This window comes from Serratia sp. 22278, from assembly GCF_052045405.1.
In the GTDB taxonomy this organism is placed as follows: domain Bacteria; phylum Pseudomonadota; class Gammaproteobacteria; order Enterobacterales; family Enterobacteriaceae; genus Serratia; species Serratia marcescens.
Map to the genome: position 1 here is coordinate 1 of NZ_JBQEOW010000020.1, position 43,726 is coordinate 43,726.

The 43,726-nt window shown below is 61.2% G+C and carries 34 protein-coding genes and 1 tRNA gene; 11 read left to right on the plus strand and 24 right to left on the minus strand.

The window, feature by feature from the left end; all coding sequences use genetic code 11:
• Positions 1-137: 137 nt before the first annotated feature.
• A tRNA-Met gene (locus ACTJJ6_RS22660) sits at positions 138-214 on the plus strand.
• A 90-nt stretch (positions 215-304) separates the two neighbouring features.
• On the opposite strand, the gene amiC is transcribed toward ACTJJ6_RS22660, so the two are convergent.
• Entirely contained in the window at positions 305-1,558 is a 1,254-nt protein-coding gene (gene amiC, locus ACTJJ6_RS22665) for an N-acetylmuramoyl-L-alanine amidase AmiC (protein WP_004931882.1), read from the minus strand.
• A gap of 239 nt (positions 1,559-1,797) precedes the next feature.
• On the opposite strand from amiC, the gene argA reads away from it, so the two are divergent.
• Entirely contained in the window at positions 1,798-3,123 is a 1,326-nt protein-coding gene (gene argA / locus ACTJJ6_RS22670) for an amino-acid N-acetyltransferase (RefSeq protein WP_004931881.1), read from the plus strand.
• 38 nt (positions 3,124-3,161) lie between these two features.
• Here argA and recD read toward each other — a convergent pair whose 3' ends face one another.
• The 12 genes from recD to rppH form a co-directional block, all read right to left on the minus strand.
• Complete coding sequence (recD, locus tag ACTJJ6_RS22675; RefSeq protein ID WP_206194916.1) at positions 3,162-5,012, minus strand: exodeoxyribonuclease V subunit alpha; 1,851 nt, start codon at positions 5,010-5,012, stop codon at positions 3,162-3,164.
• Complete coding sequence (recB, locus tag ACTJJ6_RS22680; RefSeq protein ID WP_049300396.1) at positions 5,009-8,560, minus strand: exodeoxyribonuclease V subunit beta; 3,552 nt, start codon at positions 8,558-8,560, stop codon at positions 5,009-5,011. The genes recD and recB overlap by 4 nt, the downstream gene beginning before the upstream one ends.
• Positions 8,557-11,445, minus strand: a complete 2,889-nt coding sequence (gene ptrA, locus ACTJJ6_RS22685; RefSeq protein ID WP_049300402.1) for a pitrilysin — start codon at positions 11,443-11,445, stop codon at positions 8,557-8,559. Before ptrA ends, recB begins: the two co-directional genes overlap by 4 nt.
• Positions 11,446-11,677: 232 nt before the next feature.
• The gene (gene recC, locus ACTJJ6_RS22690) at positions 11,678-15,049 is read right to left on the minus strand and encodes an exodeoxyribonuclease V subunit gamma (RefSeq protein ID WP_164053623.1); all 3,372 of its coding nucleotides are present in this window, start codon (positions 15,047-15,049) and stop codon (positions 11,678-11,680) included.
• 31 nt (positions 15,050-15,080) lie between these two features.
• Complete coding sequence (locus ACTJJ6_RS22695; RefSeq protein WP_033639507.1) at positions 15,081-15,437, minus strand: prepilin-type N-terminal cleavage/methylation domain-containing protein; 357 nt, start codon at positions 15,435-15,437, stop codon at positions 15,081-15,083.
• Positions 15,427-15,873: a YgdB family protein gene (locus ACTJJ6_RS22700; protein ID WP_176062718.1), complete on the minus strand. Its 447-nt coding sequence runs from the start codon at positions 15,871-15,873 to the stop codon at positions 15,427-15,429. The genes ACTJJ6_RS22695 and ACTJJ6_RS22700 overlap by 11 nt, the downstream gene beginning before the upstream one ends.
• Positions 15,870-16,448, minus strand: a complete 579-nt coding sequence (locus ACTJJ6_RS22705; protein ID WP_049300393.1) for a prepilin peptidase-dependent protein — start codon at positions 16,446-16,448, stop codon at positions 15,870-15,872. The genes ACTJJ6_RS22700 and ACTJJ6_RS22705 overlap by 4 nt, the downstream gene beginning before the upstream one ends.
• The gene (locus ACTJJ6_RS22710; protein WP_033639503.1) at positions 16,442-16,945 is read right to left on the minus strand and encodes a prepilin peptidase-dependent protein; all 504 of its coding nucleotides are present in this window, start codon (positions 16,943-16,945) and stop codon (positions 16,442-16,444) included. The genes ACTJJ6_RS22705 and ACTJJ6_RS22710 overlap by 7 nt, the downstream gene beginning before the upstream one ends.
• 174 nt (positions 16,946-17,119) lie before the next feature.
• A complete protein-coding gene (gene thyA / locus ACTJJ6_RS22715) occupies positions 17,120-17,914 on the minus strand; it encodes a thymidylate synthase (protein ID WP_016929918.1) in 795 nt (264 codons plus the stop codon).
• Positions 17,915-17,921: 7 nt separating this feature from the next.
• A complete protein-coding gene (gene lgt, locus ACTJJ6_RS22720; protein WP_049300392.1) occupies positions 17,922-18,794 on the minus strand; it encodes a prolipoprotein diacylglyceryl transferase in 873 nt (290 codons plus the stop codon).
• Positions 18,795-19,016: 222 nt separating this feature from the next.
• Complete coding sequence (gene ptsP / locus ACTJJ6_RS22725; RefSeq protein WP_016929920.1) at positions 19,017-21,263, minus strand: phosphoenolpyruvate--protein phosphotransferase; 2,247 nt, start codon at positions 21,261-21,263, stop codon at positions 19,017-19,019.
• Positions 21,264-21,275: 12 nt separating this feature from the next.
• On the minus strand, positions 21,276-21,803 hold the full coding sequence (rppH, locus tag ACTJJ6_RS22730) for an RNA pyrophosphohydrolase (RefSeq protein WP_004931849.1): 528 nt from the start codon (positions 21,801-21,803) through the stop codon (positions 21,276-21,278).
• Between the two features lie 696 nt (positions 21,804-22,499).
• On the opposite strand from rppH, the gene mutH reads away from it, so the two are divergent.
• The 4 genes from mutH to ACTJJ6_RS22750 all read left to right on the plus strand — a co-directional run bounded on the left by mutH (position 22,500) and on the right by ACTJJ6_RS22750 (position 25,616).
• Positions 22,500-23,186: a DNA mismatch repair endonuclease MutH gene (mutH, locus tag ACTJJ6_RS22735; protein WP_033632226.1), complete on the plus strand. Its 687-nt coding sequence runs from the start codon at positions 22,500-22,502 to the stop codon at positions 23,184-23,186.
• Between the two features lie 93 nt (positions 23,187-23,279).
• Positions 23,280-23,996 (plus strand): TerC family protein, encoded by a 717-nt coding sequence (locus ACTJJ6_RS22740; RefSeq protein ID WP_016929922.1) that lies wholly within the window; start codon positions 23,280-23,282, stop codon positions 23,994-23,996.
• Positions 23,997-24,151: 155 nt separating this feature from the next.
• Positions 24,152-24,370: a YgdI/YgdR family lipoprotein gene (locus ACTJJ6_RS22745; RefSeq protein WP_016929923.1), complete on the plus strand. Its 219-nt coding sequence runs from the start codon at positions 24,152-24,154 to the stop codon at positions 24,368-24,370.
• A gap of 205 nt (positions 24,371-24,575) precedes the next feature.
• Positions 24,576-25,616 carry an NADP(H)-dependent aldo-keto reductase gene (locus ACTJJ6_RS22750; protein WP_015378923.1) on the plus strand — a complete coding sequence of 347 codons (1,041 nt, stop codon included), beginning with the start codon at positions 24,576-24,578 and terminating at the stop codon, positions 25,614-25,616.
• Positions 25,617-25,649: 33 nt separating this feature from the next.
• On the opposite strand, the gene lplT is transcribed toward ACTJJ6_RS22750, so the two are convergent.
• From lplT to ACTJJ6_RS22765, 3 genes are all read right to left on the minus strand, one after another.
• On the minus strand, positions 25,650-26,834 hold the full coding sequence (gene lplT / locus ACTJJ6_RS22755) for a lysophospholipid transporter LplT (RefSeq protein WP_004931838.1): 1,185 nt from the start codon (positions 26,832-26,834) through the stop codon (positions 25,650-25,652).
• Entirely contained in the window at positions 26,834-28,987 is a 2,154-nt protein-coding gene (aas, locus tag ACTJJ6_RS22760; protein WP_143778676.1) for a bifunctional acyl-ACP--phospholipid O-acyltransferase/long-chain-fatty-acid--ACP ligase, read from the minus strand. Before aas ends, lplT begins: the two co-directional genes overlap by 1 nt.
• A 343-nt stretch (positions 28,988-29,330) precedes the next feature.
• Complete coding sequence (locus ACTJJ6_RS22765) at positions 29,331-31,589, minus strand: molybdopterin guanine dinucleotide-containing S/N-oxide reductase (RefSeq protein WP_049300390.1); 2,259 nt, start codon at positions 31,587-31,589, stop codon at positions 29,331-29,333.
• Between the two features lie 220 nt (positions 31,590-31,809).
• Here ACTJJ6_RS22765 and galR point away from each other — a divergent pair, with 220 nt between their 5' ends.
• Positions 31,810-32,829 (plus strand): HTH-type transcriptional regulator GalR, encoded by a 1,020-nt coding sequence (gene galR / locus ACTJJ6_RS22770; RefSeq protein ID WP_004931832.1) that lies wholly within the window; start codon positions 31,810-31,812, stop codon positions 32,827-32,829.
• A 51-nt stretch (positions 32,830-32,880) separates the two neighbouring features.
• Here galR and lysA read toward each other — a convergent pair whose 3' ends face one another.
• Positions 32,881-34,143 carry a diaminopimelate decarboxylase gene (gene lysA, locus ACTJJ6_RS22775; protein ID WP_440804021.1) on the minus strand — a complete coding sequence of 421 codons (1,263 nt, stop codon included), beginning with the start codon at positions 34,141-34,143 and terminating at the stop codon, positions 32,881-32,883.
• Between the two features lie 133 nt (positions 34,144-34,276).
• Here lysA and ACTJJ6_RS22780 point away from each other — a divergent pair, with 133 nt between their 5' ends.
• On the plus strand, positions 34,277-35,200 hold the full coding sequence (locus ACTJJ6_RS22780; protein ID WP_016929930.1) for a LysR family transcriptional regulator: 924 nt from the start codon (positions 34,277-34,279) through the stop codon (positions 35,198-35,200).
• Positions 35,201-35,227: 27 nt separating this feature from the next.
• Here the strand turns inward: ACTJJ6_RS22780 and ACTJJ6_RS22785 are convergent, their stop codons facing one another.
• A complete protein-coding gene (locus ACTJJ6_RS22785) occupies positions 35,228-36,136 on the minus strand; it encodes a LysR family transcriptional regulator (RefSeq protein ID WP_015378928.1) in 909 nt (302 codons plus the stop codon).
• Between the two features lie 108 nt (positions 36,137-36,244).
• On the opposite strand from ACTJJ6_RS22785, the gene ACTJJ6_RS22790 reads away from it, so the two are divergent.
• Both ACTJJ6_RS22790 and ACTJJ6_RS22795 read left to right on the plus strand, forming a co-directional pair.
• On the plus strand, positions 36,245-37,129 hold the full coding sequence (locus ACTJJ6_RS22790) for an MBL fold metallo-hydrolase (protein WP_016929931.1): 885 nt from the start codon (positions 36,245-36,247) through the stop codon (positions 37,127-37,129).
• 68 nt (positions 37,130-37,197) lie between these two features.
• Positions 37,198-37,845, plus strand: coding sequence for a DsbA family protein (locus tag ACTJJ6_RS22795; protein ID WP_016929932.1), 648 nt, complete (start codon positions 37,198-37,200; stop codon positions 37,843-37,845).
• 28 nt (positions 37,846-37,873) lie between these two features.
• Here the strand turns inward: ACTJJ6_RS22795 and ACTJJ6_RS22800 are convergent, their stop codons facing one another.
• The gene (locus ACTJJ6_RS22800) at positions 37,874-38,581 is read right to left on the minus strand and encodes a tetratricopeptide repeat protein (RefSeq protein ID WP_440804028.1); all 708 of its coding nucleotides are present in this window, start codon (positions 38,579-38,581) and stop codon (positions 37,874-37,876) included.
• 205 nt (positions 38,582-38,786) lie between these two features.
• Between ACTJJ6_RS22800 and ACTJJ6_RS22805 the strand changes: the two genes are divergently transcribed.
• The gene (locus ACTJJ6_RS22805; RefSeq protein WP_028127675.1) at positions 38,787-40,514 is read left to right on the plus strand and encodes an ABC transporter ATP-binding protein/permease; all 1,728 of its coding nucleotides are present in this window, start codon (positions 38,787-38,789) and stop codon (positions 40,512-40,514) included.
• Between the two features lie 30 nt (positions 40,515-40,544).
• Here the strand turns inward: ACTJJ6_RS22805 and agaF are convergent, their stop codons facing one another.
• The 5 genes from agaF to ACTJJ6_RS22830 all read right to left on the minus strand — a co-directional run.
• On the minus strand, positions 40,545-40,979 hold the full coding sequence (gene agaF / locus ACTJJ6_RS22810; protein ID WP_016929935.1) for a PTS galactosamine/N-acetylgalactosamine transporter subunit IIA: 435 nt from the start codon (positions 40,977-40,979) through the stop codon (positions 40,545-40,547).
• Between the two features lie 10 nt (positions 40,980-40,989).
• Positions 40,990-41,883, minus strand: coding sequence for a PTS system mannose/fructose/sorbose family transporter subunit IID (locus ACTJJ6_RS22815; RefSeq protein WP_016929936.1), 894 nt, complete (start codon positions 41,881-41,883; stop codon positions 40,990-40,992).
• Positions 41,873-42,652: a PTS N-acetylgalactosamine transporter subunit IIC gene (gene agaW, locus ACTJJ6_RS22820; RefSeq protein WP_016929937.1), complete on the minus strand. Its 780-nt coding sequence runs from the start codon at positions 42,650-42,652 to the stop codon at positions 41,873-41,875. The genes ACTJJ6_RS22815 and agaW overlap by 11 nt, the downstream gene beginning before the upstream one ends.
• A 14-nt stretch (positions 42,653-42,666) precedes the next feature.
• Positions 42,667-43,143: a PTS N-acetylgalactosamine transporter subunit IIB gene (gene agaV / locus ACTJJ6_RS22825; protein ID WP_004931808.1), complete on the minus strand. Its 477-nt coding sequence runs from the start codon at positions 43,141-43,143 to the stop codon at positions 42,667-42,669.
• 1 nt (position 43,144) lies between these two features.
• On the minus strand, positions 43,145-43,726 hold a 582-nt coding region (locus ACTJJ6_RS22830; RefSeq protein WP_440827444.1), incomplete at its 5' end, for a class II D-tagatose-bisphosphate aldolase non-catalytic subunit.

Genomic DNA, 43,726 nt, shown 5'->3' on the forward strand with positions numbered 1-43,726 from the left:
GGTGGAGCAGCCTGGTAGCTCGTCGGGCTCATAACCCGAAGGTCGTCGGTTCAAATCCGGCCCCCGCAACCAACCGAATGTCGTACCAGCGGCATAACATGAACGGTGGTTTCGTCGTAATACAGCATCAAGACGGACGCGGGGTGGAGCAGCCTGGTAGCTCGTCGGGCTCATAACCCGAAGGTCGTCGGTTCAAATCCGGCCTCCGCAACCAACTCTTGATGACAACAGATAAGCACCCTTCCGGGTGTTTTTTTGTATCTGCAATCCGCAAAAATAGCCGGACTCGCGCCCGGCCCTGCTTTTATCGGCTCGCCAGCGCGCCGCCGTTGGCGAAATAAGCCTTGATGCCCGCCAGAATCGATTCCGCCACCTGCTGCTGGAAGTGGCTGGTGCGCAGCTTACGCTCCTCTTCAATGTTGCTGATAAACGCCGTTTCCACCAGGATCGACGGGATATCCGGCGCCTTCAACACCGCAAAACCGGCCTGATCGACACGATTCTTGTGCAACCGGTTGATTTTTCCCATCCGATTCAACACTTCCTTGCCAAACTTCAGGCTGTCGTTGATGGTCGCGGTTTGGATCAGATCGAACATGGTGTGATCGAGATAACGGTCGCCACTCTTGCTGACACCGCCGATTTGGTCCGACGCGTTCTGTGTCTGCGCCAGGAACTTGGCCGCCGAGCTGGTGGCGCCCTTGGTGGACAATGCGAACACCGATGAACCGCGCGCGGCGCGGCTGGTGAAGGCGTCGGCGTGAATCGAAACGAACAGATCGGCGCGCTGCTTGCGCGCCTTGGCGACGCGCACCTTGAGCGGAATAAACACATCTTCATTGCGCGTCATGAACACTTTCATGTTTGGCTCGCGCTTGATCATGGCGCTCAGCTTGCGGGCAATCTGCAGCACGATGTCTTTCTCGCGCGTCTTGTACTTGCCGATAGCGCCGGGATCTTCGCCGCCGTGGCCGGGATCCAGCATGATGACGATCGGCCGATCGCGCCCCGCTTTGCCGGCCTGCGGCGCTTCCGGCGGCAGCGTGCGCTCCAGATCGCCCTTGTTGTAATCTTCCAGTAACGCCAGTAGCGGATCATACTCCTCACCCCCGCTGCCGCCCTTCGTCGGATAGAGATCCATCACCAGACGGTTGCGATACTCCGGCACCGGCGCCAGCGTGAAAATATGCGGGCTGACGCTTTGTTTGAGCTCCAGCACCAGCCGCACGGTATTCTGATCAAACTGGCCGACGCGCGCCTGCTTGAGATAAGGATCGTCGGCGCGCACCTGCCCGGCGATGCCTTTCAGCACGCTGTTGAGGTGAACACCTTCGATGTCCACCACCACGCGATCGGGATTGGTCAGGGCGAACTGCTTGTATTTCAGTTCGACGTTGGATTCCAGCGTGACGCGGGTATAGGTGGAGGATGGCCAGACGCGCACGGCGATCACGTGCGATGATGCGGCGAAGCCCGTACGACTCACACTCAGCAACCAGCTGGCGGCAACGCCCTGTAATAAACGACGGCGGCCCAGATTGTGATTAGCGTTTGGCATGCGGCTCCGGCAGTAATAGCTGTTTACAACAGATGAAAAAAACACCAATGAAATGGGGATGCCGAAAACTTTAACCAATCATTCCAGCCCTGTCATCAGAAAATCTTTTTATGGTTTTTCAATTTATTAACGATTTAGCGCCCTTAGCGCACGCTTCATGACGATTTCCCACTTGCCATCGGCGCAATAAAAGAATAAAAATACAAAAATATCGTATAAATATGCAAAGAGGTTTGGCCGTGAAGGAACGTAGTACAGAGCTGGTGCAAGGATTCCGTCACTCAGTCCCCTATATCAATGCCCACCGCGGCAAGACGTTCGTCATCATGCTCGGCGGGGAAGCCATCGAACACGAGAATTTCTCCAACATCGTCAACGATATCGGGCTACTGCATAGCCTGGGTATTCGCCTGGTGGTGGTTTACGGCGCACGGCCGCAGATCGACGCCAATCTGGCGCAGCACAACTATGAGCCGATCTACCACAAACACACTCGCGTGACCGACGCCCATACGCTCGAGCTGGTCAAGCAGGCCGCCGGCCTGCTGCAGCTCGACATCACCGCTCGGCTGTCGATGAGCCTCAACAACACGCCACTGCAAGGCGCGCACATTAACGTGGTCAGCGGCAACTTCATCATCGCGCAGCCGCTGGGCGTGGATGACGGCATCGACTACTGCCACAGCGGCCGCATTCGCCGCATCGATGAAGAAGCGATCCACCGCCAGCTCGACAGCAACGCCATCGTGCTGATTGGCCCGGTCGCGGTTTCGGTCACCGGCGAGAGCTTCAACCTGACCTCGGAAGAAGTGGCCACCCAGTTGGCGATCAAGCTGAAGGCGGAAAAAATGATCGGTTTCTGCTCCTCGCAGGGCGTGACCGACGCGGAAGGCAACATCCTTTCCGAGCTGTTCCCCAACGACGCGCAAAAGCGCCTTGAAGAGCTGGAGGAAGGCGGCGATTACCATTCCGGCACCGTGCGTTTCCTGCGCGGCGCGGTGAAAGGCTGCCGCAGCGGCGTGCGCCGCAGCCACCTGATCAGCTACCAGGAAGACGGTGCGCTGGTGCAGGAACTGTTCTCGCGCGACGGCATCGGCACCCAAATCGTAATGGAGAGCGCCGAACAGGTGCGCCGGGCGACAATCAACGACATCGGCGGCATCCTGGAGCTGATCCGGCCGCTCGAGCAGCAGGGCATTCTGGTGCGCCGTTCGCGTGAACAGCTGGAGATGGAGATCGACAAATTCACCATCATCGAACGCGATAACCTGACCATCGCCTGTGCGGCGCTGTACCCGTTCCTGGAGGAAAAAATCGGTGAGATGGCCTGCGTGGCGGTACATCCCGATTACCGCAGCTCTTCGCGCGGCGAGATGCTGCTGCAGCGGGTAGAAAACCAGGCGCGACAGATGGGGCTGAAGAAGCTGTTCGTGCTGACCACCCGCAGCATCCACTGGTTCCAGGAACGTGGCTTTACCCCGGCGGAGGTCGACGTGCTGCCGATGCAGAAACAGGCGTTGTACAACTACCAGCGCCGCTCCAAAATTCTGCTGGCGGATCTGTAATCCCAGTGGGCGCGGCCGTTGCCGCGCCCCTTCATCGTTTATTCCGTTGCCTGTAATCGTTCAGCCAATCCGCTGCGGCGCTGGGTCGGCGTGCGAATGGCCCGCAGCAACACCGCCTCCGTGGCATACAGCGAGAGCTGCTTACGCGCGCGAGTGATCGCGGTATAGACCAATTCACGCGTCAGCACCGGCAGGAAGTGATTCGGCAACACCAGAACCGTATGGTCAAATTCCGATCCCTGAGATTTGTGCACCGTCATGGCATAGGCGGTTTCATGCGCCGGCAAACGGCTCGGCTGCACCGACTTGATGCTTCCATCCGGCAATTGGAAATGCACGCGCAGCTCGCCGCGCTCATCCGGCAGCGTAATGCCGATATCCCCATTGAATAGCCCCAGCGCGCTGTCGTTGCGGCCGATCATCACCGGCCGCCCCCGATACCAACGGCCGAGCACGCCCGGTTTACGGTCGATCAGACCGGCGCGCTGCAACCCGATCTCAATGCGCTCGTTCAGGCCGGCGACGCCAAACGGCCCTTCACGCAGCGCGCACAGCACCTGGAAGCGGCCAAAGGCCGCCAGCACCGCCGCCGCGTCTGCGCCTTCGGCGGTCAGCCGCAAATAGTCGCGATAGCCCGCCACGCAGGCATCCAACAGCGTCTGATACTCTTCGCTCGTCGCCAACGCATAACCCATGACATCGCCGAAACTGCCGTTTAGTGCCGCCAGCGAGTGATCCCCCGCTCCGGCGTTGACCGCCAACGCCAGTTGACCGATGCCGGAACGGGCGTCGAAGCGATAGCTCTTGCGCAGCAGGCACAGGCTGTCGCGCACCGCCGCTTCCGCAACGGCCAGCTGTCCTTCGATCGAACAGCCGGTCAGGCGGCTCAGCTCTGCAGCGCGCGCATCGCTGTATCCCTGCTCGGCAAAACGGCAAATATCCCCCAGCACCGCGCCGGCCTCCACCGAGGCCAGCTGATCGCGGTCGCCAAGGAAAATCACCCGGGCCCGATCGGGCAACGCAGCAATCAGGCGCGCCATCATCGGCAGATCGACCATCGAGGCCTCATCCACCACCAGCACATCCAAATGCAGCCGGTTGCCGCGGTGATAGCGCATGCGCTGACTGTTCGGTTGCGCCCCCAACAGGCGGTGCAACGTCGCCGCCTCCGTCGGGAACAGCGCCTGCTGCGCCGGGGTCAACGCCAGCTGACGGCTGGCGCTGCCAAGCGACTCCGTCAGGCGCGCCGCCGCCTTCCCAGTCGGCGCCGCCAGCTGAATGCGCAAGCGCGCGCTTTCATCCAACTGCACCAGCGCCGCCAACAGCTTGGCGACGGTGGTGGTTTTACCGGTGCCCGGCCCGCCGGAAATGACCGCAATGCGCCGCGTAGCGGCCACCGCGGCGGCGATCTTCTGCCAATCGGGTTCATCGCTCGCCGAGCCGAACAAACGGTCAAGAATAGTGCGCAGTTCAGCCTCCGGCACCGCCAGCGAGTCGCCTTCGCCGCCGATAAACGCCGCCACTTCACCTTCGTTTTGCCACATGCGCTGCAGATACAAGCGCGGCCCGCGCAGCACCAGCGGCGTAGCCTCGCTGCCGTCCCCGACCGCCGCGCTGGCCGCCAGGCGCTGCTGCCAACGCACGCCATCCGGCCGCCCGGCCGCCTCCCACACCGCCAGCGCCAGCGCCGGTTGGCGCCCTTCAAACAGCGTATCCGCCTGCAGCTGCTCCAGCATCAGGCAGACGTGACCGGCCCCCGCCTCTGCGCTCAGGCAGGCGGCGGCCAGCAAAATATCGGGCTCGTCTTCGTTCGCCACCACGCGGGCGAACTGCACGTCCAGCGGGCGCAACACGCCAAGCGCCACCGCCTGCTCCAGCAGTGCGATCATGATCCATCCTCCGTCGCAGCAGCCTCGCCGCTGAACAAACGATCCATCCCCGCCACCAGCTCAAACTCGGGAAGACAGGTGAAAATGCCGTTGCCCGGGTGCGCCGCATCCACGCCGCGCAGGAACAGATAAATCACCCCGCCGAAATGGCGCCGGTAATCGTAATCCGGCAGCCGATGACGCAGATAACGGTGCAGCGCCAGCGTATACAGCTGATATTGCAGATCGTAACGATGCTCCGCCATCGCCTGCTCCATCGCCGGCCGGGTATAGGCGCTGCTGTCTTCTCCCAACCAGTTGGACTTGTAGTCCAGCAGGTAGTATTTGCCCTGCCAACAGAACACCAGGTCGATAAAGCCTTTCAGCATGCCTTGCACCTGATGGAAATCCAGCGCCGGACAGCGGGCGGAAAGCGGATCGTAACGCTTCACCAGGGCATCGAGCTCCTTCGCCTGCAACAGCCGGTTGATCGGCAAATAGAACTGCAGCTCGGCCTGCTTGTGCTGCGGCGTTAGCGCCGCCAGCGTCACGCCGCTGTCGGCGAGCGGCGTGTTGAGCAATACCTGCATCCACGCCAGCAAAATCGGCTGCCAGTGTTCGGCAAATCCTTGCTGTTGCAGCTGTGCCAGCAGCCACTGTTCATCCAACGGCTGGGTGAAGTCCAGCGTTTCGAACAGGCTGTGCAAGAAGGTGCCGGGCGCCGCGCCGCGCGGGAAGGTATGCGGTGTGAGCGCTGGCTCACTCTCCTCACTCCGCTCGCCCGCCGCGTCGACATCCAGACGCGGCAGCAGATCCTGCATCAGGCTCGCGCCGTGCTGTTGCAAACCGGTATAGCTGGTCACCCGCCAAAAATCCTGGATCCGCCGGGTAAAGCTTTTCGCCGCCAGCGCTTCGGCCAGTGCCGCCTGGGGTTGCCAGGGTTCTTCGTCCGGCGGTTCAACCAGCGACAGTGCGATACCCCCGCCCGCCAATTGCTGCAGACGTTCCTGCAGATACACGGCGTCGCCGGCCTGCCCGCCCTGCACCAGATAACCCAATGCGCTGCGGTGCAGATCGGTATCGCCCTGTTTCTTGCGCGTGCCCTGGAACAACGGCGCGATGCCGATGCTGCAGTGGTACACCGAGCGGGTCAGCGCCACGTACAGCAGACGCAGATCTTCCGCCAACCGCTCCTCCTCCGCCCAAGCCTGGCTCTCTTCATTGGCGTCGAGATCCAGCAACGCCTGGAAACTGTGGCGATCGTGATACAGCGCCTGTTGCTGCTGGCGGAAGTTGCCGATGAATGGCAACCACACCAGATCGAACTCCAGCCCCTTGGATTTGTGGATCGTGATCACCTGCACCAGATGCCGGTCGCTCTCCAGCCGCAGCTGCTGATTATCGGACTGACGATTGGGCTGGGCGATCTGCTGCGCCAACCAGCGCACCAGCGCATGCTCGCTGTCGAGCTGCGCCGCCGCCTCTTGCAACAGTTCCCCCAGATGCAGCACGTCGGTCAAGCGACGCTCGCCGCCGACGCTGGCCAACAGGTTCTCCGCCAGCTGGCGCGCTTTCATCACCTCGCTCAGCATCGGCAACACGCCGCGGCGCAGCCAGAGCGTGCGGTAATTGTCGAACTCGTTAACCAGCGCGTCCCAGGCGCGCTCATCGCGGCTCAGGCCGTCCAGCGTCGGCGCGTCCAACCCCATCAGCCCGGTGGCCATGGCGCTGCGCAGCGTGCGCTCCTGCTCCGGCGCCAACACCGCCTGCAGTAACCACAGCATGTCTTTGGCCTCCGGGGTGTCAAACACGCTGTCGCGGTTGGACAGGTAGACCGACGGAATAGACAGCGCGCTCAGCGCATCGCGCACCAACGCCGCCTCATTGCGGCTGCGCACCAGCACCGTGATATCGGAGGCTTGTACCGGCCGTGACGCCTTGCCGCTCTGCAGCCGCGCCTGGCCCTGCTGCCCGGCGCTGAGCCAGTCGCGAATTTGCGTGGCGCACAGGCGCGCCATCAGCTGTTGGTAATCACTTACACCCGCGCCTTCTCCCTGCTGCAGCCAGAACTGCATCGCTGGCTGCGGCTTGCCGTGCAATTCAAACGCCAGCCCTTGGTTCTTTTCCGCCGCGTTAACTTCAATAAAGGGGATTTGGCCGAACAGGAAAGGCTTTTCTACCTGAGAAAACAGGTGATTGACGCTGGCGACCATCGACGGCGACGAGCGCCAGTTGGTCTCCAGCGTATAGTGGGCGCTCACCTCTGAACGCGCGCGCATGTAGGTAAAGATGTCGGCGCCGCGAAAGGCGTAAATCGCCTGCTTGGGATCGCCGATCAACAGCAGGCCGCAATCAGGCCGGCCGACGTAAAGTTTTTGGAAAATACGGTATTGCTGCGGATCGGTATCCTGGAATTCATCGATCATCGCCACCGGGTATCGCTGGCGGATCGCCTGCGCCAGCTGTTCGCCGCCGCCGCTTTGCAGGGCGCCGTCCAGCCGGCTGAGCAGGTCATCAAATCCCAGTTCGGCGCGCTGGCGCTTTTCCTGCTGAATGGAGGTGCGGATCTCGCTGAGCGCACGCGCCATGATCAGGTCGCGCAGCGTCAAGGGTTCAGCGAACAACTCATCTATCGCCGTGAACAGCGTATGCCGCGGCGGCTCACCTTTCTTGGTCTTCTCCAGCAGCACCGACTGGCGAAATTTATCCAGTTCCTTCGGCAACTGGTAGTCCTGAGTCTCCTGCCCGCTCCATTCGCCGACCTTGTTCAGCCAGTTCGGCAGGTGTTTACTGCTGTAGCTGCGCTTATCGACGCCGGACTGAGCGATCAACGCTTCCAGATCGCCCGCCTCCGCCCGCCATTGCGCCTTGATGGCGTCGATGCGCGCGACGATCTGCTCGTGGCGCATCAGGACGGTTTCTTCATCCTTCGGCGGCCGACGCAGCGCCGGCGCTTCACCGTGCAGATAGCCGGAGAGATCGGCCAGCAACGCTTCCGGGCCGCTCCACTCCTGGCTGACCGCACGCGCCACGCCCAGCGGCAACGGATAGCAGTGGCGACGCCAGAAATCGGCGCAGGCCTGCCGCCGCAGCGGCAGCTCGTCCTGCACCAGCGTTTGTTCAAACAGCATGCCGGACTCGAAGGCGTTGTGCGTCAGCATTCGTTGGCAAAAGCCGTGAATGGTGTAGATCGCCGCTTCGTCCATCTGCCGCTCCGCCGCCAGCAGCTGCGAGGCGGCGTCGGTCAAATCGTCAATTTCAGCCATCAGCGCCGAAAACAGCGGGTTGGCGCTGACACCGCGCACGCAGGCGATGCGTAATCCGTGAATATTGTCGCGGATACGCCCACGCAGCTCCTCGGTGGCGGCCTCGGTAAAGGTCACCACCAGGATTTCTTCGACCGTCAGCGGGCGGGGAAACGCTGCTTCACCGCCCAACCCCAGCAGCAAACGCAGGTACAGCGCGCCGATGGTAAAAGTTTTGCCGGTGCCCGCCGACGCTTCTATCAGGCGTTCGCCGAACAGCGGCAGCGACAGAGGCTCCAACCTCTGCGGGGCAATTTCCGTCATGGCGTCGCCACTTTACGCGGCAAAATCTGCTGCAATGCCGACGCGTTCGGATAGGTGCTCCAGTCCTTAGGCGCCGCGTAATCCGCCTTGTCTTGCCCGCTGCCGCTGACCTGCGACAGCACCGCCAGCCCCTGTGGCTGGATCACCGCCTGGTGGAAATAATCCGCCAGTTTGGCCGGCGTCAGCTGTTGCACCTGCGCGATCAGCTTCTGACGAGTATCAAAGGCGAAGTTGCCGCGATCGAAATCGTTGGCGAACCGGCTGGCCTCCTCGCTCAGGGTTTGCGGCCGCTGTTTCAGCTCATTGATCAGCGCCTGTTTGTACTGTTCAAAGTCCGCCTCGCTCATGTCGCGCAGGCGTTTCTCGGTTTTCGGGTAGAAATCCTGATAGCGCTGGTACAGGTAGGCCGGCTGTTTGCTGTTGCTCTGCAACAGGAAGCCCACGCCCCACTGGCGCCCTACCGACATCGGGAAGGCGAAGACCGCGTACCCCAATTGCTCCTGCGTGCGCAGCTGGCTGTAAAACCACGGCTGAATAATCTGCCCCAGCAGCGAACTGTAGGCCATGCCAGTCACTTCGTCGTAGCCGGTCGGCACATAAACCGCCGCCAGCGCCGAGTCAGTGCTGCTGCCCACCTGTTGCAGGTTGGCCAGATGATTCTTGTCCACCACCACGTCTTCGCCGTGCCACCATTCGCTACCGGTACAGCCCAGACGATGTTTTAACGTCGACGCCAACGTGTCGACCTGCTGCTTGCTCATGTTGCCCACTACCAACAGCTCCGGCGTGGCCTCGGCCAGCAGGCTGTCGCGATAGGCCAGCACGTCTTTCAGCGTTAACGTCTTCAGCACCTCGCGGCGCTCGCTGCGTTCGGAATACGGCACGCGGGAAACCATCTGCACCGGCTGAATGGCCAGCTCAAACGCCTTGCCCTTCTCGGCGGCGTCCAACTGCTCCAGATACCAGGATTTGGCTTGCGCCAACTGATCTTCCGTCGGCGTGAAGCTGGAATAACCCTCGATCAGCGCCGTCAGCAACTGCGGCAAACGCTGGGTGAAGCCGTTGGCGTTAAACATCAGACCGTTGTTCGGCGAGGTCGAGAAGCTCAACCCGCCGACCGACGCCTGATAGCTCAACTGATCCAGCGCGAGGCCGGCCAGATAATCCGTCAGCGAGAACAGCACCTGATTGCGCGCGGAATCCATGGTTTTGGCGTTGCGGAAAGCGACGGTGACGTCGGCCTTCGGCTCGTCGGCGAAGTAACGACTCGGCATGTACAGCACGCGCAGGCCGGGTTTATCCACCACCCTTTCCGGTTTTTTGAACTCGTGCGATGGCTTGGTCAGGGTAAAGTCATCCGGGATGTACGGGTTGAGCGCCGGCAGCGACAGGGAAATGCCGCTCTCCAACTGCTGCCACTGCGTAAAGCGCTGCGGCGTGATTTTGTCGACCTGGTAAGGCGCGTTGACGAAATAGGCCGTCTTATTGTGCGGTTCATCCGGGCTGACGAACCAGATGCGCGCGTTTTGCGGCGTCATGGCGTCCAGGCGTTCGGCGATCGCCTTAGGATCATAACGGTCGGCCAGATAAGGCGCGTCCAGCGCATGCTCAACCGGAACGCGCAGCATGGTGTCCACCAGCCATTCGATATAGTCCATGTCGCGCGTGATCGACGGATAACGGAAGTCCAGGTTCAGAACATGCGAGATTTCATCGAAGTAGCTCTGCTTGATGCCTTCGCTGCGCAGCATTTTCAGGTAGTTGAAAATGGCGGCGACGACTTGGTCGCGCTGGGCCAGGCCTTTGTCGGTCAGCGAGACGCTGATAGCGAAGACGCCGCCGTTGCGATCCACCATCGGATCGGCGCCGGCATTGATGGCGTCCGCCAGCCCCTGCTTCTGCAACCAGTCAGACAAGGTGTTTTTGCTGCGGTTGCCGATCAGGTAGCTGATGTAGGTATCGGTTTTGCTGCGAAACGCGGCGCTGTTGTTATCGATGCGGAACTCGACCTTCAGCTGCTTGCGCGGCTGCGCCGGCACATAGTGAATGATGATGCCCTGCTGTTCCGGCGTCACGGCCGGCACGGTGATCGGCGGCACGCTGGCGTCATGATTCGGCACGCGGCCAAAGGTTTTCGCCGCAATGTCAGCCAGCTGCGGCAGCGGCTGATTGCCGTACAAAACGCCCATCATCAGATTGGCGGAATAGTAGCGCTTATAGAAGCCGGTCAGTTCATCGTGCAACTTGCTGTCCGGCTTGTCTTTCAACGTATCGAGATTGCCGCCGGAGAAGCGCGCGCTCGGGTGCGCCGGGTTAAGGGTTTCCGCGCCGACCTGCGCCATGCGCATGCCGTCGCGCGAACGCGCCATCGTCAACTCGGCGTTCACCGCATTGCGCTCGCGATCGGCATTGCCCGGATCCAGCAGCGGCTCGGCAATAGCGTCGGCCATGCGGTCGACCGCCGGCTCCAGCGCGTCATTTTCCACTTCCAGATAGAAGGCGGTGCGATAAGAGGCCGTGCTGGCGTTGTGGCTGCCGCCGTGCTTTTTCAGGAATTCGGACAGGTTTTCCGGCTCTGGATAGCGTTTGGAGCCCATCAGCACCATATGTTCCAGATAGTGCGCCAATCCCAGTTGGCTGTTCGGATCTTCGAGCGATCCAACCGGCAATGCCAGCGCCGCCAGCGATTTCGGCGCCTGGGCATCAGACACCAGCAACACCGTCATGCCATTAGCCAACTTGATCGCTTCATACTGACGCGGATCGTGTTCGCTCTTGTTGATCTTCTCCGTCAGCGGTTGCCATCCTTGCGCGGCCCAACTCAACGGTGCCCAACACATAGCCAATAGTACCAGCCCGGTGATACGGACCAACTGTCTGCGCATATCCAAAATAAACCCCTATTCTGACGTCGCTACGCCCACTCCCTGACGTTGGCGACGTGCATCAAAACCACATAACCAAATCTGTACTCGCCGGGATCTTCGCCAATGTGGCGATCCGAAACACGGCGGGTATATGCCTGTACGTTATGTAAGACCGGGAATCACCCCAATGGTTGAATATAACCTTCGTTATTTTTACCACCTCCCGCCGTACAGCACCACCGGGGGATTGTTACCCCAGGTTATGTCGCGCCATCGGCAGCAGATAACGCTCTGTTTCGGCCAGTATTTGCGCTAAGTATTCATTATCCAATTGGCGGAACACTCGCTGCACGTAGGGATCTTCCCCTTCTCCGGGTATGCGCTGATCGCCCTGCCAAGCCTGCAGCAATTTGGCCCGTGCCTTAATTTGCGCTTCTTCCTCCCAGTCGATTTGCTGCGTTTCCGGCTGATAGCACTGACTCAGCCACGCCCAGCCGCTCTTGTTCAGCAACAGCAGCGGCTGACACAAACCGCTCTGATAGCCCGCCAGCAGTTCCGCCAGCTGCGCCTGCGCCTCTTCAGGCGCCAGCGCGGCAAAGCGCCAGGCGGAGTTCTTGCGACCGTAGATGCGGCTCTCGCCGGTGCCGCCGGCGCAGCAGTACACCAGGTGCTCCAGCCACAGCAATATGCCGTCCACCGCCGACAACGTGGCGGGCCGCCAGCGCAACAGGCCGTCATCCTGCACCTGATGCAGCCAGCCGCTGAGACGTACGCCGGCGATATCGATATCCAGCTCCAGGCTATGGCTCTCTGCGCGTTCCGCACGCACCTGCTCGGCCAGTTCGCTCATCTCTTCCTGCTGCTTTTGCCAATAGATCTCGCCGAAGGCGCCATAGGGCAAGCCGCCGGCGGCACGCACCCGTTGGAACAAACGTTCGGGATCGTCGCCGTCGATCAGGGTATTCAGCAGTTGGCTGTTGAACTGGTAGCGGCTGAGGTTATCCAGCGTGAAGGGCTCTTCGTCCGGCAGCTCAGTCTCTTCCAGGATAAAACTGACGCCCAGCCGCAGCTGGAAGAAGGCGCGGATAGGATGGCGATAAAACCGCAGCAGCTCATCCAACGATATTTGCTGCAGCGCTTCGGCGGGCAGCGGTTGGTTGAAGGCCGGGTGCGCCGCACCGCGACCATCGGCGGCAGGCAGCCACTCGGCGGCATAACTTTGCTCCTCCGAGCCCGGCAAGAAATTCTCGGCGGCGAACGGCATGCGCGCGTGCCACTTAAGCAAATGCTCACCAACCCGCCGAGCACTGTCGTCTGCGCTGAGTTCTTCATCTCCCGGCAGGCAATAGCTTTGTTCCAGGTACTCCAGCAGCTCGGTGACCAGCACCGAAGGGTAGCGCGGGCTGTTGTCCTGGATGGAACGGCCGATGAAACTGATATACAGCCGCTGTTGCGCGGACAAAATCGCTTCCAGGAACAGATAGCGGTCGTCATCGCGCCGGCTGCGGTCGCCGCGTTTGACCTGCTGCGCCATCAGATCGAAACCCAGCGGTGGCAGCGTGCGCGGATACACGCCGTCGTTCATGCCCAGCAGGCACACCACCTTGAACGGAATGGAGCGCATCGGCATCAGCGTGCAGAAGTTGATTTGCCCGGCAAGGAAGCGCTGGCTGATGCGCTCCTGATCGAGGCGCGCCGCCAGATCGTCGCGCAGAATGGTCAACGGCACCTCATCGGGATAGCGCGCCGCCAGGCCAAAATTGATGGCCTGCTGCCACTGCTGCTCGATCAATGCCAGCACCACTTCGGTGTCGCTCTCCGCTTCGAAGAAGGCATCCAGCAGTTGCCGGCACAGCGGTAGCCACGCCTCGAGCGGGCGCGCTTCGCTCAAAATTTGCCGCCAGTGGCTGAGCTGCGCCAGCAGGTCTGCCAACTGCCCCGCCAGTTCGGCGACCAACCCGCTCGATTCGTCGTAAGGTAAAATGCCCTGCCAATCGCCGGCATTGCTGTCCATCGCGTAGCCGAGCAGCATGCGCGTAATACCGAAGCGCCAGGTATGCTGGCCGGTGGCGGGCAGATCCAGTTCGCGCACGTTATCGTCGTCCAGGCCCCAGCGCACGCCGGATTCACCGACCCAGTGGCGCAACAGACGCAGCCCCTCTTCGCCAATGGCGAAACGGGCGGCCAGGGCAGGCACCTCCAGCAGCGCCAGCACCTGTTCCGAGGTAAAGCGGCTTTGCGGCAGATCGAGCAGTGAAATGAACGCCTGCAGCGCCGGATGCGCCTGCCGCGCTTTGCGGTCAGAAATGGCGAACGGCAGGTAGCGCTCGGCGGGGGCATTGCCGAACACCGCCTGAATATAAGGCGTGTAGCTGTCGATATCCGCCACCATCACGATGATATCGCGCGGCGTCAACGCGGGATCCTGCGCCAGCATGGTCAGCAGTTGATCGTGCAGCACCTCCACTTCCCGCTGCGGGCTGTGGCAGGCGTGCAGGCTGAGGGAGCGGTCGTTCTCATCAAGCGGGCGTTTGCTGAAGCTGCTTTCCAGCGTTTCCGCGGTAATACCGATCACCGCATGATCTTCCAACTCCAGCATGTCGCGCTGAACGGCGTGCAGCATGGTATCCGCCGGGATATCGACAAAGGCGTCGACCTCTTGCGCCCCTTCCATCTGCGACAGCAAATAGAGGTGATCGCGCCCCAGCTTGCCCCAAGAGGCCAGCAGCGGGTTGCTGAGTTGCTGCTGCCCTTCGGCGTCAAACAGGCGCGCCGCGTCGGCCGGCTCGCGAAACAGCCCTTGCTCGCGAGCCTGGTGGTAATGACGACGCTTGCGGCTCTGCAAGCGGGCCAGGAAAGCATAATCCTGAATGTCGCCCCAATAGTAGCGACAAGGGTTGGTGAACATCAGGTGGATGTCGATATGCCGCCCCAGCGCCTGCAACGCTTCCAGATAGACCGGCGGCAACGCCGAGATGCCGCAGATAAACACCCGCGGCGGCAAACCGGGCGGGCACGCTGTTGCCTGCTCGAGCGCGTGGATAAAGCGGCTGTACAGATTGGCGCGGTGCCATTCCGGCTGCCCCAATTCGCGCGTGTACTCCACCAGCCGCGCCCAGAGCGGCGCCTGCCACTGCTGAGCCTCGGGCAGACCGTCGATGCGCTCGCCGCGCTGCCAGCTCTCCAGCCACTGCGGGCGATAAACCAAATACTGGTCGAACAGGTCGGCAACCCGGCCGGCCAATTGGTGGATTTTGCGCTTGTCGCCGTCATCGGTGAGATAGTGCTGCAGTGGCGCAAATGCCGGCTGAGTCAGCATCTCCGGCAACAACCACATCAGCTTCCAGGTCATGGCATCCTTGCTGAAGGCGCTCTCTTTCGGAATATCCGGCAACACCCGGGTGAACATGTCCCAAATGAAGGTCGCCGGCAGCGGAAACGCGACATTGGCTGCGATACCGAACTGTTCCGCCAGCTGCATCTGCAGCCATTGCGCCATGCCGGGGCTTTGCACCAGCACCACCTCCTGTTGAAAAGGATCGGTCAACGGATCTCTGGCTATCAGCGCGCTGGTCAGCGTTTTCAACAAATCCAGCTGATTGGAATGATAAACAGTGAACATGAAGACTCCTTTAAAACAAAAGACATACGGATCAAAAACGGGCGCAATACCAGCGGCTCAGCGTTGCCCACTGCCGCTGCGGCGTTTGGATCCTGACCGTCAATCGGCGACAATCGCTCCCCGCATCGTCAAGTGCCGTCTCGCGCCGCCACCCTTCCGGTAGCGGTTCAGCCTCGAGCCGGCCGATAACGGCGAACGCCTCCAACTGCTGGTGCGCCAGCCCCCAGGCTTGCCGGTAGTGCCACTGGCGCTGGAACGACTGCAACAGCACCTGATGATACTGTAACAAGCCAAGCAGCGACACCGAGAACAGCAAGGCCGCCACCAACACTTCCGGCAGACTGAAGCCGTTGCGGGATATCCACGCTGCCCGAGCGTTAGCCGTCACAGTCGGCCAACCTTTTCTCGGGACAAAAATCCAGCCGACCGCCCGGCTGTGCTTGCAACTTGCCAGCAGCCTCCGCGCCGTTAAAGGTGCCCCATTGATACAGCCATACCGGTTCACCGCCGCGCATCTCACCAAGGCCGCGAACCGTCACCACTCCCGCTCTGGCTGACAGCCGAGCGCAAGCCGTCAGTTCCACGCGCTGCCTGCATAGCCAGGCCGCTGCACTCAGCTCGGCGCGCGGCCAACGCTGGCTCATGCCCCAACTCAGCGCCGAAGCGGCCTGATTGTAAGCCTGAAGGTAACGCTGCTGATCGGCGGCCAGTAACAGCGCGTTATCCAATTGCCGCTGTTGAGCATTGAGCAACATCAGCCCCAGCGCCAGCAGCAACATCACCGCCGCCAGGGTGCTACCACCTCGCTGGGTTCGCCGCTTCATGGCAGCGCCGCCATTTCGACGCTCCCGCTCAGGCTGCGCCTGATACGCGTATCGCTGGCGGAGCGCCCCGTCAGCGTCAGGCGAGCCAATGCCGCGCCGTGATCGCCCCGCTCTATCGCCACATGAAACCGCTCAATGCGCACTTCGTCATGATCGAGTAGCCGCTCCCAGCCACCGCCCTCGCATTGGCTCACGCCGCGCTGCCCTTCCAAGCCGCCATTACGTAGTCGATAACCGAAATAGCCTGCATCCTCACCCGAAGTGAGCCATTGCCCGCTGCGAGCAATGTCGTAGGCAACGATAACGCAGCTGCCAGCCGTTTCCCCCGATGCCTGGCCTATCAGCAGCGGCCGGCCGGCGCATTGCCCGGCGCAAAAACCGGCGCGGCGCAGATCTTTCTCAATGCCGAACGCCAACTGTCGCAGCGTTGACTCCAGCCGAAAGTGCTGACCGACGGCCACGTTCTGCTGGCGTAACACCGGGTAAGTTTTCGCCGCGCCGAGCGCGATCACGCTGCCGAACACCAGCGCCAACATCACCTCCGGCAAGGTAAAACCGCGTTCGACAGTCAGCATGGCGCGATCCCCCTTATCCGGAGCCCTTCGCTGCACAAACGCAGCCGCCCACGGGCGGACAGCACCAGCCGCAGGCTGCCTGCGTCGTTGCTGAGAAGGATGTGCCCCGCCTGCGCAGTATTGCGCAAACCATAAAACCCAATCTCTTTGCCGGAGTAGCCACTCAGCACAACGTCGCGATAAGGCGGCAAGAAAACGGAGCCTTCGGCGGAAACGCAATCCGTCGGTGGCACACCGCCGCCCAGGCACCAGGGCGTGCCATTCTTGAACCACAGCAGCGCCGTGCGGTTACGCCAGTTGGCGTCCGCCTGTAATCGCAGCAAAAACGCCAGCAGTTGTTGGGCCGTGTGTTCCAGCCGCAGCGCTTGCTGATGATAGCGCCATTGCCCGACGCCCCAGCCGGTGAGCATGGCGGCGATCAGGATCGCCGCCATTAGCTCAATCAGCGTCATGCCCCGTTGGCGATCATCGATGTTCGAGAGAGTATTGTCGTTCATGCCGCCAGTGTAAGGGCCGTAACAACGCGGTAAAGCCGCATGCGCAAGCGCTGCGGCAAGCTGCGCAATGTTTTCTCTACGATGGCAGACGGCGACAAAAAAATGCGGTGCGGTACGCAATGCGGATAAAAAAAGGGGCGCAATCGCTGCGCCCCTGGTGTGATGCGGTTAAGGTCAGATCGCGACCGGCGCCTTGATGGCCGGGTGCGGATCGTAACCTTCGATCTCGAAGTCTTCGAAACGGTAATCGAACAGTGAAGCCGGTTTGCGTTTGATCACCAGTTTCGGCAACGGACGCGGTTCACGCGTCAGCTGCAGCTGAGTCTGTTCCATGTGGTTGCTGTACAGGTGGGTATCGCCGCCGGTCCAGACGAAGTCGCCCACTTCCAGATCGCACTGCTGCGCCATCATGTGCACCAACAGCGCGTAGCTGGCGATGTTGAACGGCAGGCCGAGGAAAACGTCGCAGGAACGCTGGTACAGCTGGCAAGAGAGCTTGCCGTCCGCCACGTAGAACTGGAAGAACGCGTGGCACGGCGCCAACGCCATCTGATCCAGCTCGCCGACGTTCCAGGCGGAAACAATGATGCGACGCGAATCCGGATCTTGCTTCAGCTGTTGGAGCACGTTGCTCAGCTGATCGATCTGACGGCCGTCCGCTGCGCCCCAGGCGCGCCACTGTTTGCCGTACACCGGGCCGAGATCGCCGTTTTCATCGGCCCACTCGTCCCAAATGGTGACCTTGTTGTCACGCAGGTAGGCGATGTTGGTATCACCGTTCAGGAACCATAACAGCTCATGAATGATCGAACGCAGATGACATTTCTTGGTGGTCACCAACGGGAAACCTTCCTGCAAGTTGAAACGCATCTGGTGGCCGAAAATCGACAATGTGCCAGTGCCGGTACGGTCGGCTTTAGGGGTGCCCTCGGCGAGCACCTTATTCATCAAATCCAGATACTGTTTCATTTGTTCCTCACGACAGTTGTTGCTGTGGGCGACGACGGTACGCCCAAATCATCATAATAATACCGGCCACCACCATCGGGATGGACAGGATCTGCCCCATGCTGATCACGCCGTCGAACAGGCCGAGCTGGGCATCCGGCTGGCGGAACGCTTCAACGATGATGCGGAATGCGCCATACCCGATCAGGAACAGGCCTGATACGGCACCCATCGGCCGCGGTTTGCGAATAAACAGGTTCAGAATGATAAACAGCACCACGCCTTCCAGCAGCAGTTCATACAGCTGCGACGGGTGGCGCGGCAGTACGCCGTACTGATTCAGCAACGGCAGCAGAGAGGGATCGGCGGTGGCGAGGGCCACGTCTTCGCTGCGCGAACTTGGGAACAACATCGCCCAAGGGGTATCGGTGGTCACGCGGCCCCACAGTTCGCCGTTGATAAAGTTGCCGAGGCGGCCGGCGCCCAGGCCGAATGGGATCAATGGCGCGATAAAATCGGAAACCTGGAAGAAGGTGCGTTTGGTGCGGCGAGCGAACCAGAACATCACCAGAATCACCCCCATCAAGCCGCCGTGGAACGACATGCCGCCATCCCAGACCTTGAACAGATAGAGCGGGTTATCCAGGAACAGCGGCAGGTTGTAGAACAGCACATAGCCGACGCGGCCGCCGACGAATACGCCCAGGAAGCCGGCGTAGAGCAGGTTTTCCACTTCGTCTTTGGTCCAGCCGCTGCCCGGCTTGTTGGCGCGACGCACCGCCAGCCACATGGCAAAAACGAAGCCGACCAGGTACATCAGGCCGTACCAATGCAGAGAAACCGGGCCAATGGAGAAAATGACCGGATCAAATTTAGGAAACGCCAGATAGCTATTGCTCATCTATCACCACAACATGTCTGTTATTTTTCCCCATGCGGGGGCGGCAGGTGCCAAGCGGCGACGGAAATTATCCCGCGCCTTGCAAACGGCGGCATTGGCCGCTGCGGTCTGCAAGGCGACGAGCATGCGCCGCGCTGAGGTTGCGCATCATAACATAGGCTTAGCGCGGTCCGGTCCGGCAGGGCGGGAAAAGTTCTGTAAAAAAATCACACCGTGCGGCGGTTATCGGCCCCCGCGGATCAGCCCACCCATGCCGCGCCGCTCCATAAACGCCGCCACCAGATGGCGCACTTCGGTGGTCATCTGGGTATTCAACACCCGGTGAGCCAGCATTTCGGCGTCGGCCAGGTCAATATGTCGCAGCAGGTATTTGATGCGCGCCACGCTGCGGCCATTCATGCTCAGATTGCGATAGCCCATGCCCACCAGCAACAGCGCGCCCATGGGATCGCCGGCCAACTCACCGCAGAGGCTAAGCTGCAGCCCGGCCGCTTTCCCCTGCTCGGCGATCAAGTTCAGCACCTGCAACATCGCGGGATGCAAACTGTCATACAGCGCGGCGACCCGCGTGTTGTTGCGATCCACCGCCAGCAGGTACTGGGTCAAGTCGTTGGTGCCGACCGAGATGAAATCAACGCGCCCGGCCAAATGCGGGATCAGGAAAATCATCGATGGCACTTCCAGCATCACGCCGATTTTCGGTTTCGGGATCGCGTAGCCGAGCACCTCTTCCACCTCGCGCCCGGCTCGGTCAATCAGGCGTTTAGCTTCGTCGACCTCTTCAAGGCTGGTGATCATCGGCAGCAAAATACCCAGGTTGCCGGTGCCGGCATTGGCGCGCAGCATGGCGCGTACCTGAATCAAAAAGATCTCCGGCTGATCCAGAGTGATGCGGATGCCGCGCCACCCCAGGCAAGGGTTCTCTTCGCTGATCGGCATATAGGGCAGTTGCTTGTCGGCGCCGATATCCAGGGTGCGCAACGTAACCGGCTTGCTCGGATAAAGCTGCAGCATGCCTTGATACTGCGCGACCTGTTCTTCTTCGGAGGGGAAACCGCTTTGCAACATGAACGGGATTTCGGTGCGGTACAACCCCACGCCATCCACTCGGCCGCCCAACAGTTGTTCATGTTCCGGGCTGAGGCCGGCGTTCAGCATCACCTGGATACGCTCGCCGCTTTTCAACTGCGCCGGTTGCTCGACGTCGTCTTCCGCCAGCTTGCTCAACTCCAGCTCTTCGCTGATCAGCCGTTGATATTCCTGCACCAGCACCGGTTCAGGATCGACCAACAGTTCACCGCGATACCCATCAACGATCAGCAACCGCTGGCTGAGCAGAGAAGGCTGGATGTCGGCGCCCATCACCGTCGGCACCCCCATCGCCCGCACCAAAATCGCCGCATGCGAGTTGGCGGCGCCGTCGCGCACCACCACGCCGACCAGGCGATCCTGCGGCACTTCGGCCAGCAATGTCGCGGTCAGCTCATCCGCCACCAGCACAAAACGCGCCGGCCACTGGGTGGCGCCCTGGGTGGTGTCATCGAGGTGGAACAGCAGGCGCTGGCCCAGCGCGCGCAGATCGCTGCCGCGCTCGCGCATGTAGGTGTCCTGCAGTTTGGCGAACTGTTCGGCAAAGGCTTCTATCACCTGTTTCACCGCCCACTCCGCCACCGAGCCGTTGTCGATTTCGGCGAACAGTTCGCGCTTGAGGCGGGCGTCGTTTAACAGGTGAGAATAAAGATCGAAGATCGCCGCGCTCTCTTTTTGCGAGCTGGCGGCAAAACGCTTGCTGAAGCGGCGAAACTCCGCGCCGGCCTCTTCCAGCGCCAGCGTCAGGCGCTCGCGCTCGCTGGCGGTGTCCAGCGTCGACGCGCGGTAAACCTGATCGAGCGAAGGCTGGCTACTGTCCTGCCACCCTTCAGCCACCGCCACGCCGGGCGAGGCCGCCAGTGCACGCACGCGCGTTTGGCGATACTGGCCGAAAATGGCGTTGAGCTGCGACTGTGACAAGATCCCGGCCATCTGCGTGGCCAGAGTGACCATGAAAGACTCTTCGCTTTCATCGAACTGGCGCAGCTCGCGCTGCTGCACCACCAGCACCCCCAGCAGTTGGCGCCGATGAATGATCGGCACCCCGAGGAAGGATCGGAAACGATCCTCTTTCACCTGCGGAACGTATTTGAAACTGGGGTGGCTTTGGGCATCGGCCAGGTTAATAGGCTCGGCTCGGCGGCCGACCAACCCGACGACGCCCTCGTCAAACGCCAATGCGATAGTGCGCCCACGCGGCTTTTTCAGCCCGCGCGTGGCCATCAGGTAGTAGCAGCGGCGATCGTTGTCCGCCAGGTAGATGGAACACACTTCGGTGTCCATCGCCAGACAGGTTTCATTGACCAGCAGATCCAGCGCATCCGTCAGACTGGCCGCCGCGGCCACCTTCTCTACAATTTCTCGCAAGCGCGTGAGCATAGTCGGCTTAACTTAACCTCTCTTTCGGCGATAAGCGGGAGCCTGCCGCGGCGCCGCCTGCTCTTGCATCGGCATCACGGTCACGGCGAATTCTTTCATCACCCGGCGGTAGACGTCGCGTTTGAACGACACCACCTGGCGCACCGGATACCAGAAGCTCACCCAGCGCCAACCGTCGAACTCCGGCGTGCTGCTGCGCTGCATATTGATATCAGCGTCATTGCACAGTAGCTGCAACAAAAACCATTTTTGCTTTTGGCCGATACAAACCGGCTTTGTGTCCCAACGCACCAAACGTTTCGGCAATTTATAGCGCAACCAGTTGCGGGTCGAAGCCAGGATGCGCACATCCTTTTTACTCAGCCCCACTTCTTCGAACAGCTCACGGTACATCGCCTGCTCCGCAGTTTCGCCAGGGTTAATCCCACCTTGGGGAAACTGCCAGGAGTGCTGACCGTAACGGCGGGCCCATAAGACCTGCCCCTGACGATTACAGATTACGATACCAACATTCGGGCGGTAGCCATCATCATCGATCACCGGACTACCTCGATAAGCTTAAATTCGCATAGATGTCCTGATTGTTTCACACAAGCTACAGGCGGTAAACCACTGCTTTACGGCGCTGCGGGCCGGATAACATTGGGATAACTCACAGATATTGGCAAAGTTATAAACATACCCCAGCCTTTCAGACCGGTTTTATTCACTTTTTCTGTGGATAGGTGTGTGCAGAACTCGAGGGATAAGCCGGTAAAACTCTCGTCCCCTAAAATCCGCCCTCATACCCAAAAACAAATATTAAATTTAAAAACATATAGTTAACCAATATCTCGCAGTGATGCACAGGACAAAAATGTGATCTATGCACGGTAAGGATCTTACCCTGGCGAAAGATCCACCAACGCCGTTTTTATCCACAGATTATCCGGGCAAGTTACGCACAAAACGGACAAATTCGTAAAAACCCGCCTGAGTCAAGGCTGTAAATTGAACCAGTGATCGGTAAAAATTTGGGTTATCCCATAAATCTGTGGATAAATAGGTGTAAGATCCTGTTTATTGTCGGTGGCTTCAGGTGAACAAGCCCCGCGAGTGCATTGTCGCCCGCGTAAAGAAAGAAAAAAAGTCATGTAAAATCATGCTACTATTATTCTTTTCCCCAGGCGATAGCGGTTATCGCTCGCCGTGTATAATTGCAGTACGTTTTTCAACCAAATTCGACAGGCTTGATTTATGGCATTTTTATCCCCTTTGCCGCCCCCGCCGGAAAATGAACGGCAGCTGTTCGAGCGCGCTCAGGCGCTGGCCGGCTTCAGCTTTGGCGAACTGGCCGCCCGTGCGCAATTGCCGATCCCCAAGGATCTGAAACGCGATAAAGGCTGGGTGGGCATGCTGCTGGAGCTGTATCTCGGCGCCATGGCCGGCAGCAAACCGGAACAGGATTTTCCCGAGTTGGGCATTGAGCTGAAAACCATTCCTGTCGACGCCGCCGGCAAACCGCTGGAAACCACTTTCGTCTGCGTCGCCCCGCTCACCGGCAACAGCGGCGTCACCTGGGCCAGCAGCCACGTTCGCCACAAGCTGGCGCGCGTGTTGTGGATACCGGTAGAAGGCGAACGGCAAATCCCGCTGGCCCAGCGCCGCGTCGGTTCGCCGCTGCTGTGGAGCCCGAGCCTTGCAGAAGAAGAGAGGTTACGCCGCGATTGGGAAGAACTGATGGATCTGATCGTGCTCGGTCACGTAGAACGCATCACCGCACGCCACGGCGAAGTGCTGCAACTGCGCCCCAAAGCGGCCAACAACAAGGCGCTCACCGAAGCCATCGGCGAACAGGGGCAACCTATCATGACGCTGCCGCGCGGTTTCTATCTGAAAAAGGGCTTTACCGGCGCGCTGCTGGCAAGACATTTCTCAATCTAAGCGATTTCGTTTAACTCTGGTTTAGCTAACCCTGTCAGCGCCGCGATAAACGCGTATAATTCACGCTTTGCATTTATTAAGGTGTGTCGGGCAATGTTCGAATGGATTATGGATCCCAATGCCTGGTTAGCGTTAGGTACGCTAACCATTCTTGAGATCGTACTGGGTATTGATAACATCATTTTTCTGTCGCTGGTGGTAGCCAAGCTGCCCAAAGCGCAACAGAACAAAGCTCGCCGGCTCGGGCTGGCCGCCGCCATGCTGATGCGCCTGGCGCTGCTGGCCTCTATCGCCTGGGTGATCCGCTTGACGCACCCGCTGTTCACCGTGCTGGATCACGCCATTTCCGCCCGCGATTTAATCCTGCTGCTGGGGGGATTGTTCCTGATCTGGAAAGCCAGCAAAGAGATCCACGAAACCATCGAAGGTTCGGAAGAAGAGCACCACACCAAGGTGCACAGCTTCTTCGGCGCGATCGTGCAAATCATGCTGTTGGATATCATCTTCAGTCTGGATTCGGTGATTACCGCCGTGGGCCTTTCCGACCATCTGTTCATCATGATGGCGGCGGTGGTGATCGCCGTCGGCGTGATGATGTTCGCCGCCCGGCCGATCGGCGAGTTCGTTAACCGCCATCCGTCGGTAAAAATGCTGGCGCTGGCGTTCCTGATCCTGGTGGGCTTCACGTTGATGCTGGAAAGCTTCCAGGTGCACGTGCCGAAAGGCTACATCTATTTCGCCATGTTCTTCTCCATGTCGGTAGAAGCGCTCAATCTGATGCGCAGCAAAAAAAATCACGCGCCGGAATAACGCGATATGGAAGCCGCCACCGGCGGCTTCCGCCGTTTCATTGCCCCCTCATTTCACTTTTTCTTATCAGATAAAGACTTATCTGAGACGCCCCCGGCCGAGAGTTTGCTAATCTTGAAAGAACATTGTTTTCTGCATAATCGAGGATCCGCAGGATGAAAAAGTGGGTAATGGCAGTGTCTGCGCTGGTTATGGCCGCCGGTTTGGCGGGATGTTCCAGCGACTACGTCATGGCGACTAAAGACGGCAACATGATCCTGACGCAAGGAAAACCGGAGATCGACACAGACACCGGACTCATCAGTTATAAAGACGAGAAAGGCAACCACCGCCAGATCAACGGCGATCAGGTTTCCCAGGTTATCGAACGCTAATCACCGCTCGCCGGCTATCGCCCGTTCAAGCGCGGTAGCCCTCATTCGCCTGCGCACTGAATCCGCTTCCCCCATCTTCACCGCTTGGTTATAGTCAGGAAAGGCGACATCGCCGCCCGACGGACTTTGCGCCGTCTTCTGAATTGGGCTCCTGTTTCACCGGGCCGCGCGGCCCGTCAGCGCTAACAAGAAAGGAAGGCCGTTAATGCAATACCACCGTATTCCCCACAGTTCTTTAGAAGTGAGCGTGCTGGGACTGGGCACCATGACCTTTGGCGAACAGAACAGCGAAGCCGACGCCCATGCGCAACTGGACTATGCATTGGCCGCAGGCGTGAACCTGATAGATACCGCCGAACTGTACCCGGTGCCGCCTCGTCCGGAAACCCAGGGCCTGACCGAGAGCTATATCGGCAGTTGGATCAAGGCGCGCGGCAATCGCGAAAAAATCGTCCTGGCCAGCAAAGTTTCGGGCCCGGTACGCGGCACCGACAGCAGCATCCGTCCGCAGCAGGCGCTGGATCGCAAAAACATCCGCGCCGCGCTCGACGCCAGCCTCAAGCGGCTGAACACCGATTATCTCGATCTTTATCAATTGCACTGGCCGCAGCGTGCTACCAACTGCTTTGGCAAACTCAACTATCAATACACTGAGGACAAAGCTACGGTCACGCTGTTGGAAACGCTGGAAGCGCTGACCGAGCAGGTGCGCGCCGGCAAGATCCGCTATATCGGGGTTTCCAATGAAACGCCCTGGGGCGTGATGCGCTACCTGCAGCTGGCGGAGAAACATGAGCTGCCGCGCATCGTGTCGATTCAAAATCCGTACAGCCTGCTGAACCGCAGCTTTGAGATTGGCCTGGCCGAGATCAGCCAGCACGAAGGGGTGGAACTGCTGGCCTATTCCAGCCTGGCGTTCGGCACCCTGAGCGGTAAATACCTCAACGGCGCAAAACCGGCCGGCGCGCGCAATACGCTGTTCACCCGTTTCAACCGTTATTCAGGGCAGCAAACCCAGTTGGCGATCGCCGAATACGTGGCGCTGGCCAAAAAACACGGGCTGGATCCTTCGCAGATGGCCTTGGCCTTCGTGCGTCAGCAGCCATTCGTCGCCAGCACTCTGCTGGGCGCCACCTCGGTGGATCAGTTGAAAATCAACCTCGACAGCCTCGACGTGATTCTGGATGAGGACGTGCTGCAGGCGCTCGAAGAAATCCACACCCGGTTTACCATTCCGGCGCCTTGATAGCCTGAGGGCGCAGCCTGGCTGCGCCCCGTTTCACCGCCGCTGAGACCACCACAATGCGCTAATCGCCAGCGCAAACACCACGCCAAACCCTACGCCGACGCCCACCACCGGCACGCCCAGCTTCACGACCAAAGAATACAGGCCCAGCATCAGCAACATGGCGGCGTTTTCACCCAGGTTTTGCACCGCGATCGCATTGCCGGCGCCGACCGAATGTTTGCCCCGCTCCTGCAGCAACGCATTGAGCGGCACCACGAAGAAGCCCCCCAGCATGCCGATGAGCGCCAGCAAGACGTAGGCATTGAGCATGGTCGTTTGCAGCGCAAACACCGCGACCGCGATGCCGATCAGGATCCCGGCCGGCATGCAGCGTTTCACCGTCTTCAGCGTGACGAAGCGCGCGGCGGCACCCGCGCCCAACACGATGCCGACGGCCACCATGGCGTTCAGCAGCGTCGGCGTGGCGTTATCGGCGATGCCAAGCGCCACCGGCACCCACAGCACCAACAGAAAACGCAGCGTCACGCCGGCCCCCCAAAACAGGCTGGTGCCAATCAATGAGAAACGCGTCTGCCCATCGCGCCATAATGTGACGCAGGCGGTAAAGAAACTGTTCGTCATGGCCCGCGGCCGCCATGAAGCCCCTGGGCGCGCCGCCGCCAGACGTGGAATATACAGGTTGGCGACCACCGCCCCCGCGTAAACCAACGCGCAGGCCGCCAGCGCCGCGACCACGTGCCAGTCCGCCAGAATACCGCCGGCCACCGAACCGGTCAGAATGGCGGCGATGGTCGAGGCCTCCATCAGGCCGTTAGCCTTGACCAGCTTCTCGCCGCTGGTGATCTCGCCCAGAATGCCGTATTTGGCCGGAGAATACGCGGCGGCCCCCACGCCGACCAGGCTGTAACCCAGAAACGGGTTCCCCCCAAAACAGATCACCAATGCCCCCGCCAGCTTCAGCGCGTTGGCGAACATCATCACCCGCCCTTTGGCGAAGCTGTCGGCCACCTGGCCGACAAACGGTGCCAGGATGATGTAGGTGGCGACGAAGGCCATCTGCAGGATCGGCTGGCTCCAGTCCGGATACAGCTGCTGCTTGATCAGCGCCAGCGTGGCGAACAGCAACGCATTGTCGCCGAACGCCGAGAGGAACTGCGCGCTGATCACCGCGATCATGCCGCGTGACAACAAAGGGGATTCGGTCGAAGGATTCATCAGGCACTCTCCGGCTGTTCGGCCATATGACGCAGGGTGACGAAATCAGGTTTGCCGCTGCCGAGCACCGGCAGCGTTTTCAACAGGCGAATATCGCGCGGCACCGCCAGCTCCGGGCTGCCCAGCTCGCGCGCCACCCGCAGCAATGCCTCGCGGGTAATGGCGGGATCGGTGGTGAACAGCACCAGCGCCTCGCCTTTGCTGCTGTCGCTTTTGACCGTGGCAGCATGCAGTTTTTCCGGCGACAGCCGTTGCGCCAGCAGTTCGACGCTCTCCAGCGACACCATCTCGCCCGCCAGCTTGGCGAAGCGCTTCACGCGTCCGCGAATGGTGCAGTAACCCTGCTCATCCAGGCTGACGATATCGCCGGTATCATACCACCCCGGCTGCAGCACACCGTTCGCATCTTCCGCCGCCGGTGGTTCCAGCTCACCGGGACGTTCAACCCGCAGATAGCCTTTCATGATATTCGGCCCCTTCAGCTGCAGGCGGCCGCCGTTATCGATGCCCGGCACCGCGATCAAGCGCGCCTCCATCTGCGGCATGATGCGGCCAACGGTGCCCACCTTGGTCGCCAGCGGCACGTTGATCGACACCACCGGCGCGCACTCGGTCACGCCATAGCCTTCCAGAATGCGGATGCCGTATTTATCCTGATAGATCTGTTTGGTGCTGTCCGCCAGTTTCTCCGCGCCGGCCACCACATAGCGCAGGCGGGCGAAATCATACGGATGCGCGAAGCGCGCATAGTTGTTGAGGAAGGTCGCCGTGCCGAACAGCACCGTGCAGTTACGGTCATACACCAACTCCGGCACCACGCGATAGTGCAGCGGGCTGGGGTAGAGGAAAATGCGGCTGCCGGTGATCAGCGGCGTAAGCAACCCCACCGTCAGGCCGAACGAGTGGAACAATGGCAGCGATGACATGAAACGGTCGCGCGGCGTGAAATCGGCGATGGTGCGAATTTGTTCTACGTTGGCCAGCAGGCTGGCATGCGAATGCACCACGCCCTTGGGGTGGCCTTCAGAGCCGGAAGTGAACAAGATCAGCGCCGCGTCCTCCGGGCGTTGCGGCAACGCCGCGCGCTGCGGTTGCAGCAAGTGCCGCAGGATCCACAGCTTGTCCGCCAGCGTAACGGTGTCTTTCAGATCCTCCAGATACATCCAGTTGGCCTGCGTCACCTGCTCCGGCAGGTGGGTCAGTTTGCCCTTCTCCAGGAACTGGCGCGAGGTGACGATGGTCTTGATGCCGGCGGCGGTCATCGCGCTGTTCAGGCCGTTGGCGCCGGCGGTGTAGTTGAGCATCGCCGGAATGCGGTTGCGCAGCGAAGCGCCGAAGATCGCCGCCGCGGTGATGGTGGCGTTCGGCAACAGCAGCCCGACGTGTTCCCCTTCGGCGGTAAAGCGCTGCAGAATGCGGCTGACGCCCAGCGATTTCTTGATCAGCGTTTGGTAGCTGTCCTCTTTGAAAGCGATGTCTTCGATACACGGCTTGCGACGCCCATAGCGGCGCTGCGCCGCCAGCAAGGCATGGAACAGCGTCTGCGGTTCGCGCGTCTCCATGCGCGCCCGCATCATGATCTGCATCAGCCGATCGCCCGCCAGCGCCCGACGCTCGCGCGCACGCGGCGCCTCCGGCATCGGCAGCGTGGTCGGCGGCAAGATGCGGATGCTGATTTGCGGAAACCAGCGGATCTTGAACACCCCGGCCATGCGGCCGAACGGACTGAATTCGGGGCCGTCGATCCGCACCGGCACCACGGTGGCGCCCGATTTGGCGGCGATAAACGCCGCGCCGTCGTAGATTTTCATCAGCGCGCCGGTCACGGTGATGCGCCCTTCAGGGAACACGACGATCGGCCGCCCCTGTTCGACCATGCGCACCAGTTGCTTGATGGCCATCGGCTTGGTGGGATCGAGCGAGACGAAATCGATGTAGGGCCGAAGCCAGCGCATGAACCAGCTCTCGCCGATGCTGGCGTAAACCGCAAACACCGGTTTTATCGGCAGGAACAGCGCCAACAGCACGCCGTCGAGGAAAGAGACGTGGTTCGGCGTAATCAGCAGTTTTTGCCGTTCGAAGTGCTGGACGCCCCCTTCGACCCGAACCCGAAACAACAGGCGAAACAGCGCGCGCAGCAGTGAAAAGATCATGCCCTTCTCCCTTGGCCATGGAGGCGTAAATCGTTGTAGGGAAAAGAATACTATATGGCAGGCAAAAAAAAACCTACGCATCCGCGTAGGTTGGTGCAATTGAAAATGGCTTCAACATACAGAGTATGCTGATTTCTCACCAATCAATACCTCTGGGATCACCTACTCTAGAGAGATGGCGTGCAGGAAACTACCGCCGAATCGCAAGAGTTCTGCTCCAAATGCAACCAGCTGTAAATTTCCCGCGATCTGCTGTAATAACTCAATGAAACTTAAACCTTCCCGCAGCGACGAAAATAAATATAACAACGACGAGCCAGTGACCCAGACGTGAAATCTTCACTCATCGCGCGCTGACCTCGACCAGGCAGCTCATGGCGTTCGGCCCCTGCGTCAGCGGCGAGGTGCCAATATCCAGCGTCAGCACATTCGGGTTGCCCGCCTGCTCGAGCGGCCGGCGCTGCGCGTCGAAACCCGGCTCGAACCAGGCACCGGTCGCCATCAACACCACGCCGCGCGTCACACCATCGGTGAGCGATACCCCCGCCAGACAGCTGCCGCGCGCATTGCTGACCAGCACTTCGGCGCCGTCCGCCACCCCGCGCGGCGCCGCATCGTCCGGATGCATATACAGGGTTTCGCGCCCGGCGGTCTTGTTGCCCTGCGCCAGCGGCGCCGGATCCATCTGGCTATGCAGGCGATCGCTCGGTTGAATGGAGATCAGGTGCAGCGGCCAATTCTTGGCCTGCGGCGCGCCCAGCCACTCCACCGGCGGCCGCCACTGCGGATGCGGAGCGAAATCTTCGTAGCGATAGCCGGCGATCCGCTCGCTGAACAACTCGATCTTGCCGCTGGGCGTTTGCAGCGGGTTAACCTGGGGATCGGCGCGGAACGCGTCAAAAAATACAAACTCTTTGGCCGGAGCGGGCAGCTCGACATAGCCCCGTTGCCAGAACGCCTCAAACTCGGGCCAGGCGACGCCGGCGCGCTGCTGCGCAGCGCCGCATTGCCGGTAGATAGCTTCGATCCAGGCCCGCTCGTCGCGGTTTTCGGTAAAGCGCTCGCGATAGCCCAGGCGCTCCGCCAGATCGGCGAAGATATCGAAATCGTTGCGCGCCTGATGCTGCGGTGCAATCGCCTGATGCATCGCCAGCACGTAACGATCGCGCGACGAGCCGCCGATGTCGTTGCGCTCCAGCGAACTGGTGACCGGCAACACGATATCCGCCATTTTGGCTGCCGCGGTCCACCAGATATCTTGTACGATCACCGTATCCGGCTTCTGCCAGCCTTCCACCAGTCGGTTCAACTGCTGATGGTGATGGAACGGGTTGCCGCCGGCCCAGTGCACCAGATGGATATCCGGATAATGCCGCGTCTCGCCGCAAAATTGATAGGCTTCGCCAGGGTGCAGCAGCATGTCGCAGATGCGCGCCACCGGGATCGCCAGCCCGGCCGGGTTATCGCCTACCGGCATGGTCGGTGCGGGGGTATCCACGCGCGGGTTGCCGACGCCGTTCATTGAGCCGTGGCCGAACGAGAACCCGCCGCCCGGCAGCCCCACCTGGCCCAACATCGCCGACAGCGCGATCATCATCCAGTACGGTTGCTCGCCACGATGCGCGCGCTGTACGGAGTAGGAACAGGTGATAAAACTGCGCACGCCGATCAGCTGCCGCGCCAGCAGCGCGATGCGCGCCGTCGGAATGCCGGTAATGTCGCTGGCCCAGGCCGGCGTTTTCGCCACGCCGTCGCTCACGCCGTTCAGGTAATCCGCCAACTGTTGATAACCCACGCAGTGGCTGTGCAGGAAGGCTTCATCCTGCGCGCCCAGCCGCTGGATTTCGTAAGCTAGCGCCAGCATCAGCGCCACGTCGGTATTCGGCCGGATCGGGATCCATTCCGCATTGACGAACTCGGGGCAGTCGTCGCGCATCGGGCTGATGTTGATCACCGGCGTGCCCTTGCGCGCCAGCTTTTGCAGCCAGGGCTTGAGCGCATGCTCCGCCGCGCCGCCGGAAGACACCTGGGCGTTTTTCAGCGCCAACCCGCCAAACGCCACAAACAGTTCGCAGTGCTCCACCACGCTTGGCCAACTGGTGACGCGCCCGGTCAACGGCGAGAAAGTGCCGATCACATACGGCAGGAAAAACTGCGCCGCGCCCCAGCTGTAGTTGCCCTGCTGATCGACGCCGCCGCCGCCGCTGAAGTAGAACCGCCGCACCAGCGAGCGGGCATGGTGCAGCCGCCCTGCCGACGACCAGCCATAAGAGCCGGTAAACAGCCCGGAGGCACCGTAGCGATCGCGCACCCGGCGATTCTCCTGCGCCACCAAATCGAGCGCTAACTCCCAATCCACCTCGACGAAATCTTCCCTGCCGCGCAGCGTACGGTCGCTGCCCTCGCGCTTTTGCAGCCACGAGCGGCGCACCGCCGGCTTGCGGATGCGTTTGTCGGAGTAGACCATCGGTACGATGGAATCGAGCAGCGGCGAAGGATCGGGATCGTCGACGAAGGGTTCACAACGGATAAGCCGGCCGTCTTCAACCACGGCGGTATAAGCGCCCCAATGGGCGAGCTGCGGATAGCGTTTAATGGACATGGCATTCTCGGCGCAAATCGGAATGCACAGACGTTACCTCAGCCCGCCGCCAGTGCCAACGTACAAATTGCGCTATCGTTCGGTCGTCGATGGTTATGCGTACAGACTCGAAGAGATTCTGCAACGGCCGCCACAAGTTGCGCACGAGACCGCTTGCAGCCCCGGTTTTTTTCCGCAAAACTGGGGGATGTAAGCGATTACCCAGGATGTGTTGACTGATATGGCTACGATAAAGGATGTTGCCAGGCTGGCGGGGGTTTCCGTGGCCACGGTATCCCGCGTGATAAACAATTCCCCCAAGGCCAGCGAAGGGTCGCGCACCGCGGTGCAGGCCGCCATGGAACAGCTGCAGTATCACCCTAACGCCAACGCACGAGCGCTGGCGCAGCAATCCACCGAGACGCTGGGCCTGATCGTCTCCGACGTTTCCGATCCCTTCTTCGGCGCGATGGTCAAGGCGGTCGAGCAGGTGGCCTACGCCACCCACAATTTTCTGCTGATTGGCAACGGTTACCACGACGCCGAAAAAGAGCGTCAGGCGATTGAACAGCTGGTGCGGCACCGCTGTGAAGCGCTGGTGGTGCACGCCAAAAGGCTGAGCGATCAGGAACTTTGCGGCTGGATGCAACAGATCCCGGGCATGGTGCTGATCAACCGCACGCTGCCGGGCTTCGAAACGCGCTGCGTGGCGCTCGACGATCGCTACGGCGCCTGGCTGGCGACCCGTCATCTGATCCAGCAAGGGCATCAGCGCATTGCCATCATCTGCTCCACCCACCAGATTTCCGACGCCACCGACCGGCTGCAGGGCTATCTCGACGCGCTGCGGGAACACGGCATCGCGGTGGATGAAAAGCTGATCGCCTATGGCGAACCGGACGAGATCGGCGGCGAACAGGCGATGACAGAATTGCTCGGCCGCGGCCGTTCGTTCTCCGCTATTACCTGCTACAACGATCCGATGGCCGCCGGCGCGCTGTCGGTGCTGAGCGATAACAGCGTCGACGTACCGGGGGAGATTTCGCTGATCGGTTTCGACGACGTGCTGATTTCGCGCTACCTGCGCCCACGCCTGACCACCATTCGCTACCCGATCGTGGCGATGGCGACCCAGGCGGCGGAGCTGGCGCTGGCGCTGGCCAACCGGCAACCGTTGCCGGAAATCACCAACATGTTCAGCCCAACGCTGGTGCGCCGCCACTCGGTCGCCACCCTCAACAACGCGCACGAACAGCCGTAATCATGCCGCCGCATAACGCTGTGAAGCGGGCGCCAGACGCCCGCCGGCTGATCAGATAAGTTCCAGCGCGATCAGTTCTTCGATGGTTTGGCGGCGGCGGATCAATCGCGGCTCGCCGTTTTCGAACAGCACTTCAGGCAACAGCGGACGGCTGTTGTAGTTGGAGGACATCGACGCGCCGTAGGCGCCGGTATCGTGAAACACCAGATAATCGCCGATCTGCACCGGCGGCAGCTCTCGGGTTTCCACGCCGCCGCCCGCCTGCTGGGTGAACACGTCGCCGGATTCGCACAGCGGCCCGGCGATCACCGTTTCGCGCAGCGCTTGCCCCGAGGTATCGCGCCCATCGGCCGGCAACAGCGAAATATGGTGGTAACTGCCGTACATCGCCGGGCGCATCAGATCGTTAAAACCGGCGTCCACCAGCACGAAGTGGCGGCTGCCCATGTCTTTCACCGCCCGCACCTCGGCCACCAAGACGCCCGCTTCCGCCATCAGGAAACGCCCGGGTTCAATCTCCAACTGCACCGGATGCCCCAGATGCGCGGCGATGCGTTCACGCGCCCGATTCCACAAACCGAAATAGTGTTCGGTATCGATCGCCTCTTCGCCGTACTGATACGGGATAGACAGGCCGCCGCCGGCGGAAATGGCGCTGATGTCATGACCGAGATCGATCACCTGCTGCACCATCGCATCGCAGACGCGCTCCAGATGCTGGTAATCGACGCCGGAACCGATGTGCATGTGCACGCCGATCAGTTGCAGGCCATAGCGGCGGATCTTCTCCACCGCCTGCGGCAGGTCGGCATACCAGATGCCGTGCTTGCTGTTCTCGCCGCCGGTGTTGGTTTTCTGGCTGTGGCCGTGGCCAAATCCCGGGTTAACGCGCAGCCACACCGGATGCCCTGCGGAAACCTGGCCGAGCTGATCCAGCATGTCGATGGAACCGGCGTTAACCGGGATCTTCAATTCGCTGACGCGCGCCAGCGTGGCGTGATCCAACACGTCCGCGGTAAACACGATCTCGCTCGGTTCGCCGCCCGGCTGAAAACCGGCCTGCAGCGCCCGTTCGATCTCGCCCAGCGACACCGAATCCACCTTCACGCCCTGCTCGCGCATCAAGCGCAAAATATGAATGTTCGAACAGGCCTTCTGCGCGAAACGAATGGTGTCGAAGTGGCGCAGCTGAGCGATGCGCTGGCTGATGATGTCCGCATCATAAGCCCAGACCGGGCAGCCGAAACGCTGCGGCAAAGCCAGCAGGTTAGCGGCGTTCAACGCGGTGGAGGTTTCGTGCAACGGGCGTGGCATGGCGATATTCCCAATTCGAAAATGACGGCAGATAAAGCCATAGTGCCGCACGCTGAATCGAGTGAAAAATATCTATTTAGCCGTAGTCTATTCATTTATGATATGGCTTTCTCTACAGTCGAGCGGCCTCGCCATGCACAGTATCTCTTTGCGGCAGATCGAAATCTTTCGGGCGGTGATGACCACCGGCAACCTGACCGAGGCGGCGGCCCTGCTGCAAACCTCGCAACCGACCGTCAGCCGCGAGCTGGCGCGCTTTGAAAAGCTGATTCGGCTGCAGTTGTTCGACCGGGTGCGCGGGCGCTTGTCCCCCACGGTGCAGGGCCTACGGCTGTTCGAAGAGGTGCAACGCTCCTATTACGGCCTCGATCGCATCGTCAACGCCGCCGCCGGCATCCGCCAGTTTCAGCAGGCGCAGCTGTCGATCGTGTGCCTGCCGGTATTTTCCCAATCGCTGCTGCCGGCGGTGTGCCAGCCCTTTATCGAACGTTATCCGGAAGTCAGCTTCAGCGTGATCCCGCAAGAGTCGCCGCTGCTGGAAGAGTGGCTGTCTGCCCAGCGCCACGATCTCGGGCTGACGGAAACCACCCTCACGCCGGCGGGCACCGAACGGGTGACGCTGATGACGTTGAACGAAGTGTGCGTGCTGCCGACGGGCCACCCGCTGCTGGTAAAAGACCAGCTGACGCCGCAGGACTTCGCCGGGCAGAACTTCATCAGCCTGTCGAGCACCGACAGCTATCGTCACTTGCTGGATGCGCTGTTCGCCGAGCAAGGCGTCGAGCGCCGCATGGTGATGGAAACGCACAGTGCGGCGTCAGTGTGCGCCATGGTGAGAGCCGGCGTGGGGGTGTCGATCGTTAACCCGCTGACGGCGCTCGACTATGCCGGCAGCGGCGTGCACGTGCGGCCGTTCAGCATCGACGTGCCGTTCACCGTCAGCCTGATCCGGCCGCTGCACCGCCCTTCATCGGCGCTGGTCACGGCCTTTATCGACCATTTGCATCAGCAGGCGGCACGCTTCTCCGCCCGGCTGGCCGCCGCTGTCAGGCGCTGAAAGCGGCGTGGGAATATTGCCGAGGCCTTAGCGCAGCGTCGCCTGCCACTGCGGATCGGTGGCAAACCACTCCACCAGAAAGTCCAGCATGGTGCGCAAGGTGGCGGGCATCTGGCGACGCGAGGTGTAGATGCCGTAGATGCCCATCGACTGCGGCCGGTAATCCGGCAACAATTCGACCAGTTCGCCGCTGGCCAGCAGCGGGGCCGCCGAATAATAGGGCTGCATGGAAATGCCCGCGCCCTGCACCGTGCCGGCCATCAACACCACCGACTCATTGGCGCTCAGGTTGCCGCTGACCGCCACCGCCGATTTCACGCCCTGAGCATCGAAGTGCCACAGGCTTTTGCCGAAATAGGAGTAGGTCAGGCAGTTGTGCAACGCCAGATCCTGCGGTTGGCGCGGGGTGCCGTGTGCCGCCAGATACGCCGGCGCGGCGCACACCACCGATGCGCAGGTGGACAGCGGACGGGCGATCAGGTTGGGATCCAGCTCGTTGGTGATGCGCAGCGCCAGATCGATGCGCTCTTCCACCAGGTTCACCGCCCGGTTGTTCATCTGCAGATCGACCGCCACCTGCGGGTGACGCTTCAGATACTGAGCGACCGCCCCCACCAGCGCCGTTTGCCCGAGCGACTGCGAACAGGTGATGCGCAGCAGGCCGCGCAGTTCGTCGCTCTGCCCTTCCTCCACCAGATCGATTTCCCCCGCCAGCGCCAACATTTGTCGGCAACGTTCCAGAGTACGCTCACCGGCGTCGGTCAGACTAAGCTTACGGGTAGTGCGGTGCAGTAAACGCGCCCCGGCCCATTGCTCCATCTGCGCCAGGTAGCGCGTCACCATCGCGCGCGACATCTCCAGCGTTTCCGCGGCGGCGATCATGCTGCCGCGATCGACGATGGTGACAAAAACCTCAGCGGCGGTAATGCGATCCATGATTAGTCCGATTTATGCAACGAATAATTGCTTATTATCCGGTTTTTCTATCGCTTTATGCAACCTAACATCGTTACAACATTAACCGATACCTAAGGACCTCTGCCCATGTTTAAGAAATCACTGTTAACTCTGGCCTTCACCGGCGTCGCCACACTGAGCACTTACGCCACCGCTGCCGATACCCTGACCATGGAAGTGTATAACCCGGGCGAGAAAAGCGTGTTCCCGGTGTCTTCCGAAATCGTCAGCGGCCAACACGAAGTGGCACTGATTGACGCTCAGTTCCAGCGTAACGATGCCGAAGAGCTGGTGAAAAAGATCAAGGCGACCGGCAAGAAGCTGACCACCGTTTATATCAGCCACTCAGACCCGGATTTCTATTTCGGTCTGGACGTGATTAAGGCGGCCTTCCCGGAGGCGAAAATCATCGCTTCGCCAGGCACCATCAAGGACATCAACGCCACCAAAGACGGCAAAGTCGCCTATTGGGGCCCGATCCTGAAAGACAACGCGCCGAAAACCGTGATCGTGCCACAGCCGCTGCAGGGCGACAGCTTCACCATCGACGGCCAGAAAGTGGAAGTGAAAGGCCTGAACGGCCCGACCCCCGATCGCACCTTCGTCTGGATCCCGGCGCTGAAAGCGGTCGTGGGCGGCGTCGCGGTCGCCGGTGACAATATCCATCCGTGGATCGCCGACAACCAGACCGAGGAATCGCGCCAGCACTGGCAGCAGACGCTGAAAAACATCGAAGCGCTGAAGCCGCAGGTCGTCGTGCCGGGCCACTTCCTGCCAGGCGCCGCGCAAACGCTGGCATCGGTGCACTTTACCCAGAAATACCTGACCACGCTGGAAGCCGAACTGCCGAAGGCCAAGGACTCCGCCGCGCTGATTGAAGCGATGAAAAAGCACTACCCGACGCTGAAAGACGAATCGAGCCTGGAACTGAGCGCAAAAGTGCTGAAAGGCGAGATGAAGTGGCCGCAATAAGCGCCCCTGCGTGATTGAACCAGCCCCGGCGCCGCGGCGAGTTGCCGCGCGCCAAGCGAGGAGTAAAGATGACCGAAACCACGTTACATTACATTTTCGATCCGCTGTGTGGCTGGTGCTATGGCGCCGCGCCGCTGGTGAAAGCGGCTCAGAGCCTCCCCGGGCTGAAGATCGTGCCGCACGCCGGCGGCATGATGACCGGCAACAATCGCCGCCAGATCACCGACGAGTGGCGCAACTATGTGATTCCGCACGACAAACGCATCGCCGAAATGACGGGCCAGCCGTTCGGCGAAGCCTATTTCAACGGCCTGCTGCGCGACACCACGGCGGTGATGGATTCCGAACCGCCGATCACCGCTATCCTGGCGGCGGAAAAGCTGTCTGGACGCGGGCTGGACATGTTGCATCGCATTCAGCAGGCGCACTATAAGGAGGGCCGGCGCATCGCCGACACGCCGGTGCTGGAAGCGTTGGCGAAAGAGCTGGGGTTGCCTTCGGCGGCGTTTATCGCCGAAATGCGCTTCAACAGCGGCGCACCGACCGCGCAACACATCGCGGAAAGCCGGGCGCTGCTCGCCAAAGTGCAAGGCCAGGGCTTCCCGACCTTTGCGCTGCAGGACAGCGAAGGCCGCCTGCATCTGCTGCCGGCCGGGAACTATCTGGGCAATGTGGAAGCCTGGAAGAACCTGCTGGGCGCCGCCGCGCTGGCGTAACCCTTCTCGCCCCGATCGCCGGGGCGAGTCATTCGACCCGCACGAACCGCCCTTCCGCCCGCACGTTGTGACCGAACCCGCAATCCCCCCGCGTATGCATCTCCAGCGCTTGTTCGCCAAACGCCATCGTCACGTCGCAGACCTGCGCGCTTTCCGCTTCATGCTGGTGGTAGACAGCCTTGCCGTGTTCGATCGGCAGCTCGGCGGTGAAGTCGCCCATGTTCGGCCCGTAATACAGCCCCATCTGCGGCATGGCGTAGCCGGAAAACGCGATCAACCAGCGCTCGCCCTGCGGCTTCACCGCCACTTCGCTCCACACGCCGCGCCCGGCGTATTGCCAATACACGCCGCCCGGCCCCTTGGGCTGCGGCTGCTGCGCCAGGCGTTGGCGCAACAGGCTCAGGTTGTGCTGCGATTTGTCGTCGTGCGGAGCCAGCGCCAGATAGGCCTGCGCCTTGAGCAATTCCCCGGCGTGCATCAGCGACAGCGCCACGTTGTTGTAAGCCGTGGCGACAGCCTGCTCGCTCAGGCCGCAAAACTCGCTCCAGGCCGCCTGATCGCGAAAGATGTCGGCGGCTTTGGCGTAATCCTGCCGCTGATAGGCCTTTTTTCCCAGTTCGGCGTAGCTCGCCACCTTTTGACAGTCGGCGGCGATGTCCGGCTCGTCAATGTGCGCCCAGGCCCGGGCGCTGGCGAAGACGCCGCAGGTCAGCAACAGGGGAAACCAAGCCTTCATCGTTTATCCTTTCTGCAAAAATTCGGCGCCAGTATAACCGCCCTGCGCCGGAGTGTATGCCGCAATTGCGCCCGCCAGCGCGCCGCTGACGATTCAGCCGCCTTATTTCAAACGGTTAGCGGAGTCAAAACTGCTTACAGTCGCGGTTTGTTTGTTACCGGCCCGCAGCCCATGCTGAACAAAACACCGCAATTATCGAGCCGTTATGAACGCAACCCCCTTGCAGAAACACGCCGTGTGGCAGTTGATCAAACCCTTTTGGGTGTCTGAGGAGCGATGGCGCGCCTGGATGATGCTAACAGCCATCGTCGTCCTGTCGCTTGGTCTGGTCTATATCAGCGTGCAGATCAACCAGTGGAACCAGGTGTTCTACGATGCGTTGCAGAACAAAAACTACCCGGTGTTCAAGGCGCAGCTGTGGCGCTTCACCTATCTGGCGCTGATCTTCATCGTGCTGGCGGTCTACAAGATCTACCTGACTCAGGGGCTGCAGATGCGCTGGCGGCGCTGGATGACGGAAAAGTTCATGGGAAAATGGCTGGCGCACCAGGCGTATTACCATACCGAGCAGCAGCAGATCGTCGATAACCCCGATCAGCGTATCGCTGAAGATCTCAACGTACTGACTCAATATACCCTGTCACTGTCGCTCGGGCTGCTCTCCAGCCTGGTGACGCTGTTTTCCTTTATCGACATTTTATGGCACGTCAGCGGGCCGATGACCTTCGCGCTCGGTCAACACGCCATCACCTTGCCCGGCTATATGGTGTGGTTCGCGCTGCTGTATGCGGTGCTGGGATCGCTGCTGATCTGGTGGGTCGGCAAACCGCTGGTCATGCTGGGCTTTAACCAGGAGCGGTATGAGGCGAACTTCCGTTTCGGCCTGATCCGCATCCGCGAAAACAACGACGCCATTGCGCTATACCACGGCGAACCGCGCGAGGCGCAACAGTTGGGTGACCGTTTCGACACCATTCGCAGCAACTGGTGGGCGATCATGCGCATCACCCGGCGGCTGAACATCGCCACCAACTTCTACGGCCAGTTCGCCATCGTGTTTCCCCTGCTGGTGGCGGCGCCGCGCTACTTCTCCGGCGCCATTCAGATGGGCGGCCTGATGCAGATCGCCTCGGCCTTCGGCCAGGTGCAGGGTGCGCTGTCGTGGTTTATCGACGCGTTTAACGACTTAGCGACCTGGAAAGCCTGCGTTAACCGTTTGGCCGGCTTCAACGCCGCCGTCGATCAGGTTCACCATCAGCCGCGCGGCATTCAGCTGCGGGAAGAGACCGCCCATCCGTTGACGCTGGATAACCTCAGCCTGAACTTGCCCGACGGCCAACCGCTGCTGGCCGGCGCAGAGATGACGCTGCAACGCGGCGATCGCCTGCTGATCGTCGGCCCTTCCGGCTGCGGCAAGTCGACGCTGCTGCGGGCCATCGCCGGTATCTGGCCTTACGGCGCGGGCGCCATCGGGGTGGCGGCCAACGCCAACACGCTGTTCCTGCCCCAGCGCAGCTACATTCCGATCGGCACGCTGCGCGAGGCGCTGAGCTACCCGAGCCTGGCGTCAGAATACAGCGACGAACAGCTGATGCGGGTGCTGGAAAACTGCCGTCTGAAACACCTGCAGCGCTGGCTGGATACCTCCGCCAACTGGAGCCATCGCCTGTCGCCGGGTGAGCAACAGCGGCTGGCGTTCGCCCGCGCCCTGTTGATTCGCCCGAGCATCCTGTTCCTCGATGAGGCCACCAGCGCGCTGGACGACGAAACCGAGCAACTGATGTACTGCCTGCTGGTGGATGAACTGCCGGACATGACGCTGATCAGCGTAGCGCACCGCAACAGCGTGGCGAAGTACCATCAGACCTGCTGGCGCTTCAGCCGCGGCGAAGACCAACCGGCGCGCCTGGCGCTGAGCCCGTTGCCGGCATAACTCACGAAGCCGGGCGCGCCCGGTTTTCGTTCAGATGCCATCGGCCTGCGCGTCTTCGCACTTCACCCGGCGGCGTTCATGCCACAGGCTGGTCAGGCCGCGTTTACCGCACGCCAAAGCCATCTCGCGAAATTCATCCAGATTCAGCCCATCGCGCTCCAGCATCATTTCCGCCGCCAACTGCATGTTGACGCCGGTGAGCACTTCGCAATCGCCCTGCGCATCCGCCAGTTCGCAGGCACTGCGAAACGGCGAACCGCCGAGCATATCGGTCAGGAACACCACACCGTCCGGCTGCGCCACCGCCGCCAGCGCCGAGCGTAGGGCGTCGTTGAGCTGCGCGGTGCTCATCTGTTCAGGGAAATCGACCGCCGCACAGTGCCGCTGCGGCCCCACCACTTGTTCCACCGCCTGCAACAGCCCGGTGGCAAAGCCGCCGTGGCCGGTAATCACAATGCCTGGCATAGCCCGCTCCTCACAAAATACCGATAAATTTGCCCGCCACGCCGATCGCTACGGTGACGCCAATCAGCTTCACCGGCGAGAAACCGCGCTTCATCAGGAAGAAAATGAGCAGCGTGAAGCACAGCGGCAACAAGTTGGGCATCAGCTTGTCCAGCACGTCGGTCTGCAGCGCCACGCTGGCCTTGCCGGCGTGCATCACCAGCGGCGTGGACAGGTGCACATACGAGGCCACCAGCGCGCCGATCACCGTCATGCCGACGATCGACGCGGCGTGAGAAATGCGCCGGGTGTGGGTCTTCAGCAGCGCCAGCGCGCTGGTGCCGGCCTGATAACCGTAGTGCGCCAGCCCAAAACGCAGGCCGAAGTGGAACAGGTTGAACAGCAGCAGGAAGACGATCGGCCCGAACAGGCTGCCCTCCAATGCCAGCGAAGCGCCTATGCCGGCGCAGATCGGCAGCAGCGTCAGCCAAAACAGCGCGTCGCCGATGCCGCCGAGCGGCCCCATCAGCGCCACTTTCACCGCGCGAATGGTGGAGATCTTCTCCTTGTTCTGCTCCATCGCCAGCACCAAACCGGACAGGAAGGTGACGTCGAACGGGTGCACGTTGATAAATTCCATGTGCATCTTCATCGAGTTGGCCAGATCCTGCGGGTTGCGGTGGATCTTGCGCAGCCCGGGGATCAACTGATACAGCCAGCCGCCCGCCTGCATGCGCTCGTAGTTGAACGACGCCTGCAACAGCAGCGAACGCCAGGCCATGCGGTTGATGTCGCCGCGCGTCAGCGCTTCGGCGGGCTGGCTGTCCAGATAATCGTCCTGCTCCACCTGGCTGGTGGCCAGCGCCTGCGCCATGCGCTGCTCGGCCTTTTGCGCCAGCAGATCGTCGGAATCGTTAAATGCCATCTTCGGCGTCCTCCTGCGGAGCGGGCCGGGCGGTCGCCTCTGCCGTGCCGCGTTGCGTGTTGAAGAAATCGATCAGGGCGATCGCCAGGGCGCCCAGCGCCACCGCCAGGATCGGCAGCTTGAGGAACGTGACCGAGATGAAACCGAGGATAAAATAGGCCACGTAGGTTTTTTTCATCATCACTTTCATCAGCAGCGAGAAGCCGATCGCCGGCATCATGCCGCCCGCCACCGCCAGCCCGTCCAGCAGCCAGCCCGGCGCCTTCTGCACCATGGCGCTGGCCGCATCGGCGCCGAAGTAAATCGGCAGGAACGCCACCACGAAATAGAAGATGAACAGAATGCTGATGCCCAGGTAATTCACCCGTTCGATGCCGCGCCAGTTCAGCGCTTTCACCATGCGATCGCAGCGGTGCATCATCGGTGAGTACAGCGTAAACAGCAGCGTGATGCAGCCCTGCACCGCAATCGAGAACGGCACCGCCACGCCGATCGCCACTTTAGGGTCGGCCTTGGTCAGAATGGCGAACGCGGTGCCGATCACTCCGCCGATCACCACGTTCGGCGGTTGGGCGCCCGCCAGCGGCACCATGCCCATCCACACCAGCTCCAACGTGCCGCCCACCAGCAACCCGGTGTAGACGTCGCCCAAAATCAGCCCCACCAGCGGCCCCATCACCACCGGCCGGTGGAAATGGGTCAGACCGTCGAACAGGTCAACCCCGGCCAATCCGGCCAACAACGCAATCAATAGCGCATCCGTCAACATGCTTCCCCCCTGGCTCAAAAGAGCAGTTTGCCGATCGCCTCGCCCGCTTCATCCGGCACCCGGCGCACTTCGCACTCCACGCCCAGTTCCGCCAGCGCGCGGAACGCGGCCACGTCGCCGTCGTCCAGCGACACCGTTTTGTGCACCTGCCGCTTCCCCTCGGCGAAGTGCATGTTGCCGACGTTGACGAAACGGATCGGCACCCCGCCGCGCACCAGCGTCAATACATCCTGCGGCGTTTTGCACACCAGGAAGATCTTCTGCCGATCCGCCGCCTTGTGGATCACGTCGATGGTTTTCTGCAGCGTGAAATAACGGGTCTGCACCCCTTCCGCCACCACCATGTCCATCAGGTTCTGCTGCACCGGATCGGCGGCGGCCTCGTCGTTGGCCACCACCACCAGGTTGGCGCCAAGGGTATTGGTCCAGGTCACGCCCACCTGGCCGTGCACCAGACGATTGTCGATGCGAGTCATTAAAATGTTCGGCATGTCAGCGGCCCTCCGGGTAACAGGCGGCGTGGTAATCGTCGAGCACCTGCGTCACTTTATGCAGCACCCACTCCTGCGGATCGGCGCTCAATTCGCCGGCGTTCAGCGCCCGCGCCTGATCCGGCAGGTACTGGCTGAGCAGCGCCAGCGGCGCCGGGCTGCGGCGCAGGTTGTCCAGCAAACCGTCGACCGCCTGCTGCACCTGCGGCTGCGGCCAGTAGTAACGCACCCTATCGCTCAGGCTGTAGTGGCGATCGAGATACTGTTGGTGCGGCGTGCCGTGGTAATAGCGGCTCCACTGCTGCGGCTGCTCGCGCATCACCTGCTCCAGCGTGGCGCACAGCTGCGCCGACTGGCGTTCCCCCAGCCATTCGCGTTCGATGCGATCGAGGGCGAACAGCGCTTCGCGCAGCGCGAAGGTCAGCGCCGGCCCCACCTTCAGGATGGCGAAGTGATCGCGCACCAGTTGGCGGTAGGCCTGCGGCGGTTGGTAATCCGTAGAGTGCGCTTCATAGATCATGCCCGGCTGCCGTTCGATGAAATGGCTCAATGCGTCGGCGCGCTGCGGTTGGTAATGCTCAAC

Bases quoted from the DNA above. Each gene is read 5' to 3' on its own strand.
- amiC (WP_004931882.1), bottom strand. From the start codon at position 1,558: ATGCCAAACGCTAATCACAATCTGGGCCGCCGTCGTTTATTACAGGGC.
- recD (WP_206194916.1), bottom strand. From the start codon at position 5,012: ATGATCGCACTGCTGGAGCAGGCGGTGGCGCTTGGCGTGTTGCGCCCG.
- recB (WP_049300396.1), bottom strand. From the start codon at position 8,560: ATGACGGAAATTGCCCCGCAGAGGTTGGAGCCTCTGTCGCTGCCGCTG.
- ptrA (WP_049300402.1), bottom strand. From the start codon at position 11,445: ATGCGCAGACAGTTGGTCCGTATCACCGGGCTGGTACTATTGGCTATG.
- recC (WP_164053623.1), bottom strand. From the start codon at position 15,049: ATGTTCACTGTTTATCATTCCAATCAGCTGGATTTGTTGAAAACGCTG.
- ACTJJ6_RS22700 (WP_176062718.1), bottom strand. From the start codon at position 15,873: ATGAAGCGGCGAACCCAGCGAGGTGGTAGCACCCTGGCGGCGGTGATG.
- ACTJJ6_RS22705 (WP_049300393.1), bottom strand. From the start codon at position 16,448: ATGCTGACTGTCGAACGCGGTTTTACCTTGCCGGAGGTGATGTTGGCG.
- ACTJJ6_RS22710 (WP_033639503.1), bottom strand. From the start codon at position 16,945: ATGAACGACAATACTCTCTCGAACATCGATGATCGCCAACGGGGCATG.
- thyA (WP_016929918.1), bottom strand. From the start codon at position 17,914: ATGAAACAGTATCTGGATTTGATGAATAAGGTGCTCGCCGAGGGCACC.
- lgt (WP_049300392.1), bottom strand. From the start codon at position 18,794: ATGAGCAATAGCTATCTGGCGTTTCCTAAATTTGATCCGGTCATTTTC.
- ptsP (WP_016929920.1), bottom strand. From the start codon at position 21,263: ATGCTCACGCGCTTGCGAGAAATTGTAGAGAAGGTGGCCGCGGCGGCC.
- mutH (WP_033632226.1), top strand. From the start codon at position 22,500: ATGGCATTTTTATCCCCTTTGCCGCCCCCGCCGGAAAATGAACGGCAG.
- ACTJJ6_RS22740 (WP_016929922.1), top strand. From the start codon at position 23,280: ATGTTCGAATGGATTATGGATCCCAATGCCTGGTTAGCGTTAGGTACG.
- ACTJJ6_RS22745 (WP_016929923.1), top strand. From the start codon at position 24,152: ATGAAAAAGTGGGTAATGGCAGTGTCTGCGCTGGTTATGGCCGCCGGT.
- ACTJJ6_RS22750 (WP_015378923.1), top strand. From the start codon at position 24,576: ATGCAATACCACCGTATTCCCCACAGTTCTTTAGAAGTGAGCGTGCTG.
- lplT (WP_004931838.1), bottom strand. From the start codon at position 26,834: ATGAATCCTTCGACCGAATCCCCTTTGTTGTCACGCGGCATGATCGCG.
- aas (WP_143778676.1), bottom strand. From the start codon at position 28,987: ATGATCTTTTCACTGCTGCGCGCGCTGTTTCGCCTGTTGTTTCGGGTT.
- ACTJJ6_RS22765 (WP_049300390.1), bottom strand. From the start codon at position 31,589: ATGTCCATTAAACGCTATCCGCAGCTCGCCCATTGGGGCGCTTATACC.
- galR (WP_004931832.1), top strand. From the start codon at position 31,810: ATGGCTACGATAAAGGATGTTGCCAGGCTGGCGGGGGTTTCCGTGGCC.
- lysA (WP_440804021.1), bottom strand. From the start codon at position 34,143: ATGCCACGCCCGTTGCACGAAACCTCCACCGCGTTGAACGCCGCTAAC.
- ACTJJ6_RS22780 (WP_016929930.1), top strand. From the start codon at position 34,277: ATGCACAGTATCTCTTTGCGGCAGATCGAAATCTTTCGGGCGGTGATG.
- ACTJJ6_RS22785 (WP_015378928.1), bottom strand. From the start codon at position 36,136: ATGGATCGCATTACCGCCGCTGAGGTTTTTGTCACCATCGTCGATCGC.
- ACTJJ6_RS22790 (WP_016929931.1), top strand. From the start codon at position 36,245: ATGTTTAAGAAATCACTGTTAACTCTGGCCTTCACCGGCGTCGCCACA.
- ACTJJ6_RS22795 (WP_016929932.1), top strand. From the start codon at position 37,198: ATGACCGAAACCACGTTACATTACATTTTCGATCCGCTGTGTGGCTGG.
- ACTJJ6_RS22800 (WP_440804028.1), bottom strand. From the start codon at position 38,581: ATGAAGGCTTGGTTTCCCCTGTTGCTGACCTGCGGCGTCTTCGCCAGC.
- ACTJJ6_RS22805 (WP_028127675.1), top strand. From the start codon at position 38,787: ATGAACGCAACCCCCTTGCAGAAACACGCCGTGTGGCAGTTGATCAAA.
- agaF (WP_016929935.1), bottom strand. From the start codon at position 40,979: ATGCCAGGCATTGTGATTACCGGCCACGGCGGCTTTGCCACCGGGCTG.
- ACTJJ6_RS22815 (WP_016929936.1), bottom strand. From the start codon at position 41,883: ATGGCATTTAACGATTCCGACGATCTGCTGGCGCAAAAGGCCGAGCAG.
- agaW (WP_016929937.1), bottom strand. From the start codon at position 42,652: ATGTTGACGGATGCGCTATTGATTGCGTTGTTGGCCGGATTGGCCGGG.
- agaV (WP_004931808.1), bottom strand. From the start codon at position 43,143: ATGCCGAACATTTTAATGACTCGCATCGACAATCGTCTGGTGCACGGC.